The following is a 57,671-nucleotide window of genomic DNA, read 5'->3' as shown; positions in this document are numbered from 1 at the left end:
CCGGTATAAAAAAGTACCGGCCACAGCGCAGACAAAGCCAAGACATATCGACACGCTAGGTTTAATGTAATCGCCCGGCGCTATAGTTAGCGCTGTCTGGAACCCAATGCTTGAGATAAGACTGGATGTTCCGGGCTATGAAGTGTCCTAAAGGCAGTCCCCGTAATAAAAGGAAACCCGCAGCGATGGCGTACTACCGCACCCCTCATGACGTTACCGCTCTGCCCGCCTGGCAAGCGCTCAATCAACATCGCCAAGCCATGCAGGATTTCAGCATGCGTGAAGCGTTCAATGCCGATCCTCAGCGTTTTTCCCAATTCACCTTGAGCAGCTGCGGACTTTTCCTCGATTACTCGAAAAACCTGATCACCAGCGAAACCCGCGACCTGCTGGTGGGTCTGGCCAAGGAAGTCGGCCTCAAGGACGCGATCAACTCGCTCTACGCTGGCGAACCGGTCAACTCGTCAGAAGGCCGCCCGGCCCTGCACACCGCCTTGCGCCGCCCAGTGGGTGACAAGCTGTCGGTCAATGGCGTGAACATCATGCCGGACGTGCACAAGGTGCTGAACCAGATCACCGACCTGGTCGGCCGCATCCACGACGGCCTGTGGCGCGGCTACACCGAAAAGCCGATCACCGACGTGGTGAACATCGGCATCGGTGGCTCGTTCCTCGGCCCGGAGCTGGTCTCCGAAGCGCTGTTGTCCTACGCCCACAAAGGCGTGCGCTGCCATTACCTGGCGAACATCGATGGCAGCGAGTTCCACGAGCTGACCATGAAGCTGCGCGCCGAAACCACGCTATTCATCGTTTCGTCGAAGTCCTTCAACACCCTCGAAACCCTGAAAAACGCCCAGGCCGCACGTGCCTGGTACTTGGCCCAAGGTGGCTCGGAAGCTGAGCTGTATCGCCACTTCATCGCCGTGTCGAGCAACAACGCGGCAGCCGTGGCCTTCGGTATTCGCGAAGAAAACATCTTCCCGATGTGGGACTGGGTCGGCGGCCGCTACTCGTTGTGGTCTGCCATCGGCTTGCCAATCGCACTGGCCATCGGCATGTCCAACTTCAAGGAACTGCTGTCCGGTGCCTACACCATGGACCAGCATTTCCAGAACGCGCCATTCGAACAAAACATGCCAGTGCTGCTTGGCCTGCTGGGCGTGTGGTACGGCAACTTCTGGGGTGCGCAGAGCCACGCGATCCTGCCGTACGACCACTATCTGCGTAACATCACCAAGCACTTGCAACAGCTGGACATGGAATCCAACGGCAAGAGCGTGCGCCAGGACGGCAAACCGGTGTCCACCGACACCGGCCCAGTGATCTGGGGTGGCGTCGGTTGCAACGGTCAGCATGCTTACCACCAGTTGCTGCACCAAGGCACCCAACTGATCCCGGCCGACTTCATCGTGCCGATCGTCAGCTTCAACCCGGTGTCCGACCACCATCAGTGGCTGTACGCCAACTGCCTGTCCCAAAGCCAGGCACTGATGCTCGGCAAGACCCGCAGCGAAGCTGAATCCGAGCTGCGCGACAAGGGTATCCCGGAAGACGAAGTGCAGAAGCTGGCCCCGCACAAGGTGATCCCGGGCAACCGTCCGAGCAACACCCTGGTGGTGGAGCGCATCAGCCCGCGTCGCCTCGGCGCGCTGGTTGCCATGTATGAGCACAAAGTGTTCGTACAAAGCGTGATCTGGGGCATCAACGCGTTCGACCAATGGGGCGTTGAACTGGGTAAAGAGCTCGGCAAAGGCGTCTACAACCGTCTGACCGGCGCCGAAGAAACCTTGGCTGAGGACGCTTCGACCCAGGGTCTGATCAACTACTTCCGCGGCCGTCACCGCGGCTGATGCAGGTATAGCAAGGCCAACGTCCTTTTGGACGTTGGCCTTGAACCCTCTCCACACAGGGTGCATCTTTATGACTTGTCGCAAAAACAAGAATAAGGATCGCTCATGTTCGATATCAGCACGTTTCCCATCGCCGATGCCGTCCGCCGGGCTGCGCAACTCAGTCAAGAGGACTATCACCGCCTCTATCGCCAATCCATCGAACAGCCGGACACCTTCTGGGCTGAACAGGCCAAGAGCTTTCTCGACTGGATGACCCCATGGCACACCGTTCAACACTCGGACATCAACACTGGCGCCGCCCAATGGTTTGCCGGTGGCCAACTGAACGTCAGCTACAACTGCATTGATCGTCACCTGGTGCAACGCGCCGATCAGCCGGCCTTCATCTGGGAGGGCGATGATCCGACAAAGTCTTCCAACATCACTTACCGCCAACTCCATCAAAACGTCTGCCGCCTGGCCAACGTGCTGAAAAGCCGTGGCGTGAAGAAAGGTGACCGGGTGTGCATCTACATGCCGATGATCCCGGAAGCGGCCTACGCCATGCTGGCCTGCACGCGGATTGGCGCGGTGCACTCGGTCGTGTTTGGTGGTTTTTCGCCGGACGCCCTGCGCGACCGCATTCTCGACGCCGATTGCCGTACCGTGATCACCGCCGATGAGGGCGTGCGCGGCGGCAAGCCCGTCGCTTTGAAACAGAATGTCGACAAGACCCTGGCCAGTTGCCCGAATGTCAGCACCGTCTTGGTGGTGCAACGCACCGGTGCCGACGTGAACTGGAGCGAAGGCCGCGACCTCAAATACCAGCAGGCCGTTGACGCTGCGATCGACGATTGCCCGCCAGAGCCGATGGACGCCGAAGACCCGCTGTTCATCCTCTACACCTCCGGTAGCACCGGTAAACCCAAGGGCGTGTTGCACACCACCGGCGGTTATCTGCTGCAGGCAGCGATGACCTTCAAGTACGTACTCGACTACCGTGACGGCGAGGTGTTCTGGTGCACCGCCGATGTGGGCTGGGTCACCGGCCATAGCTATATCGTGTATGGCCCGCTGGCCAATGGCGCGACCTCGCTGATGTTCGAGGGCGTGCCGAGCTACCCGGACAGCTCGCGGTTCTGGCAGGTGATCGATAAACACCAGGTGAATATTTTCTACACCGCGCCTACAGCCTTGCGCGCGTTGATGCGTGAGGGCCACGGACCACTGGAAAGCACCTCCCGCGCCAGCCTGCGTTTATTGGGCAGCGTGGGCGAGCCGATCAACCCGGAAGCCTGGGACTGGTACTTCAACGCCGTGGGCGAACAACGCTGCCCGATTGTGGATACCTGGTGGCAAACCGAGACCGGCGGCATCATGCTCAGCCCGTTAGTCAGCGCCCAGCGGATCAAGCCGGGCTGCGCGACCCAACCGATGTTTGGTGTGCAACCGGTGTTGCTGGATGAGCAAGGCAAGGTCATCACCGGTGCCGGCAGCGGCGTACTCGCCATTAAATCAAGCTGGCCGGGACAGATCCGCAGCGTGTACGGCGACCCGCAGCGCATGATTGACACCTATTTCAAACCCTACCCCGGTTACTACTTCACCGGAGATGGCGCGCGCCGCGATGAAGACGGCGACTACTGGATCACCGGGCGTATCGACGATGTGATCAACGTGTCCGGCCACCGTATCGGTACCGCCGAGGTGGAAAGTGCGCTGGTGTTGCATGACCAAGTGGCCGAGGCCGCTGTGGTGGGCTACCCCCACGACGTCAAGGGCCAGGGCATCTACGCCTTCGTCACGCCCATGAACGGTGTGGAACCCAGCGATGCGCTGAAAAAACACCTGCTTGAGCTGGTCAGCAAGGAAATCGGCAGCTTTGCCAAGCCGGAACTGATCCAATGGGCACCGGCCCTGCCGAAAACCCGCTCAGGCAAGATCATGCGCCGGATCTTGCGCAAGATCGCCTGCAACGAACTCGACAGTCTTGGTGATACCTCGACCCTGGCCGACCCCAGCGTCGTGGACGGCCTGATCGACAAACGCCTGAACCGCTAGGAAAACCTGAGCCGCCATGGAATTTATCCGCAGCCGTATCGAAACCCAGCTGATGAGCCTCACCGGCTTGTCACTGGGGCAACTGGACCTGGAAAACCCCAAGGGCGATCCCGGCCTGTTCGGGCCAGACTCGGTCAGTTGGCAAGTCCATGGTGACTTCAGCAGCATGCTGATCGGCGGCATCAGCGCATTGATGCTGCAAGCCTTGCACCCACTGGCCCTGGCCGGCGTTTGGGACCATTCGAACTTTCGCCAGGACATGCTCGGGCGCCTGCGGCGTACCTCGCAGTTCATTTCAGGTACTACCTTTGGTTCGCGCAAAGACGCCGACTGGCTGATCGAAAAAGTGCGCACCATCCACCTGCAGGTGGTCGGGCATGCGCCGGATGGACGGCCTTATTCGGCGAGCGATCCCGAGCTACTGACTTGGGTGCATGTAGCCGAGGTGAGCAACTTTATGGCCGCTCACTTGCGCTATCGCAACCCGACTCTGTCTAGCCGCGATCAAGATCGTTACTACAGCGAAATCGCCCTGGTGGCGGAGCGCTTGGGGGCGCGGCATGTACCGCGCTCGCGGCAGGAAATTTCCGATTATCTGGAGCGTATCCGTCCGCAATTGCTGTGTGACGAACGCAGCCGCGAAGTACTGCGCCTGCTGCTGAACGCCCCCTCGCCCAGTACTTTAGCCAAGCCGTTTGGCGTCTTGATGATGCAGGCCGGGATCGATCTGCTGCCAGACTGGGCCAGCACCATGCTCGATCAGCATCAGAACCCGCTGCAACGCCAGATGATCCGTGCAGGGGTCAAGCGTAGCGCGCCGTTATTGCGCTGGGCGATGCGCAATGGCTCGGTGCAACGGGCACACAGGCGGATGGGGTTGGTGTAGGCAAGGCACCATAGCTGTTAAACTTCGCGCCCTCATTTACAGCCAGGCGCGCTCCATGTCTCCCTTGAATCAGGCGCTGCGCGCCGCCCTCGATCATCGCCAAGACCTGATCAACGAGCTGCATGCCCAGGGCACCGATTGCTATCGCCTGTTCCACGGCAGCCAGGAGGGCGCCGGCGGCCTGACCATTGACCGTTATGGCCCACAGTTGCTGGTGCAAAGCTTCCACCAGTCGCTGGAAACCACAGACCTGCTGGACCTGCATCAACTGATCAACCAGTACCTGGGCCTGGAGTTGCTGCTCGTGTACAACGACCGCTCCCGCGGCAACTCGCGGATCGACCGCGAAGACACGGTATACCGAGCCGAACCCGCAGCACTGGAAGACATGGTCGGGCACGAATGGGGCCTCAATTACCGTGTTCGCGGGCGCCATGCCGGGCAGGATCCGTTGCTGTTCCTCGATCTGCGCAATACCCGCGGCTGGGTCAAAGATCACAGCGCCGGTAAAAGCGTACTGAACCTGTTTGCCTACACCTGCGGCGTGGGCCTGAGCGCCGCCGCTGGCGGCGCGCGTGAGGTGTGCAATTTGGACTTCGCGGAAGGCAACCTGGCGGTCGGGCGTGAAAACGGCCAGCTCAACCCACAGTTGCCGAGCATGGAGTTCGTGCAGTCGGACTACTTTCCGGCGATTCGCCAACTGGCCGGCCTGCCGATCACCCAGCGGCGCGGGCAGAAACTGCCGAGCTACCCGCGTCTTGAACAGCGCCAATATGACTTGGTGCTGCTCGATCCTCCGGCCTGGGCCAAGAGCGCGTTCGGCACCGTCGACCTGTTGCGCGACTACCAGAGCCTGCTCAAGCCCGCACTTCTCGCGACTGCCGACAACGGTGTGCTGATCTGCTGCAACAACCTGGCAAAGGTCAGCATGGAGGATTGGCGCGAGCAGGTCCTGCGATGCGCGGAGAAAGCCGGTCGCCCAGTGCGCGACTGGCAAATCATGACGCCGGGTGCGGATTTTCCCTCACAGGATCAGCAGCCCCCCTTGAAAACGCTGATACTCCAGCTGTAGGAAGCGTCCCAACGCCCCGGCTCTTCGGAACCGAAAACCCGTGCCATACTCCAAGGCACTCCTGTTCGATATAGATGGCGCCGCCCCATGCCCAAAGGATTGATTCGCGCCACTGGCGCCTTGTTGACCGCCCTTGCCCTGTACAGTTTGCTGGGCTTTTTGATTCTGCCGGGCATCGCCCTTCGCGTTGCCAACCAACAATTGGCCCATTACGCCACGGTGCCGGCGCGGCTTGAGCGCATTGAACTCAATCCCTTCAGCCTGGAAGTCACCGCATGGGGCTTGAAGATTGGCGAACCCGGCAAGGAACAGGTGGGTTTCGAGCGCCTTTACGCCAATCTTCAGATTGACAGCCTGTGGACCCGGGCACTGCATTTGGCCGATGTGCAAATGGATCAGCCTAAGACGGAGCTGCTGTTCGACAAGTCTGGCCAATTGAACCTGGCGCAGTTGTTCAAGCTCCCTGCGAGCGACCCCTCCCCTGCCGCCCCCGATGCCAAGCCGTTCCCACTGCGTATCGACAGCATCAAGCTGGCAGGCGGCTATGTGCACTTTCAAGATCTGCGCCCCAGCGAACCTATCGAATTTCTCTACAACAAACTCGACTTCGAGCTGAAAAACCTCAGCACCTTGCCTGAAGACAACGCCGATATGACTCTGGTCGCGGCAGGCCCTGAAGGTGGTCAAATTGATTGGAAAGGCAACTTCAGCCTGGTGCCGATCACGTCCGAAGGTACGCTAAAGGTCACTGACGGCAAGATGAAAGCCTGGTGGCCATATGTGCGTGACGCGCTCCCCCTGGTACTCGAAGACGGTGTGCTCAATTTCAGCACCGACTACAAATTCAGCCTGGCCAAAGAAACCGAACTGAACTTGACCAACACCGCCGCCAGCATCGCGCCGTTCGCTCTAAAGGCACCGGATGGCCGCCCGCTGGTGCGCCTGGAACGCCTGGACGTCAGCGAGACCACAGTGGACCTCGCCAAGCAGCAAGTGTTGGTCGGCAAGATCCGCAGTAATAAGCTGGAAACCTGGGCTGCTCGTGAGGCCGATGGGCAATTGGACTGGCAGAAACTGTTCGCCAGCCAACCGAGCAAACCAGCCAAGGCGCCGGAGCCTGCCACTGCGCCAGCTACAGCCGACTCTCCAAAGCCTGCCCCGACGGCGCCAAGCAAGCCTTGGCAAGTGCTGCTCAAAGACGTGCAACTGCGCAACTATCAAGTACATCTGGCCGACCGTCAGGCCAAACCTGCGGTAGCGCTGGAGCTGGGCCCGTTGAATGTGGATGTACAGAATTTCGACAGCCTCAACCAGAGCCCCTTTAACCTCAAGGTCGACAGCGGCCTGGGCAAGCAAGGCAAGATTCAGGCAACGGGCGTGGTCAACCTCAACCCAGTCAGCGCCAAGCTGAAGGTCACCACCAAAGATATTGACCTACGGGTTGCCCAGTCCTATATCAGCCCATTTATCCGTTTGGAGCTGCGTAGCGGCATGCTCGGCAGTGACCTCGACGTGAACCTGAAGAGCACCGAGCCCCTGGCGCTGCAGATTACCGGCCGAGCGCAGGTCGACCAGTTGCATACCCTGGACACCCTCAAGACACGTGACTTCCTGAAATGGCAGCGTCTGGTCGTCGAGGGCCTGAACTACCAGCACGGCGACAGCCTGTCGATCGACAAGGTCAACCTGCTGCAGCCATATGCGCGGTTCATGATCAACGATGACCGCACCACCAACGTCGATGACCTGCTGATCCCGCAGCCGGCCGACAGTGGCGCCAAGTCGGCCCCCAAGCCTGCGGCGAGCAAAGATAAACCCCTGGGCATTCGTATCGGGCAGATTGCGATCAACGATGGCTCGGCCAACTTTGCCGACTTCAGCCTGACACCCAACTTCGCCACTGCCATCCAACAGCTCAACGGCCAGATCGGCACGATTGACAGCCGTCAGGCCAAACCAGCCAGCGTCGACATCAAGGGCAAGGTGGACCGTTACGCGCCAGTGACGATCAAAGGCAGCGTGAACCCGTTCGATCCGATGGCGGCGCTGGATATCGCCACCAGCTTCAAGCGTGTCGAGCTGACGACCCTGACGCCCTACTCAGGCAAGTTCGCGGGTTTCCGTATCCGCAAGGGACGCCTCAACCTCGACCTGCACTATGTGATCACCAAGGGCCATCTGAAGGCCGAGAACAAAGTGGTAGTCGAGCAACTGCAACTGGGTGAGAAGGTCGACAGCGCCGATGCCGTGGACTTGCCGATTCGCTTGGCAATCGCCCTGCTTAAAGACACTGACGGCAAGATCTCCATCGAACTGCCGGTGACCGGTGACCTGAATAACCCGCAATTCAGCGTGATGCCGATTGTTTGGCAGACCCTGCGTAACCTGGTGGTGCGTGCAGCGACCGCACCGTTCAAGTTCATCGGCGGGCTGGTCACCGGCGGCGGAGCGGAAGATCTGAGCAACGTGTCCTTCGCTGCCGGCTCAAGTGAGTTGAACAAAGACGCCGAAAGCGCGCTAAACACCCTGGCCAAAGCGCTGAAGGAACGCCCTGCCCTACGCCTGGAAATTGAAGGCACGGCCGCTGCCAGCAGCGATGGCCCCTTCCTCGCAGCGCAACGTCTGGAACGTGAATACCAGTACAACTATTACAAAATCCTGCAGCGCCGTGGCGACAAGGTTCCGGCCCAGGCGTCCTTGCTGGAAGTCCCGGAAAGCGAAAAAGCGCCATTGCTCGAAGGCATCTACCGCATCCGCGTGAAACAACAGCCACCGGCGGAGTGGAAAGACCTGAGCCGCGATGACCGCACGGCCAAGCTGCGTGACGGCGTGATCAAGTTCTGGAGCAACAGCGACGTGCTACTGCGCCAACTCGGTCAGGACCGCGCAAGCACCATCAAGGACTACTTGGTGGATAAGGGCCAGTTGGAAGACGACCGCGTGTACTTCATTGACGCCCACCTGGGACAGGCGGAGAAAGATGGTCGCGTTGTAACGCCTATGCATCTGGATGCTGAATAACCAACGGCACCAGAAATAGAACAGGCCCCGACACAAGTGCCGGGGCCTGTAATGACCACATCCATATGGTCAGTCGCATGAACCTTAGAGGTGCATTTGAGTGGATATCTAACTCACTCGTGGCCGCCGCTTAATTCAAACGAACTGTCGAGCGTTACTCTGCTTTCAGGCCGTCGGCCGATACAGCTTTAACGCCTTTGATTTTCTTGGTGATTGCTACGGCGGTGGCTTTCTGTGCGTCGGTAACAGCTACAGTCGACGACAGGGAAACAACGCCTTTGTTAGTTTCGACTTTGATGTCGGTGCCAGGAATACCTTTCTCGGTAACCAGGTCAGCTTTTACCTTGGTGGTGATCCAAGTGTCGCTGGTGGTTTCTTTGGCGTCATGAGCTGCGCCTTTGGTTTTATCGATACCGTCTGCTTTGGTAGCACCGCCAGCCATCAGGCCATCAGCGGAAACAGCGGTTACGCCTTTAATCTTTTTGGTGATCGAGACAGCAGTAGCTTTCTGTGCGTCAGAGATAGCGACTGTCGAGGACAGGGAAACCACGCCTTTGTTGGTTTCAACCTTGATGTCCGAACCAGGAATGCCCTTCTCGGTCAGCAGGTCGGATTTAACTTTGGTGGTGATCCAAGTATCCGAAACGCTTTCCTTAGCCTTGGTAGCTTCGCCAGCCGCCAACGTCATAGGGGCTTGGGAAGTCTGAGCAAAGGCTACGTTAGCACCCATGGCCAGAGTCAGAGCGGTAGCAGTAGCGAGAGCGAACTTCTTCATACGAGTAACTCCTGTTTTATTAAAAGTCTGCAGTACGTAAACCTTGATGCTGCAGCGTTAACAGGGATATTGCAGGCAGTGTGCCAAGTCGAAGCCCTAAATTAAACCCTTATAAAACAATAGCTTAACAATAATGCTAATTTCCGGAATCGTGCAACTTGCATGAAGCCCATCATGCCTGCATGCAAGTTGCGGCTTTTGCAGAGGGCTAAACGGCTGATTTCACTTCACTTTCCCTCGCCCATAAAAAAAGGACCCCGAAGGGTCCTTTTTTTCAGCATAAGCCAAGGGTAATTAAACGCCCGAAGCCTTGGCTGCTGCTACGTCTTTGATGGACAGCTTGATGCGGCCGCGGTTGTCCACGTCCAGCACCAGCACTTCCACTTCCTGACCTTCTTTCAGAATGTCGGTCACTTTCTCAACACGAGCGTCGCTCAACATGGAGATGTGAACCAGACCGTCTTTGCCCGGCAGGATGTTGACGAATGCGCCGAAGTCGACGATGCGCTCAACCTTACCGACGTAGATCTTGCCGATCTCGGCCTCAGCTGTGATACCCAGAACGCGCTGACGTGCTGCCTCAGCCGCTTCCTTGGTTTCGCCAAAGATCTTGATCGAACCGTCGTCTTCGATATCGATCGAAGCCTTGGTTTCTTCGCAGATCGCACGGATGGTCGCGCCACCTTTACCGATAACATCACGGATTTTGTCGGTGTCGATTTTCATCGCGATCATGGTCGGAGCATTTTCCGACAGCTCGGTGCGAGACTGACCAATGATCTGGTTCATCTGGCCGAGGATGTTCAGGCGCGCTTCCAGGGCTTGGCCCAGAGCGATCTCCATGATTTCTTCGGTGATGCCTTTGATCTTGATGTCCATCTGCAGCGCGGTAACACCTTTAGCGGTACCGGCTACTTTGAAGTCCATGTCGCCCAAGTGGTCTTCGTCACCCAGGATGTCGGTCAGGATGGCGAACTTCTCGCCTTCTTTAACCAGACCCATGGCGATACCGGCAACCGGTGCCTTCATCGGCACACCAGCGTCCATCAGTGCCAGGGAAGCACCACAAACGGAAGCCATGGAGCTGGAACCGTTGGACTCGGTGATTTCCGACACAACACGGATGGTGTAAGGGAACACGTCAGCAGCAGGCAGCATGGCCTGAACCGAACGACGCGCCAAACGGCCGTGACCGATTTCGCGACGACCAGCGCCGCCCATACGACCACACTCGCCCACCGAGAACGGAGGGAAGTTGTAGTGCAGCATGAACGGGTCTTTTTTCTCGCCTTCCAGGGTGTCCAGCAGTTGTGCGTCACGGGCAGTACCCAGGGTCGCGACTACCAGAGCCTGAGTTTCGCCACGGGTGAACAATGCCGAACCGTGAGTTTTCGGCAGAACACCAACTTCGATATTCAGCGGACGCACAGTGCGAGTGTCGCGACCGTCGATACGTGGCTTGCCGTTAACGATGTTCTCGCGAACGGTGCGGTATTCGATTTCACCGAATGCAGCTTTGACTTCGCTGGAAGATGGCTGACCTTCTTCGCCCGAAAGCTTGGCAACAACCTGGTCCTTCAGCTCGCCCAGGCGAGCGTAACGGTCGGCCTTGACGGTGATGGTGTAGGCGTCGGAAATGGCGGCGCCGAACTCGGAGCGGATAGCGCCCAGCAGTTCGGTAGCTTCGGCTTGCGGAGCCCAGGCCCAAGTAGGCTTGGCGGCTTCAGCAGCCAGTTCTTTAACGGCGTTGATCACAACCTGGAATTCGTCGTGAGCAAACAGTACAGCACCCAGCATCTGGTCTTCGGTCAGCTCTTTAGCTTCCGATTCAACCATCAATACGGCTTCCGAAGTACCGGCAACGACCATGTCAAGGCTCGATGCTTTCAGTTGCTCGTAAGTTGGGTTGAGCAGGTAGCCGGTGCTCTCGTGGAAAGCAACGCGGGCAGCGCCGATAGGGCCATCGAAAGGAATGCCGGAGATAGCCAGGGCAGCCGAAGTACCGATCATCGCAGCGACGTCCGGATCGGTTTTCTTGCTGGTGGAAACGACGGTGCAAACAACCTGCACTTCGTTCATGAAGCCTTCTGGGAACAGCGGACGGATCGGACGGTCGATCAGTCGGGAAGTCAGGGTTTCTTTCTCGGAAGGACGGCCTTCACGCTTGAAGAAACCGCCAGGGATCTTACCGGCAGCGTAAGTCTTTTCCTGGTAGTGAACAGAAAGAGGGAAGAAGCCTTTGCTCGGGTCAGCGGTCTTGGCGCCAACAACGGTCACCAATACGGTGACGTCGTCATCAACGGTAACCAGCACTGCGCCGGAGGCTTGACGGGCGATACGGCCTGTCTCAAGGGTAACGGTCGACTGACCGAACTGGAATTTTTTGATAACCGGGTTCACGGTGTCCTACCTTCTTTGTGGCTCTTGGGGAACTTGTTTTCTTACGAAATTCTTGGGCAATGTCGGGAATCGGCCCAACCCTTGTCCAGGGGGTAAAACGTGTATCCAGATAAAACTTGAGGCTGGGAGCCTACCATGGGCCAGCGGGAATCCCACTGACACACGGCAGACAACCAACCTCTAGCGCAATCGCTTATTAGCGACGCAGACCCAGGCGACCGATCAGAGTCTGATAACGACCCAGATCCTTGCCTTTCAGGTAATCCAGCAGCTTACGACGCTGGTTTACCATGCGGATCAGACCACGACGGGAGTGGTGATCTTTACCGTTGGCCTTGAAGTGACCTTGCAGCTTGTTGATGTTGTGGGTCAGCAGTGCAACTTGCACTTCTGGCGAACCAGTGTCACCAACAGCTTGCTGATAGTCAGCAACGATTTGTGCTTTTTCTTGAACGTCGAGAGCCATGAGGCAATCCTTTTTTCAGGAAACCACCCAAAGGGCAGTCTCAACAGGCCAGGGACAAATCCCTGTATCTAAAAATGAGTGTTGACCGTGCCTGTTAACAGCCACACTCGTTCGGTCATTCTGACCGAATCAGTCTACGTGGCGCGATGCGCCCGTCTTCGCTCACTTCACCGATACCGATAAAGCGACCGTTATGATCCTGTACTCGCACCATGCCGAACTTAGGGGCATCCGGGGCACGTACCGGCTGGCCGTTAAGCCAGTAGAACGCGCTGTGCTCCGAGAAGTGCAGCAATGGCCAATCCAGCAAACCACTGTCCGATGGCATCAGGAAGCGATCAACCGCTTCATTGCCGCCTTCGGCGTGTACCGCTTCCAACTCTTCCAGCGTAACCGTCTGGGCCAGGCTGAAAGGTCCGGCCTGAGTGCGTCGCAGTTCTGCTACGTACGCGCCGCAACCGAGCTGTTCACCAATATCTTCCACCAGGGTACGGATATAGGTGCCTTTGCTGCAGTCCACGGCCAGTCGTGCGGTTTCACCCTCACAAGCGAGCAATTCCAAGCGCGCAATAGTAACAGAACGCGGTTCACGCTCCACTACTTCGCCGGCACGTGCCAGCTTGTAAAGTGGCTGCCCGTCACGCTTGAGAGCCGAGTACATCGGCGGTATCTGACTGATTTGCCCACGAAAAGCGGGCAAAGCGGCTTCGATATCAGCACGACCAACGGTCACGTCGCGAACCTGTAAAACATCACCTTCAGCATCCGCCGTGGTGGTGGTCTTGCCCAGTTGCATCAGGGTTTCGTAACCCTTATCGGAATCAAGCAGGTATTGCGAGAACTTGGTCGCTTCGCCAAAGCACAGCGGCAGTACGCCAGTGGCCAGTGGGTCGAGGCTACCGGTATGCCCGGCCTTCTCGGCATTGAGCAGCCAGCGGACCTTCTGCAACGCCGCATTGGACGTAAAGCCAATGGGCTTATCAAGCAGAATGATGCCGCTGACGTTGCGACGGATACGTTTGACCTGAGCCACCGCTTACTCCTTGGCGTCTTCAGGTGTGGACGGATGCTGGCTGTCTTCAGCCACGGCGCGCTCGATCAATGCCGACAAGTGCGCGCCACGCACGACGCTTTCGTCGTAGTGGAAGTGCAACTGCGGAACACTGCGCAGCTTCATTTCGCGGGCCAACTGCATGCGCAGGAAGCCGGCAGCCGAGTTGAGCACTTTGATGCTTTGTGCGATTTCTTCGCTGTTGTCCTGGCCCATCACGGTGATGAAAATCTTGGCGTGACCCACGTCACGGCTCACTTCAACAGCGGTGATGGTGACCAGGCCAACGCGTGGGTCTTTGACTTCGCGACGGATCAGTTGGGCCAGCTCGCGCTGCATTTGATCGCCGATACGTTGGGTACGGCTGTATTCTTTTGCCATGTCTTGTTACCTGTTACTGCCACACGGTGAAACCCATGGGGTCTGAAAGCGGCAAACGCCCGGCCTGACAAAAGCCAGACCGGGCGTTGCGTTTAGAGTCCGTACGCTGCGCGAGGCATTTGCATGCCCACACGCGGCGTGGCTCCGGAAGTGCGCGAGTTAGAGGCTGCGAGCAACCTGAACCTTCTCGTAGACTTCGATCTTGTCGCCAGCCTTGACGTCGTTGTAGCTCTTGACGCCAATACCGCATTCCATGCCGGCACGTACTTCAGAAGCGTCATCCTTGAAGCGGCGCAGGGATTCCAGCTCGCCTTCGAAGATAACGATGTCTTCACGCAGTACACGGATTGGACGGTTACGGTACACAGTGCCTTCGACAACCATGCAACCGGCGATCGCGCCGAATTTCGGCGAACGGAACACGTCACGTACCTCGGCGATACCCAGGATATTCTCCCGAACGTCACTGCCAAGCATGCCGGTAAGGGCTTTCTTGACGTCTTCGATGATGTCGTAGATGACGTTGTAGTAACGCATGTCCAGGCCTTCCTGCTCGACGATCTTCCGTGCGCCAGCATCAGCACGCACGTTGAAACCGAACAGTACAGCGTTGGAAGCCAGTGCCAGGTTGGCGTCGGATTCGGTGATACCACCGACACCGCCACCGACAACACGCACTTGCACTTCATCGTTACCCAGGCCATTCAAGGCGCCGTTCAACGCTTCGAGAGAACCACGAACGTCAGATTTAAGGACGATATTAAGCGTCTTCTTCTCTGCCTGGCCCATGTTCTCGAAGATGTTTTCCAGCTTGCCAGCGTGAGCGCGAGCCAGTTTGACTTCACGGAACTTGCCTTGACGGAACAGAGCCACTTCACGGGCTTTCTTCTCGTCGGACAGCACGCTCATCTCGTCGCCAGCGTCCGGGGTACCATCCAGGCCGAGGATCTCGACAGGGATGGAAGGACCCGCTTCTTTGATTGGCTTGCCGTTCTCGTCGAGCATGGCACGTACACGGCCATAGTTCGAACCGACCAGCACCATATCGCCTTGGCGCAGGGTACCGTCTTGAACCAGCACGGTCGCAACCGGGCCACGACCTTTGTCGAGACGCGATTCAACCACAACGCCACGACCTGGGGCCGATGGAGTTGCTTTCAGTTCGAGTACTTCAGCTTGCAGCAGGACCGCTTCGAGCAGTTCGTCCACGCCAGTACCGACTTTCGCCGAAACCGAAACGAATGGCGTATCACCGCCCCACTCTTCAGAGGTCACACCGTGAACCGACAGTTCGCTGCGGATGCGATCGAGATCGGCGCCCGGCTTGTCGATCTTGTTCACGGCAACAACCAGAGGAACACCAGCGGCTTTTGCGTGCTGGACAGCTTCAATGGTCTGCGGCATCACGCCGTCGTCCGCTGCAACAACCAGGATCACGATGTCAGTCGCCTTAGCACCACGGGCACGCATTGCGGTAAACGCGGCGTGACCTGGGGTGTCGAGGAAGGTGACCATGCCGCGCTCGGTTTCAACGTGGTACGCACCGATGTGCTGAGTGATACCACCGGCTTCGCCAGCAGCTACCTTGGCACGACGAATGTAGTCGAGTAGCGAAGTCTTACCATGGTCAACGTGACCCATTACGGTCACGACTGGCGCACGGGAGAACGTCTCACCTTCAAACTTCAGGGATTCTGCCAGGGAATCTTCCAGGGCGGTGTCGCTGACCAGGGTCACTTTGTGGCCCAGTTCTTCGGCTACCAGTTGAGCAGTTTCCTGATCAAGCACCTGGTTGATGGTCGCTGGAGTACCCAGTTTGAACATGAACTTGATGATTTCAGCAGCCTTGACCGACATCTGATTGGCAAGATCGCCAACAGTGATGGTCTCGCCAATCTGCACATCACGCACGACAGGACCGGTTGGGCTCTGGAAACCGTGGGCGTTGCGCTTCTTCAGCTTGGCCTTGCCGCGACCACCGCGACGGAAGCCATCGCTTTCTTCGTCGGTAGTACGTGGAGCAACGCGTGGAGCAGGCGCTTTCTCTTTGACCGAAGCACGATGCGGAGCGTTTTTGCGCTCGCCATCGCCACCACCACCGCGACGATTGTTATCGTCGGCACGTGGTTTGTCCGGACGACGAGGTTCCTCACGCTTACGGGCATCAGCAGCAGGTGCTGGTGCAGCGGCAACCGGAGCGGCCTCGCGCACAGCTTCCACAGGAGCGCTAGGCGCGGCGACCGCATCAGCCGAAGCAGTTTGCGCAGCAGCAGGCTGGCGACGCGCTTCTTCTTCGGCGCGACGCTTGGATTCTTCTTCAGCCTTCTGACGAGCAGCATTATCTACTGCGCGACGTTCATCCAGTTCACGCTTGCGCTCGGCTTCAATTTCTTCCGGGCTGCGCTGTACGAAGACTTTCTTCTTGCGTACTTCAACGCTGATGCTCTTGCTACCAGCAACACGCAGGGTGCTGGTGGTTTTGCGCTGCAATGTAATCTTGCGCGGTTCTTCCACTTTCGCCTTGTGGCTGCTCTTCAAGTGAGTCAGCAAAGACTGCTTCTCACTATCGCTCACACCTTCATCGGCGGCGGTGTGCGGCAGACCTGCCTCACGCATCTGCTGCAACAGGCGCTCTACCGGTGTTTTGACCTCATCGGCCAGTTGTTTCACCGTGACTTGCGTCATGCACTTCTCTCCTCAGGCCGCGCCTAATTACTCGAACCAATGGGCTCGGGCGGCCATGATCAACTTGCCGGCACGATCATCGTCAATGCCGTCGATGTCGAGCAGATCGTCAATAGACTGCTCGGCCAGGTCTTCGCGGGTAATTACGCCGCGCACCGCCAGTTCCATCGCCAAATCCTTGTCCATACCCTCAAGCGAGAGTAGGTCTTCGGCCGGATGGGCGTCTGCCAGCTTTTCCTCAGTAGCGATGGCTTTAGTCAACAAACGATCCTTGGCCCGAGCGCGAAGCTCGTTGACGGTGTCTTCGTCAAAGCCGTCGATGTTGAGCATTTCTTCCAACGGTACGTAGGCAATCTCTTCCAGGCTGGTGAAGCCTTCATCTACCAGCACCTGTGCCAGGTCTTCGTCGACTTCCAACTCGTCAATGAAGTTGCGCAGGATGTCACCGGTTTCAGCTTGCTGCTTAGCCTGGATGTCCGATTCGGTCATCACGTTCAGGGTCCAGCCGGTCAATTGGCTGGCCAGACGCACGTTCTGACCACCACGACCAATGGCCTGAGCCAGATTGTCTGCGCCAACGGCGATGTCCATTGCATGGGCATCTTCGTCAACGATAATTGCCGCCACTTCAGCAGGCGACATGGCGTTGATCACGAACTGCGCCGGGTTATCGTCCCACAGGACGATGTCCACACGCTCACCGCCCAATTCGCCCGACACTGCCTGGACGCGCGAACCGCGCATACCGATGCAAGCGCCTTGCGGGTCGATGCGTTTGTCCTTGGAACGGACCGCGATCTTGGCGCGCGAACCCGGGTCGCGGGACGCAGCCATGACTTCGATCAGGCCTTCGGCGATTTCCGGCACTTCGATACGGAACAGCTCGATCAGCATTTCCGGCGCGGTACGCGACAGGATCAACTGAGGGCCACGGTTCTCGGTGCGGATTTCCTTGAGCAGCGCACGCAAACGCACGCCGACACGGAAGGTTTCGCGAGAGATGATGTCTTCGCGGGCCAGCAACGCTTCGGCGTTGTTGCCCAGATCGACGATCACATTGTCGCGGGTAACTTTTTTCACAGTGCCGGAGATAATTTCTCCCAGCCGCTCGCGATAGGCGTCAACGACTTGAGCGCGCTCGGCTTCACGAACCTTCTGCACGATGACCTGCTTGGCGGTCTGTGCAGCAATGCGGCCGAACTCGATGGACTCGATCTTTTCTTCGACGACATCACCAACCTGGGCGCCTGGGTGCGTTTCGGCAACCTTGCTTGGCCAGGTTTCGATGGCCGGATCATCAAGATCGGCTTCTTCGACGACCGTCCAGCGACGGAAAGTCTCATAGGCACCGGTGTGGCGGTTAATTTCCACACGCAGATCAACTTCGTCTTCAAAACGCTTTTTGGTAGCAGTGGCCAGAGCCAACTCCAGCGCTTCAAAAATCACGTTTGCCGGTACGCCCTTTTCATTGGATACCGACTCAACAACCAGCAGTACTTCTTTGCTCATCGTACGCCTCGCCTTTCGCAAGCCATTGGATCCGCGGGATCCGCGTCTCAGTCAAAACTGGGAATAATGTTGGCCTTGTCGATCATATCGATCGGCAACAGGAACTCATGGTCTTCTACCTGCACCACGACATCCTGTTCTTCTACACCGCGCAGAAGGCCCTGAAAGTTGCGTCGTCCTTCAAAAGGAGATCGCAGCTTGATCTTCACTTGTTCACCGGCAAATTTTGCAAACTGATCAATAGTGAACAGTGGGCGTTCCATGCCTGGCGAGGAAACTTCGAGGGTGTATTCAACGGAAATTGGATCTTCAACATCCAGCACACCGCTGATCTGACGGCTGACAATGGCACAATCGTCCACCAGCACACCGCCCTCTTTATCGATATAAACGCGCAACATTGAGTGGCGACCTTGAGCCGAAAACTCAACACCCCAGCATTCATAGCCTAGGGCCACGACCACCGGGGCCAACAAGGCCTGCAACTCTTCTAGCTTGCTCGACACCTGAACCCCCTCGTGCATGTATGTGCATGCTGTGCAAAATAAAAAAATGGGCGAAACGCCCATCCTTGAAACGCCGTCGAACAGCGGCGTTGAAAGTGTCCAGCTAACAAAAAGCCCCTTAAAAGGGGCTCCGCTAAAACTGGTTGCGGGGGCCGGATTTGAACCGACGACCTTCGGGTTATGAGCCCGACGAGCTACCAGACTGCTCCACCCCGCGACAAAGCTGGGGCGGAAGTATACGACCGATCCCTTACAGGGTCAATGTAACCTTCCACCTACAAGAAAGCCCGCAACAGCGGGCTCTCCTGATAATTGGTACCGAGAAGGGGACTCGAACCCCTACACCCTATGGGCACAACCACCTCAAGGTTGCGTGTCTACCAATTCCACCACCTCGGCAATACAGCGCTTACAACCCTTCTTACTTCTGCTCTTGAGCTGGAGGTACGTCAGTCGCTGGAGTAGCCGACTTTTGCTCTTGAAGCACCGGGACATCATCAGAAGCCGGTTTTGCTTTTGGTACTTCCAACACTGCTGGGTTTGGCAAACCTACTTGAGTCAGCACATGAGCTTTCTCTTTAGCAAAGTAACCTAACCCTAAGCTGGTTATGAAGAAACCGGCGGCAAGTATAGCAGTAAACTTACTAAGAAAGGTAGAGGAACCTTGGCTTCCGAATACAGTATTTGAAGCACCTGCACCAAAAGACGCACCAGCATCCGCACCTTTACCCTGTTGCAACAAAACCAGGGCAACTACGCCCAGGGCTGCCAACAGATGAAAAACGACTACGACTGTTTCCAGCATTTTTTCAGTTTCCCGCGGCGCGACAAATCGCACCGAACTCATCTGCATTCAGGGAAGCTCCACCAATGAGCCCCCCATCGATATCCGGCATGCCGAACAGTTCGACCGCATTGGCCGCCTTCACGCTGCCGCCGTATAGAAGCCGCACACCTTGTGCGATTTCAGAATTCTCTGCCGCTAACTGCGCACGGATGGCTGCGTGCACATCCTGCGCCTGTTGCGGTGTAGCAGTCAGCCCGGTGCCAATGGCCCAGACCGGCTCGTAAGCAATTACCGCCTTTGCGAAAGCACCAACACCCAGCTCCTCGATGATGCTGCCAAGCTGACGCGAGACAACCTCAAGAGTCTTGCCAGATTCACGCTGCTCAAGGGTCTCCCCAATACACAGCACCGGAATCAAGCCACAAGCCTGTGCAGCTGCGAACTTGCGATTGAGTGTTCCATCACGCTCGCCCATCATCTGACGGCGCTCGGAGTGCCCAACAAGCACATAGGAACAACCCGCATCAACCAGCTGACTCGGTGCAATCTCACCGGTCAACGCACCTTGCATGGCTTCCACCGCAGAATTCTGCGAGCCGACCTGAATCGACTTACCTTTCAAGCCATCAACCACTTGGGTGATATGCAAGCAAGGCGGGAACACCGCGATGTCAACACCGCTAGGCAAGGCCAAGTGACGAAGGCCATTGATCAGCTCAGCGACACTGGCGCGGGTACCGTGCATCTTCCAGTTACCAGCTACCATAGTGCGACGCATGCTGTACCTCGTCGGTCAAAGTGGGCGCAGATGTTACCCAACCACATCATCACTGGCAAGCCGAATTCAGGCGCAAACTTCAGTTACCAGTTTTGCCAGGTCTTCGGCGTGGCCGCGAACCTGTATTTCATCGTCACCTTCGACCATAACGCGCACCAAAGGCTCTGTGCCGGACTTACGTAGCAATACCCGTCCACGACCAGCCATTGCCAGGGTCGCGCGCTCGCAAGCCTCTTTGACAGCAGGGTGGTCGATCGGGTTTTCTCCACCTGCGAAACGCACGTTAAGCAATACTTGCGGGCATTTGCGCAAAGCCTGACGAGCCTGAGCCAGGCTCTCTTCGCGGCGACGCAAAGCCAATAGCACCTGCAACGCAGCAATAATCGCGTCACCGGTGGTGGTGTGCTGGAAGCACACCACGTGCCCGGAGTTCTCACCACCTACCTGCCAGTTACGCTCCAGCAGCTCGGCGATCACATATCGGTCACCGACATTGGCGCGAACAAAAGGAATACCCAGGTCTGCCAACGCAAGCTCAAGCCCAAGATTGCTCATCAGCGTACCGACGACACCGCCTTGCAGCTTGTTGCGCTCATGCAGGTCGCGGGCAATGATAAACAACAGATCATCGCCATCGACCACGGCACCCGTGTGGTCAACCATCAGCACGCGGTCGCCGTCACCGTCGAAGGCAATACCGAGGTCGGCATGCTCGGCCAGGACAGCAGCTTGCAGCTGCTCCATATGGGTCGAGCCGCAGTTCTCGTTGATGTTCAGTCCGTTGGGCTGAGCCGACAGCACAGTCACGTCTGCGCCCAGCTCCTTAAATACGCTTGGCGCGACTTTGTAGGTCGCACCATGGGCGCAGTCGACGACAACCTTCAGGCCGGCAAAGTTGGTACTGGTTGGCACACTGCTCTTGCAGAACTCGATATAACGACCGGATGCGTCATTGATCCGCGACACCTTGCCCAGCTTGCTGGACTCGACCACGGTCATCGGCGCATCCAACAGCTCTTCGATCATCAACTCAATCTCGTCCGGCAATTTGGTGCCCTGCCCCGAGAAAAACTTGATGCCATTGTCGTCATGAGGGTTGTGCGAGGCGCTGATCACAATACCTGCTTCAGCGTGAAACGTACGCGTCAGGTAAGCGATCGCCGGAGTCGGCATCGGGCCCAGCAACATCACATCAGCACCTGCGGCGGACAAGCCAGCCTCTAGCGCAGACTCAAACATGTACCCGGAAATCCGGGTGTCCTTGCCCACCAGGATGCGGCATGCGCCCATGCTGCGGAACGCCATGCCTGCCGCCCAACCCAGCTTGAGCATGAAATCTGGAGTAATCGGAAACTCGCCGACCCGACCACGGATCCCGTCGGTGCCAAAGTATTTTTTTGTCATAAGTGCTCCATCATTCTTATTCGGCAGATTCTACAGCGGCAATCATGCGCACCACATCCACGGTTTCTGCAACGTCATGCACACGCAAGATGCGTGCGCCTTTGGTCACTGCAAGTGCCGCCAGTGCGAGGCCACCATACAACCGCTCACCCACCGGACGGCTCAATGCCAGCCCTATCATGCTCTTGCGCGATACACCGACCAACAGGGGCCGACCAAGGGCATGCAAGGACTCCATGTGTTTGAACAAACTTAAATTGTGTTGCAGGGTCTTGGCGAAACCAAACCCCGGATCAAGGATGATCCTTTCCGGCGCAATACCTACCGCAGCGCATTGGGCAACGCGTTCTGAGAGAAAACCACTCACCTCACCAACCAGGTCATCATAGTGCGGACTGTCCTGCATATTGCCGGGCTCACCCAGCATATGCATCAAACACACCGGCAAACCGGTAGCCGCAGCTGCATCCAGAGCGCCGTCGCGCTGCAGGGACCGCACATCGTTGATCAAGCCGGCACCTAATCGCGCAGTCTCACGCATCACGGCCGGGGTGGAAGTATCAACCGAAATAATCACATCCAACTCTCGAGCGATGCGCTCGACAATCGGCGCCACGCGCTCCAACTCTTCCAGAGGAGAAACAACGCGAGCACCAGGCCGAGTTGATTCACCACCGACATCAATCAAGGTCGCGCCGGCCGCCACCATGGCTTCTGCGTGACGCAGTGCAGCATCAAGTTGGCTGAAGCGGCCACCATCGGAAAAGGAGTCAGGGGTTACATTAAGAATGCCCATAACATGTGTATGGGCCAAATCAAGAACCCGGTTGCCGCAAGGCAACCGGGGGGAGGACGAAGCAAAAGTCATTTCAAACCTTAGTGGTCAGCTGCCGGGCCACCGATTGGGGTTTCAGGGCGCTCGTTCTGAACCACAGGCGGGGTGCCCGAAGTACCCGAACCACCTTCCCAATCACGAGGCTCACGAGGTGCACGACCGGCCATAATGTCGTCGATCTGGTCTGCATCGATGGTCTCGTACTTCATCAATGCATCAGCCATTGCATCGAGCTTGTCGCGATTATCGGTCAGGATTTGTTTGGCCGTGCCATAGCACTGGTCAATGATACTGCGCACCTCGGAGTCAATCAGCTTGGCTGTCTCACCGGAGAAACTGGCGTTTTGACCACCGCCGCCACGACCCAGGAATACTTCACCTTCTTCCTCGGCGTACATCAAAGGACCGAGCTTTTCCGACAAGCCCCACTTGGTCACCATGTTTCGCGCAATCTGACTGGCGCGCATGATGTCGTTGGAAGCCCCAGTGGTCACGCCGTCGAAGCCCAATGTCATCTCTTCAGCGATTCGACCGCCGTACAGAGAGCAGATCTGACTGATCAACGCACGCTTGGAGAGACTGTAACGATCCTCTTCCGGCAGGAACATGGTGACACCCAAGGCGCGACCACGAGGAATGATCGACACTTTGTAGACTGGATCATGCTCAGGCACGACACGCCCCACAATGGCGTGACCCGCTTCGTGATAAGCAGTGTTCTGCTTCTCTTTTTCGGACATGACCATGGATTTGCGCTCAGCGCCCATCATGATCTTATCTTTCGCCAGTTCGAACTCTTTCATTTCAACAATGCGCTTGCCGGTACGGGCTGCAAACAGCGAAGCCTCGTTCACCAGGTTGGCCAAGTCAGCACCGGAGAAGCCTGGAGTACCACGGGCAATCACAGCCGGAGCTACGTCGTCACCCATTGGGACTTTGCGCATGTGCACTTTCAGAATCTGTTCACGACCACGAATGTCCGGCAGACCAACCACAACCTGACGGTCGAAGCGACCCGGACGAAGCAGTGCAGGGTCAAGCACGTCTGGACGGTTGGTTGCGGCTATCACGATAATGCCGTCATTCATCTCAAAACCATCCATCTCGACCAGCAGCTGGTTGAGAGTCTGCTCACGCTCATCGTGGCCACCACCCATGCCGGCCCCACGATGGCGACCAACGGCGTCGATTTCATCGATAAAGATGATGCATGGCGCGTGCTTCTTGGCCTGTTCAAACATATCGCGAACGCGGCTGGCGCCGACACCAACGAACATTTCAACGAAGTCAGAACCGGAAATCGTGAAGAACGGCACCTTGGCTTCGCCAGCAATCGCCTTGGCCAGCAAGGTTTTACCGGTACCTGGAGGGCCGACCATCAGCACGCCGCGAGGAATACGACCACCAAGGCGCTGAAATTTGCCTGGATCGCGCAAGAACTCCACCAACTCGCCGACTTCTTCCTTCGCCTCATCGCAACCTGCTACGTCAGCCAGGGTGGTCTTCACCTGATCCTCAGAGAGCAGGCGCGCCTTGCTCTTGCCGAAGCTCATCGGCCCGCCCTTGCCCCCCGCACCGCCCTGCATCTGGCGCATGAAGAACATGAACACGGCAATGATCACCAGGATCGGGAAGCTTGCCACCAGGAGTTGAGTCCAAATGCTCTGCTGCTCAGGCTGCTTGCCTTCGACAACCACGTGGTTATCCACCAGGTCACCGATCAGACCGTTGTCCTGGATTGCCGGACGAATGGTCTTGAAGCTATCGCCATCGTTGCGTTTGCCGGTGATCACGTAGCCATCAACCGCTACGCGCTCGACCTTGCCATCCTTAACTTGCTGGATGAAGTCGGAATAGTTGAGGGTCTGCGGCTCGTTAGGACTGGAGAAGTTGTTCATCACCGTCACGAGGACAGCCGCGATGATCAACCACAGGATCAGATTCTTTGCCATATCGTTCAATTAACTACCCTCTGAAGCAAGCTCCGCTACTGGCGCGCGCTTCGCATGATATTCACCGGCCTAACTTACTACATTACCTACAACTCTGGCAGGCGCCGTCTGTAACCCTTTGTGAAACTTTGACTACATAATATTCGTAAAGCTTCGTGACGAAAGCGACATAAAAAAACCTATCGCCCTCCTCGAATAAATCAAAAACGCTCTTCGCTCGCCGCACCTTCAACCCCGCGGAACCCGCGGCACAACAGATATTGCTCGCGAGACCGGTCACGGGAAGAGTCCGGCTTTCGCGTCTGCACCTTGTCGAACAGCTTGCGAATGTTCTTGTGATACTCGTCAAAACCTTCGCCCTGGAAGACTTTCACAAGGAAATCACCGCCCGGACGCAACACCCGGCCCGCCAAATCCAGTGCCAATTCACAGAGGAACATGGCCCGCGGCATATCGACGGCCGGTAATCCACTCATATTGGGGGCCATGTCGGAAATCACAAGGTCTACCTGCGAATTTCCCACGGCCTCCAGAATCTCGGCCAATACCGAGTCCTGGGTGAAGTCGCCGTGCACAAAGGTCACATCCGGGATGCTGTCCATCTCAAGGATGTCGGACGCGATCAATCTTCCCTGGCCACCAATCAGACGACTGGTCACTTGAGACCAGCCACCCGGCGCCGCGCCAAGATCAATCACGCTCATGCCCGGACGAATCAATTTGTCCTTGTCCTGAATCTCCAGGAGCTTGTAACTGGCCCGCGAACGGTAGCCGTCCTTCTGCGCCTTTTTGACGTAAGGATCGTTGAAATGCTCTTGCAGCCACTTAAGGCTAGTTTTGGAACGGGCCACGGGCCACCTCGAAAATAAAACGGGTCGTGATTAACTGGGCGGTCCCGGACTCGCTCGGGTAAACTGGCCGCCGCTTTTTACAAGATCAGACGCAGGGGTCAGATTATGCCGCTCACTCAAGAGCAGAAGAAACAGTACAAATCCATTGGCCACCATCTGAAACCAGTTCTGATTGTGGCAGACAACGGTTTGACTGAGGGTGTGTTAGCCGAACTTGAACGCGCATTGGGCGATCACGAACTGATCAAGATCAAGGTCAACATCCTTGACCGCGAAGCGCGCCTGGCCGCCATTGCAGAACTGTGCAAGGTTGGCAAAGCGGACCTGGTTCAGGTCATCGGCAAGATGGCGCTGCTGTATCGCAAGAACTTCAGCGTCAACAAGCAACTGTCGAACGTTCATCGCTTCAAATGACACAAGGGTCACGGGCGTGCTTTGCGCGCCCTGCCACTCCATCCTGGCGCGGGCTGTACTACCAACACCAAGCCGGAGAACCCTAGCACAAGATAGCTGAATAGCTGCCAGCGCAACGCTTCCGGCAGCCACACATGCACGATGCAATACATTGCACACGCATACAGCGCCATCAACAGCAGTTGGCCGCGAATATCCCGCCACAAACTCACAAACCCCTCAGCCTTGACCAGCACCAATGCCTGAAGGGTCACGCACGCCGCTGCAAAACCCACCAGCAACGCACTCAGTAATCCATCGATCTCATCGATCAACAGCGGAGCCAGGCCAATAAGGCCCAGCACCGGGAGTACACCAATGTGCAGCAACCACAGGCCACCCACCCAAAGCATCTGGGAGAGCTGCCAAAGCATGGCGCCCGCACGAAGCGGGCGCCGCCTTTCAGACGTGACGAACTTCAACAATCTCGTACTCGATCACGCCACCAGGTGTTTTTACAGCGACCACATCACCCTCTTCCTTGGCAATCAAGGCGCGGGCCAGCGGCGAACCGACAGAGATCTTGCCGAGTTTGAAATCAGCTTCGTCTTCGCCAACGATGTGATAGACCACGCTTTCGTCCGTCTCGACGTTAGCGATTTCCACGGTCGTGCCGAAAATCACCTTGCCGGTTTTCGGAATGGTCGTGACATCGATGATGACCGCATTCTGCATGCGCCCTTCGATGTCACGGATCCGCGCCTCGACCATACCTTGCTGCTCGCGAGCAGCGTGGTATTCAGCGTTTTCCTTCAAGTCACCCAGCTCGCGGGCCGTACCGATGTCCTGGCTCAACTTAGGACGTACGACCTTGGTCAGATGGGCGTGCTCCTCTTCCAGGGCCTTTGCGCCCTGGACGGTCATTGGGTATTTGATCATGCCTTCAATCCTGCGTGTAGATCCTGCAAGCGGCGCACGGTCTTTTCCGGACCGAACTTGAGCGCTTCACAGATAGCTTCGCCAGCAGCAATGGTGGTGGTGCAGTAGATCTTGTGCTGCAAGGCATTACGGCGAATAGAGTAGGAATCCGCGATCGACTGACGACCTTCGGTGGTGTTGATGATCAGAGTAACTTCGTCATTCTTGATCATGTCGACCACGTGCGGACGGCCTTCCGTCACCTTGTTTACGCGTCGCACCTTCAGGCCTGCCGCTTCGATCAGCTTGGCGGTACCTGCTGTGGCAACTACTTCAAAGCCCAAGCTGATCAGATCACGGGCAACGCCCGCAACCAGTGGTTTGTCGTCATCACGCACACTGATAAACGCAGTTCCGCCGGTCGGTAGCACTTCACTGGCGCCCATCTGAGCTTTGGCAAATGCTTCACCGAAGGTATCGCCCACGCCCATCACTTCACCGGTGGACTTCATCTCTGGGCCCAGGATTGGGTCCACACCAGGGAATTTGGCGAATGGGAACACCGCCTCTTTCACGCTATAGAAGTTCGGAATGATTTCCTTGGTGAAGCCGATTTCCTTCAGGGTCTTACCAGCCATCACACGGGCAGCGATCATGGCCAGGGACACACCGATGCACTTGGATACAAACGGTACGGTACGCGAAGCACGTGGGTTAACCTCAATGACGTAGATGTCTTCGCCTTGCAGCGCCAACTGAACGTTCATCAGGCCGACAACACCCAACTCAAGGGCCATTTTCTTGACCTGCTCGCGCATCTCATCTTGGATGTGCAGCGGCAACGAATATGGCGGCAGCGAGCATGCGGAGTCACCGGAGTGAACGCCTGCCTGCTCGATGTGCTGCATGATCGCGCCGATCACCACGTCGGTGCCGTCACAAACCGCATCCACGTCCATTTCGATGGCGCAGTTGAGGAAGTGGTCCAGCAGCACCGGGCTGTCATTGGACACTTTCACCGCATCACGCAAGTAACGCTTGAGCTCGTCCTCTTCGTAGACGATTTCCATCGCCCGACCGCCCAACACATAGGAAGGACGCACCACCAACGGATAGCCGATCTTGCTGGCTGCACGGATGGCTTCATCTTCGCTGCGCACGGTAGCGTTTGGCGGCTGACGCAGGTTAAGGCGCTCAACCATTTGCTGGAAGCGTTCACGGTCTTCAGCGCGGTCGATAGCGTCCGGGCTGGTACCGATAATCGGCACTCCAGCAGCCTCAAGCGCACGCGCCAGTTTAAGCGGGGTTTGGCCGCCATACTGCACGATCACGCCTTTCGGCTTCTCAACGCGCACGATTTCCAGCACGTCTTCCAGTGTCACTGGCTCGAAGTACAGCCGATCAGAGGTGTCGTAGTCGGTGGAAACAGTTTCCGGGTTGCAGTTGACCATGATGGTCTCGTACCCGTCGGCGCGCAGAGCGAGCGCAGCGTGCACACAGCAGTAGTCGAACTCGATGCCTTGGCCGATACGGTTAGGACCGCCGCCCAGGATCATGATCTTGTCACGACCCGACGGCGCAGCCTCGCACTCTTCCTCGTAGGTGGAGTAAAGGTACGCGGTATCGGTGGAGAACTCGGCCGCACAGGTATCAACGCGCTTGTAGACCGGGAAGATGTCCAACTTATGGCGATGCGTGCGCAGGTTCTTCTCGGTCACACCCAGCAGTTTGGCCAGGCGCTGATCGGAGAAGCCTTTGCGCTTGAGGCGGAACATCATGTCGCGGTCGATGCTAGCCAGCCCCAGGGTCTTGACCTTCTCTTCTTCCTTGATCAGATCTTCGATCTGTACCAAGAACCATGGGTCGATCATGTTCATGCCGAAGATGTCTTCGACAGTCATACCGGCACGGAAGGCGTCAGCGACGTACCAGATACGCTCGGCGCCCGGCACAGTCAGCTCACGCTTGAGCACGCTCATGCTTTCCGGGTTGCTCAGGTCGAGCTTCTCGTCGAGGCCGCAAACCCCCACTTCCAGACCACGCAGAGCTTTCTGCAACGACTCCTGGAACGTACGGCCGATGGCCATAACTTCGCCGACCGACTTCATCTGAGTGGTCAGACGCGCGTCAGCCTTGGCGAATTTCTCAAAGGCAAAACGTGGAAGCTTGGTCACTACGTAGTCGATGGACGGTTCGAAGGACGCAGGGGTCTTGCCGCCGGTGATGTCGTTCGACAACTCGTCCAGGGTGTAACCCACAGCCAGCTTGGCCGCGACCTTCGCAATCGGGAAGCCGGTAGCTTTAGAGGCAAGGGCCGACGAACGGGAAACACGCGGGTTCATCTCGATCACGACCATACGACCGGTGTCCGGGCAGATGCCGAACTGGACGTTGGAACCGCCGGTTTCCACACCGATCTCACGCAATACCGCCAGGGAGGCATTACGCAGGATCTGATATTCCTTGTCCGTCAGGGTTTGTGCAGGAGCAACAGTGATCGAGTCACCGGTGTGCACGCCCATCGGATCGAAGTTTTCGATGGAGCAGACGATGATGCAGTTGTCCTTCTTATCGCGGACAACCTCCATCTCATATTCTTTCCAGCCGATCAGGGATTCGTCGATCAGCAGCTCTTTGGTCGGAGACAGGTCCAGACCACGGGCGCAGATTTCTTCGAACTCTTCACGGTTGTAGGCGATGCCGCCACCGGTGCCGCCCATGGTAAAGGACGGACGAATGATGCACGGGAAACCGAGGGTTTCCAGAACCGCATAGGCCTCTTCCATACTGTGGGCGATGCCGGAACGCGGGCACGCCAGGCCGATGGATTTCATGGCCTTGTCGAAACGCGAACGGTCTTCAGCCTTGTCGATGGTGTCGGCATTGGCGCCGATCATCTCTACGCCGAATTTTTCCAGGACGCCTTCGCGCTCCAGGTCCAGGGCACAGTTCAGAGCGGTCTGGCCACCCATGGTTGGCAACAGGGCGTCCGGACGCTCCTTCTCGATGATCTTGGCAACGGTTTGCCATTTGATCGGCTCGATGTAGGTAGCGTCAGCCATGTCCGGGTCGGTCATGATCGTGGCCGGGTTGGAGTTCACCAGGATGACGCGGTAGCCCTCTTCGCGCAGGGCCTTGCAAGCCTGGGCGCCGGAGTAGTCGAATTCGCAAGCCTGGCCGATTACGATCGGGCCAGCGCCGAGAATCAGGATGCTTTTTATGTCTGTACGTTTTGGCATGGGTTTGTCACTCAAATCCGCAGGTCAATCGGCAAGCCGTCTTGAACAATCTTTGAAGAACCTGCGGGGGCCACCGGGTTTCGGGGCCGCCCGCAGGCCGCTCAGTCAGCGTCGCTTGGCCATCTCATTAATGAAACGGTCGAACAGCGGCGCTACGTCGTTCGGGCCCGGGCTGGCTTCAGGGTGGCCCTGGAAGCTGAACGCGCTTTTGTCGGTACGTTCGATGCCTTGAAGGGAACCGTCGAACAGCGACTTGTGAATTGCCCGGACGTTGCCCGGCAAGGTCGCTTCATCCACCGCAAACCCGTGGTTCTGACTGGTGATCATCACAACGCCTGTATCCAAGTCCTGCACAGGGTGGTTGGCACCGTGATGGCCATGACCCATTTTCAGAGTCTTGGCACCGGAGGCCAACGCCAACAGCTGGTGGCCTAGGCAGATACCGAATACCGGAATCTCTGTTTCCAGCACTTCCTTGATGGCCTGGATGGCATAGTCGCAAGGCTCCGGGTCACCCGGGCCGTTTGACAAGAACACACCGTCCGGTTGCAGGGCCAGAACATCGCTGGCCGGGGTTTGCGCAGGAACAACGGTCACGCGGCAACCGCGCTCAACCAGCATGCGCAGGATGTTGTATTTAACGCCGTAGTCGTAAGCGACCACGTGATAAGGCAGGTCAGCCGCGTCGATGGTCTCGTGGCTATCGGTCTTCAAGTCCCAGACCGTAGAGCGCCACTCGTACTGCTCCTTGGTGCTGACGACTTTCGCCAGGTCCATGCCTTTCAGGCCTGGGAAGCCTTGCGCCGCGGCAATCGCCGCTTCTTCGGAAATATTGTCACCGACCATGATGCAGCCATTCTGCGAGCCTTTTTCACGCAGGATGCGTGTGAGGCGACGCGTATCGATACCGGCGATCGCCACAACGTTATTGGCTTTCAGGTAATCCGACAGCGACATCGTGTTACGCCAGTTGCTCGCAACCAGTGGCAGGTCACGAATGACCAGGCCGGCCGACCATACACGATCAGACTCGACGTCTTCCGGTGTGGTACCGGTATTGCCGATGTGCGGATAGGTCAGGGTAACGATTTGCTGGGCGTAGGAAGGATCGGTAAGGATTTCCTGATAGCCGGTCATGGCGGTGTTAAACACCACCTCTCCAACGGTTTGACCGTCGGCTCCAATGGCTTCGCCGCGAAAAATGCTGCCATCAGCAAGGGCGAGTATGGCTGGCTTAGTCAAGAAGACCTCCCGTAAATAAAGCCTGAAAGGGCGATCGCAGGTTGTAAAAAAGCGGAGTGACGTATGGACACGTCACCCCGCTTCTTCACTGAATTATTCTGCGCGCTTTTAGTGGACACACTAAAGCTGTAGCTTACAGAAAAAGGCTTTTTTGGTCCACCGCTAATGAGCCTTAAAGGCAGGAGAATGCGACAGGACGTCGCTTAGCGGGTAAAAACGGGGCCTTAGGATAATCCTGAGACCCCGTTTTAGCTACTGATTAGTGAAGATCCAGTACATCGCGCATGTCGTACAGGCCTGCTTCACGACCTTCCAACCAGAGCGCAGCACGCACCGCCCCCTTGGCGAATGTCATGCGACTGGAAGCCTTGTGTGTGATCTCCAGGCGCTCGCCCTCGGTAGCGAACAGCACGGTGTGGTCACCCACAACATCACCACCGCGAACGGTCGCAAAGCCAATGGTGTCACGCGCTCGCGCACCGGTATGACCTTCACGACCGTAAACGGCCACTTTAGACAGGTCACGCCCCAGCGCATCAGCAATAGCTTCGCCCATGCGTAGCGCTGTGCCCGACGGCGCATCGATCTTGTGACGGTGATGCGTTTCGATAATCTCGATATCCGCCTCATCACCCAACACGCGCGCCGCCATATCCAGCAACTTGAGCGACAGGTTCACGCCAACACTGAAGTTGGCAGCGAAGACGACAGGAATATCCTTGCCCGCCTCCACCAGCAACTGCTTCTGCTCGGCAGTCAAACCCGTGGTACCGATCACCATCGCCTTGCCCGCCTTACGGCAGAATGCGAGATTTTTCAGCATCACTTCCGGCAGCGTGAAATCGATCAGCACGTCGAATTCGTCAGCCACCTGCTCCAGGTTGCCGGACAACGACACACCGATACGCCCCAGCGAAGCCAACTCACCCGCATCCGCACCAATCAACGTGCTGCCAGGGCGAACAATCGCCGCCGTCAGCCCAGAGGCAGGCGAACGCTGCTGCACTGCTTCGACCAGCGTCTTGCCCATGCGCCCGGCAGCGCCCATTACGGCTATACGTCGCATACTCACTTCCTTACAGGTCGCCGAAGAAGCGCTTCACGCCTTCGAAGAAGCCAGTGGTTTTCGGCGAATGGGTGTCATCGCCCTCCAACGAACTGCGGAACTCTTCAAGCAGTTCACGCTGACGGCGCCCCAGATTGACGGGAGTTTCCACCGCCACACGACACATCAGGTCGCCAGCACCGCCACCGCGCACCGGCGCTACGCCCTTGCCACGGATGCGGAACTGTTTACCGGTCTGCGTCCCCTCAGGAATCTTGAGCTTGACTCGACCATCAAGGGTCGGAATCTCCAACTCGCCACCCAAGGCCGCATCGACAAAGCTGATCGGCACTTCGCAGAACAGGTGCTTACCATCGCGCTGGAAGATCGAGTGCTCGCGCACATTGATCACCACGTACAAGTCACCCGTTGGTCCACCCTGCGTCCCGGCCTCGCCCTCGCCAGAAAGGCGAATACGATCACCAGTATCAACACCAGCCGGCACTTTCACCGAGAGGGTCTTGTACTCTTCGACGCGGCCCTCACCGTGGCACGAATCACACGGATCGGAAATGATCTTGCCTTGGCCATGGCAGCGCGGGCAGGTCTGCTGCACCGAGAAGAAGCCCTGCTGCATACGAACCTGGCCGATACCGCCGCAGGTTGGGCAGGTAATCGGCGAAGAGCCTTTCTTAGCCCCCGAACCATCGCACGGCTTGCAGTTAACCAACGTCGGTACGCGAATATTGACGCTGGTGCCGCGCACGGCCTCTTCCAGATTCAGTTCCAGGGTGTAACGCAAGTCGCTACCACGCTGGGCGCCACCACGCTGACCACCCCGGCCACCGCCAAAGAAGTCACTGAATACGTCACCGAAAATATCGGAGAAGTTCTGACCACCAAAACCAGCACCGCCGCCCCCCATACTTGGGTCGACACCCGCATGACCATATTGGTCGTAGGCTGCACGCTTGTTGGGATCAGACAGACATTCGTAGGCCTCGTTGGCCTCTTTGAACATTTCTTCGGATTCTTTGCTATCCGGATTACGGTCCGGGTGGTGCTTCATCGCCAAGCGACGGTAAGCCTTTTTCAGGTCCGCCTCGCTGGAGCCGCGCTCCACACCCAATACTTCGTAATAGTCACGCTTTGCCATAAGTCTTTGCACTCTTAAGGACGTTCAGCCAGACCCTCCTGAGCCCGACTAAACTCGTTGAGCCCCAATACAGGCCCGGACCCAACTCACGTCAATTCAACGATCCTGGTCATTACTACTTTTTAGCCAGGGACCCGGCCAAAAACGCGGTATTTATTGATCGGAAAGCAGGAGCATCCCCGATCACACCGCCAGCATCCGAACGTTGTCGCATGCTGTAAAAATTCACATACCCCAGACACGCCAACGCGGGAGCAAGCTCCCGCGCGGCGACATCCTACCAGTCACCGCTTGATAGCGGTCAACCGGGCGACCAACTTACTTGGTCTCTTTAACTTCTTCGAACTCAGCATCGACAACGTCGTCGTGCTTGGCTTCAGGCTCTGCCTGTTGCGCAGCAGCGTCAGCGGGCTGACCTTGTTCGGCGTACATCTTCTGAGCAACTGGCGCGGAGACTTTCGACAGCTCCTCAACCTTGGCATCGATAGCAGCCTTGTCGTCACCTTTTACAGCGGCTTCCAGCGCAACCACAGCGGCTTCAATTGCGGCCTTCTCTTCAGCGGTCACTTTCTCGCCAGCATCAGCGATCATTTTGCGCGTCGAGTGAACCAGTGCGTCACCCTGGTTACGAGCACCAGCCAGTTCTGCGAACTTGGCATCCGCATCAGCATTGGCTTCAGCATCACGAATCATCTGTTGAATTTCTTCATCAGACAGACCGGAGTTGGCCTTGATGGTGATCTTCTGCTCTTTACCGGTAGCCTTGTCTTTCGCGCCGACGTGCAGAATGCCATTGGCGTCGATGTCGAAGGTCACTTCAATTTGTGGCACGCCACGTGGTGCTGGTGGAATCTCAGCCAGATCGAACTTGCCCAAGGACTTGTTCTGAGCAGCCTGTTTACGCTCACCCTGCAGCACGTGAATGGTCACAGCACCCTGGTTGTCATCGGCAGTCGAGAACACTTGGGATTTCTTGGTAGGAATCGTAGTGTTTTTTTCGATCAGCGCAGTCATCACGCCACCCATGGTTTCGATACCGAGGGTCAGCGGGCTTACGTCCAGCAGCAACACGTCTTTCACGTCACCGGCCAATACCGCGCCCTGGATGGCAGCACCCATGGCAACCGCTTCGTCCGGGTTTACGTCTTTACGTGCTTCTTTGCCGAAGAACTCGGTAACCAACTTCTGAACCAGTGGCATACGGGTCTGACCGCCCACCAGGATTACATCGTTGATAGCACCAACGTCGATACCGGAGTCCTTCAGAGCGATGCGGCAAGGCTCGATAGTGCGCTGAACCAGGTCTTCAACCAGCGCTTCCAACTTGGCGCGAGAGATCTTCACGTTCAAGTGCTTAGGACCGGTAGCGTCTGCCGTGATGTACGGCAGGTTAACGTCGGTCGACTGAGCGGAAGACAGCTCAATCTTGGCTTTTTCAGCGGCCTCTTTCAGGCGCTGCATCGCCAGCGGGTCACCTTTGAGGTTCATGCCACTTTCTTTCTTGAATTCGTCAACGAGGTAGTCGATCAGACGAATGTCAAAGTCCTCACCACCCAGGAAGGTGTCGCCGTTAGTAGCCAACACTTCGAACTGGTGTTCGCCATCCACTTCAGCAATTTCGATTACGGAGACGTCAAAGGTACCGCCACCCAGATCATAAACGATCACAGTGTGGTCGCCTTTGGCCTTGTCCATACCGTAAGCCAGAGCAGCTGCGGTTGGTTCGTTGATGATACGTTTTACGTCCAGACCCGCGATGCGGCCGGCGTCTTTGGTCGCCTGGCGCTGGCTGTCGTTGAAGTAGGCCGGAACGGTGATCACCGCTTCAGTCACTGTCTCACCCAGGTAGTCTTCGGCAGTCTTCTTCATCTTTTTCAAGATTTCAGCCGAGATCTGTGGCGGCGACATTTTCTGGCCGTTTACTTCAACCCAAGCGTCACCGTTGTCAGCCTTGGCGATTTTGTACGGAACCATCTTGATGTCTTTCTGTACGACTTCTTCGTCGAACTTACGACCGATCAGACGCTTTACCGCGTACAGCGTGTTATGCGGGTTAGTCACTGCCTGACGCTTGGCCGACTGACCAACCAGGATTTCACCGTCGTTGGCGTAAGCAATGATCGACGGCGTGGTACGCGCGCCTTCGGCGTTTTCGATTACTTTTGCTACGCCGTTTTCCAGCACAGAGACGCAGGAGTTGGTGGTCCCCAGGTCAATACCGATAATTTTGCCCATGATTTACTCTCCCGAAACTTGAATTTGGTTGCCGCAGCAGTGGTGGCTAACTGCGGTAGCACTTAAACGCTTGACTTATAGATGGGGGCCTTGCGGCGGATTTCAAGCCTGCTCATCAATAGAAGGTGCAACCGGTGCAGGAGCCTTGCTCACCACTACCATTGCCGGACGCAGCAGACGGCCGTTGAGCTGATAACCCTTCTGGAACACTTTCAACACACTATTAGGTTCCAGATCATGGCTTTCCTGCATGGCCATAGCCTGGTGATGCTCAGCATTGAACGGTTCGCCGCCTTGCGGATCGATGGCTTCAAGCTGATAACGCTTCAGAGTGTCCTGAAACATTTTCAAGGTCAGCTCAATACCTTCGCGCATCGGGCGGATGTTTTCGTCATCCGGATTAGACAATTCAAGACCACGCTCCAGGCTGTCGATGATCGGCAGCAAGTCATTGGCGAATTTTTCCAGCGCGAATTTGTGAGCCTTTTCTACATCCTGCTCGGCACGGCGGCGGACGTTCTGCAGATCGGCGGCAACACGCAACGACTGATCCTGCGCAGCGGCCAACTGCTCTTCGAGCACTTGCACACGAGTTGCCAGTTCATCACCGGCAGCCGAATTGGCGTCTGGAGTTTGCGTATCCTGCGTCTGTTCGTCAGCCATAGATTTCTCCTTTCAAAATCATGCGCGAACTCAACTCGCGCTTCTGTTCCGGTATATGGGGCCACAATTTCCAGGTTCAAGGGCGCAGGCGTTACCAAAAGTCTTTCGCCTGCCACAGATCAATTCCCGCACCACCATTCTTCTTTGCGCTAAAAAACCTGCTCGACCGAGCAAATCGAGCTAAGCATCAGGATTGTCAGCCCCAAACAAAACACTGTATAAATAACCAGACCTAAAGCCTGGGAGCGGCCTTCATGCTCGTGCACCTGTCCGTACATAACTACGCCATCGTTGAACATCTGGATCTCGAACTGGATCGCGGGATGAGCGTAATCACAGGCGAAACCGGCGCCGGCAAGTCGATCATGCTCGACGCATTGGGCCTGACCCTGGGCGACCGAGCCGATAGTGGCGTAGTGCGCCCAGGGGCTGACAAGGCCGACATCCTGGCCACCTTCGACCTCGCCGATATCCCCGAAGCCGAAGTCTGGCTAGCCGAGCGCGACCTCAATAATGACGGCCCATGTATCCTGCGCCGCGTCATCACTGCCGAAGGACGCTCGCGCGGCTATATCAATGGAACGCCCTGCCCCCTCGGCGACCTGAAAGCCCTGGGTGAACTGCTGATAGACATTCATAGCCAGCATGAGCACCAGTCCCTGCTCAAAACCGATACCCACCGCCGCCTGCTCGACGAATACGCCGGCGCCACCGACCTTGCCCGGCAAGTACAACTGGCTGCCCAGCGCTGGCGCCAGACTCGCCAGGAGCTGGAACGACTGTCCAACTCCGGCGACGAGCAGCGCGCTCGCCACCAACTGCTCAGCTATCAACTTGAAGAACTGGAAAGCCTGGGTCTTGGAGAAACGGAGCTGGAACAACTGGAGCAGGAACACAAGAACCTCACCAACGCCGAAACCCTGCTGGGTATCTGCCGCCAAGTGGTTGAGCAGTGCAGCGAGAGCGACTCCGGCAACGTGCTCAATGCGCTCACGGCGAGCCTAAACAGATTGTCCAGCGTTAACAGCGCTTCGGGCTCATTGAGTGAAGCCACAACCCTACTGACCAGTGCACAAATCCAAGTAGAAGAAGCCGTGGGCGAACTCAACCGCTTCCTGGATCATTTCGACGCCGACCCGGCGCGCCTGCAGGAAATAGAAGAGCGTCTTGACACCATCTACACCCTGGCGCGCAAACATCGAATCCAACCCACTGAAGTAGCAACCATGCAGCAAAAGCTGCTGGATGAAATCGAGACGCTGAACGCGAATGACGAATCCATCGAGCGACTAGGCGAAGAGCTCGGCTCTTTTGCCCGCCATTACCAGGAAAAGGCCCGCGAACTGAGCGAGCTGCGCCAACAGGCCGCCAGCAGTCTGGCAGATGCCGTTGAGCAGGAAATCCAGCGCCTGGGCATGCCGGGCGGGCGCTTCACTATTGAATTGCGCGCCAACACCACTACTGAGTTACAGCCACACGGCCTGGAGCAGGTTGAGCTATTGGTCAGCGCCAACCCAGGACAACCGCTCAAGGCACTTGCAAAGGTCGCGTCCGGTGGCGAGCTGTCGCGTATCAGCCTGGCGATCCAAGTGATTACTGCGCAAACATCCCGGGTGCCGACGCTGGTGTTCGATGAAGTCGACGTAGGCATCGGCGGCCCTACCGCGGAGATTGTTGGCCAGTTGCTGCGTCGCCTGGGAGATCGAGGGCAGGTACTGACGGTCACTCACTTGCCACAAGTAGCAGCCCAGGGGCATCAACACTTATTTGTGCACAAGGTAAGAGGAAGCGATGCGACACACACGGCAGTATCTAAGCTGAGCAAGTCGGAACGCGTTGAAGAAGTGGCCCGAATGCTCGGGGGTATCGACCTGACTAAAGAGTCTTTAGCACACGCTAAGAAGATGGTCGTAACCACCAAGGCCTGACCAAGACTTTTCCTTATGTAGAAAGCACGAAGGCGACCCTAGGGTCGCCTTCAATCGTTTTGCAGAGCGAATCTGCATCGATTTTTACTTTTTCTTACGGATGTACAACACGAGATTGTGGTCAACCAAATCGAAGCCATGCTCCTCAGCAATCTTATGCTGCAGCGCTTCGATCTCTGGGCTAGTGAACTCGATAACCTCATTGGTATCCAGGTCAACCATATGGTCATGATGACCACCGTCGGCCAATTCGAACACTGCATGACCGCCGTCGAAATTATGACGAACCACCAGCCCTGCGGCTTCAAACTGGGTCAGTACACGGTAAACCGTGGCCAGGCCGACGTCCTCATTAGACTCCATCAGCGCCTTGTAAACATCCTCGGCACTCATGTGGCGCTGCTCAGCAGAATCGAGCATTTGTAGAATCTTGACTCGTGGCAGAGTCACTTTAAGACCGGCTTTGCGTAGTTCGCTATTTTCAACCATGGTTAGCTTTCTCGCGGATGCTGCTTCGCAGCTTCTCTTAATACGGGTATGATCGGCGTTTACGTTGTCCCAGCCAAGATAGTGGAAGTCGCCCACCGATGCAAAACACCAAGCTCTTGCTAACCAGTTTCACCTTTGTGGGACTGCTCGCACTCGCCGGTTGTTCATTCCCCGGGGTTTACAAAATCGACATCCAGCAGGGCAATGTCGTCACGCAGGACATGATAGACCAGTTACGCCCGGGAATGACCCGACGGCAAGTACGGTTTATTATGGGCAACCCCCTGCTGACTGACACTTTCCACGCCGATCGCTGGGATTATCTCTACAGCCTGCAGCCTGGTGGCGGTGAACGCCAACAGGAACGTGTCAGCGTCATTTTCAATGGCAATGACCAGCTTGTCAGCCTGTCGGGTGACTTCATGCCTGGCGTAAGCCGAGATGAAGCCCTGCTAGGTAAAGACAACGGCACCAACGTGACTGCACCTGCGCAGGAAAGCGAGAAGCCGAAATCCGAAGTACCAGCGAAGCCAGGCTCGTTGCTCGACAAGATCCAGAAGGACGTCGACGGAGTGGAAACCGTTCCGGTACCGACGCCTCAGCCACTGGACACCAGCCCGCAGTAACATTGCGGCACCTACAAAAAAGCCCGGCATGCCGGGCTTTTTGTTGCCTGATGATTAGCAATCTTATGAGTTCTGCTGCTTGATCAACGCCGCCTTGGCGGCACGCAGCCTTCGCACCTCTTTAGGGTCGACGAGCAAAGGGCGATAGATCTCAATGCGATCACCCGATTGCACAACGCGCGCTTCAGCGTCCGCGACAACCTTACCGAATATCCCCAAAGGACAATCAGCCAGATCCAACTCGGGAAACCGCACTGCAATTCCTGACGCCTGTACCGCCCCTCGCAGACTGGTACCCGAAGCCACCGTTACCGCCAGCAAGACCTGCTGATCTAGGGCAGCGTATACCACCTCAATCTCAACCATGCAGTTGCTTGGCCCGCTGACAGAACGCATCTACCAGCGTATTGGCCGCCTGATTGAACAATGGCCCCAATGTCGCCCGCACAAGCGGGCCAGCGTAATCAAACGATAGGTCCAAGCTGATCTTGCAGGCCTTGTCGGTCAGCGCCTTGAATACCCAGATACCGTGTAACTGGGTAAAAGGGCCTTCCTGCAGATTCATTTCAATGGACTTGCCCGGCACCAACACATTGCGCGTGACAAAGTGCTGGCCCAACCCACCTTTCGCCACACCGACACTGGCGACCATGTGCTCATCAGTGCTTTCAAGCACCTCAGCCGTTGAACACCAAGGCAGGAATTCCGGGTAACGCGCCACGTCGTTGACCAGGTCATAGAGCGCCTGCGCCGGATAGGGCAGCAGGGCCGAACGTTGAATATGCGTCGTCATGTGCGCGTTATTTCCACAGCTGAGCGGCAAACATCGCGAAAGAACAGCTCGTTCCGCGAGAGAAAAAAACCAAAGAACTGCCAGCATTGTCCGGGATTCGACCAACACGCTCAAGCACGTAGGTTGACCGTAGCCGACACGCTCGCAACTCCCTATAATGCCGCCCCTATGGCTAAACAAAAGAAACACCCCACAGGGACCATCGCGCAAAATAAAAAGGCGCGACACGATTACTTCATCGAACATCGGTTCGAAGCTGGTCTGGTCCTGGCCGGCTGGGAAGTAAAGAGTCTGCGCGCCAGCAAGCTGCAACTGGTCGACAGCTACGTATTGCTCAAGAATGGCGAGGCATGGCTGCTGGGCAGTCATATCACCCCGTTGACCACTGCGAGCACCCACGTAATTGCCGACCCGGTGCGCACGCGCAAACTATTGCTCAACGCACGCGAACTGGAAAAGCTCGCCGCTGCCGTGCAGCAGAAAGGCTACGCCTGCATCTGCCTGTCCTGGTACTGGAGCAAGCATCTGGTCAAGTGCGAGATCGCACTGGGCAAGGGCAAGAAGGAATACGACAAGCGTGATACCGAGCGCGAACGCGATTCCAACCGGGAACTGCATCGCGCTGTGCGCAACAAGGGCAAGGAAGAGTAACCCTTGTGACGATGTAGCCTCGGAATAAATCCCCCGGCTACATCCCTTTACGACGCTCCGCTCGCGCCACGCGCTGAACCTCCTGACGCACTTCCGCCAACACTTCCTGCACGTATTCCAAATGACGCGTTGAGACTTCTCGCGCCTGCTCTGCCCGCCCCTCAATAATTGCCAGGTACAACTCCCGATGCTGACTGATCAGCATGTCGCGGGTTTCCGTACGCTGCTGATACATGCCGCCAATATTGGTCACCACGTTACGCTTGAGCAGGTCGAACAGGCCGCGAATGGTGTGCAGCAACACGGCGTTATGACTGGCCTCCGCAATGGCCAGATGAAATCTTGCATCCGCTGCACCCTCCTCGACCCGACTCACTTCATCAACGCGGCCATAGCAATCCTGCAGCGCCTCGAATGCAGCGGTCAGCCGCTCGCGATCGACCTCGGTGGCACGCAACGCAGCGTAATAAGCACAGGATGCTTCGAGGGTCTGGCGGAACTCCAGCAGGTCACGCTGCGCCTCGGGGTTGTTTTCCAACAGGTGTAGCAACGGATCACTGAACGTCGAGCCCAGTGACTCGGCAACATAATTGCCTCCGCCCTGCCGACTCACCAACAACCCCTTGGCCGCCAGTTTCTGAATGGCCTCCCGCAGCGACGGACGCGACACGCCAAACCGCTCAGCCAAAGCGCGCTCAGCCGGCAAGCGCTCACCCGACTTCAGCGTGCCCTCAAGGATCATCCCCTCAAGCTGCTCGACAATATCGTCAGACAAACGGCGCTGACGCACCTGATCAAACCCCATAACTCACCCTCCACCATCCCGACCACTCGCCGGGCCCTCTATTCTGGCCTATCGCCGCCCTTCCAGCACCTATCAGAACAGCTTCGATTCAACCGATCAGATGGTCTTACCCAATGACCTACGACCAAAGTTTCGCGAGCGGCAAATTGACACATCCCCTGAAGGCTTTTAACCTACCCTCCAGCGATTGTAAATTGGTAATACCAATTATCCAGATCGACTAAAAAGTGCCTGACCAACAACAATTAGGGGCCACCCCATATGCAAACCTGGCAACAGCTTTACAGCCCGCTCGGCAGCCTCGGCCTGTCCGCATTGGCCGCCGTTATTCCGATCGTATTTTTCTTCCTGGCCCTGGCCGTGTTTCGCCTCAAAGGCCACGTGGCCGGCAGCATCACGTTGGCGCTGTCGATACTGGTGGCAATCTTTGCCTTCCAGATGCCAGTAGATATGGCGCTGGCCGCTGCTGGCTACGGCTTCGCCTACGGTCTTTGGCCTATTGCCTGGATCATTGTCGCGGCGGTGTTTCTCTACAAACTAACGGTCAAGAGTGGCCAGTTCGAGATCATCCGCAGCTCGGTGCTGTCGATCACCGATGACCAACGCTTACAGGTGCTGCTGATCGGTTTCTGCTTTGGCGCCTTCCTGGAGGGCGCTGCCGGTTTCGGTGCCCCCGTGGCAATTACCGCCGCATTGCTGGTAGGCCTGGGGTTCAACCCGCTGTACGCAGCCGGCTTGTGCCTGATTGCCAACACAGCGCCCGTTGCCTTTGGCGCCCTGGGGATTCCGATCATCGTTGCCGGGCAAGTGACCGGTATCGATGCCTTCAAGATCGGCGCCATGACCGGACGCCAGTTGCCCCTCTTGTCGCTGTTCGTGCCGTTCTGGCTGGTATTTATGATGGATGGCCTGCGCGGTGTGCGCGAAACCTGGCCGGCTGCGCTGGTCGCTGGCTTGAGCTTTGCCATCACTCAATACTTCACGTCCAACTTCATCGGCCCGGAACTGCCGGACATCACCTCGGCTTTGGCCAGCCTGATTTCCCTGACCCTGTTCCTGAAAGTCTGGCAACCCAAGCGCACCGCAGGCGCGCAGATTGCGGGCGCAACCTCCGGCGTAGCCATTACCGCCAGTGTTGGCGGCTTCGGCTTGCCACGCAGCACCGTCGCCTCGCCTTATAGCCTGGGGCAGATCTTCAAGGCTTGGTCGCCATTCCTGATCCTCACCGTGCTGGTGACTATCTGGACGCTCAAACCGTTCAAGGCGATGTTCGCCGCCGGCGGCTCTATGTACAGCTGGGTGTTCAACTTCGCGATCCCGCACCTGGACCAACTGGTGGTCAAGGTCGCACCCATCGTGACCAACCCGACTGCCATTCCAGCGGTATTCAAGCTGGACCCAATTTCAGCCACTGGTACCGCGATTTTCTTCTCCGCACTGATTTCGATGCTAGTACTGAAGATCAACATCAAGATTGGTCTTACCACTTTAAAAGAGACGTTCTACGAACTGCGCTGGCCAATCTTGTCGATCGGCATGGTGTTGGCCTTTGCCTTCGTCACCAACTACTCCGGCATGTCGTCGACCATGGCGCTGGTATTGGCTGGTACCGGCGCAGCCTTCCCGTTCTTCTCGCCGTTCCTTGGCTGGCTGGGCGTTTTCCTGACGGGCTCCGACACTTCGTCCAACGCCCTGTTCAGCTCGCTGCAAGCCACTACAGCGCACCAGATCGGCGTCAACGACACCCTCTTGGTAGCCGCGAACACCAGCGGCGGCGTTACCGGCAAAATGATCTCGCCGCAATCGATTGCAGTGGCCTGCGCCGCAACCGGCCTGGTGGGCAAAGAATCCGATCTGTTCCGCTTCACCCTCAAGCACAGCCTGTTCTTCGCCACAATCGTCGGGCTGATCACGCTGGCTCAGGCCTACTGGTTTACCGGCATGCTGGTGCACTAAAGCCACAAGCAATAGGGTAATAGCCGACGCCGGGCGGTAACCTCGGCGTCGGCATTGCGCATTCGTGTCAATACGGCGCCCTGGGGGTGCTGATCCTGGAGGCCCCATGAGTCTGCCTGCCGCTTTCTTAGCTGACGTCGCACAGCTGATCCCAAAAGATCGGCGTTTCGACGATCCACTTTCCACCCTCGCATTCGGCACCGACGCCAGTTTTTACAGATTGGTCCCACAACTAGTGATCCGCGTGGAGTCGGAAGGTGAAGTGGTAGCTCTGCTGCAACTGGCCCAGCGTGAGCGCGTGCCAGTGACCTTCCGCGCGGCCGGCACCAGTTTGTCCGGTCAAGCGATCAGCGACTCCGTACTGATCGTGCTGGGAGACAATTGGAACGGCCGCGAGATTCGCGGGCACGGGACTCAGATCCGCCTGCAACCCGGCGTAATCGGTGCCCAGGCCAACGCCTGGCTGGCGCCGTTCGGGCGCAAGATCGGCCCGGATCCCGCATCGATCAATGCCTGCAAGATCGGCGGAATCGTCGCCAACAATGCCAGCGGCATGTGCTGCGGCACCGCGCAAAATACCTATCACACCTTGGCTGGCATTCGTCTGGTGCTGGCCGACGGCAGTTGCCTGGACACCGAAGATGCGGCCAGCGTCAGCGCCTTTCGTGAGCGGCACGGCGCGCTGCTTGAACGCCTGGCGACACTGGGTCGCGAGACGCGGGCAAACGCCGAACTCGCCGCGAAAATCCGCCACAAATATCGTCTGAAAAACACCACAGGACTGTCACTCAATGCCCTGGTGGATTTCGATGAACCACTGGATATTCTTAGCCATCTGCTGGTCGGCTCCGAGGGGACGCTGGGCTTTATAAGCGCAGTGACCTACGACACCGTGATCGATCATCCCAACAAAGCCTCGGCATTGATTGTGTTCCCCAATGTGGAGACGTGCTGCAACGCAGTAACCGCGTTGAAAACCCAGCCGGTCTCAGCCGTAGAGCTGCTGGATCGACGCAGCATGCGTTCGGTCCAGAACAAACCCGGCATGCCCGCCTTCGTACAACACCTGTCGGAAAATGCCTGCGCGCTGCTCATCGAATCCCGCGCGGCATCACCTTCTTTGCTGCATGAGCAAATGGCGCTGATCATGGCGTCCCTGGCCGTTTTCCCCGTCGAGAAACAGGTCGATTTCACCGAAGACCCTGTAGAAAACGCCCGACTCTGGGCGATTCGCAAGGACACCTTTCCTGCCGTCGGCGCTGTGCGCAAAACCGGCACCACGGTGATCATCGAAGACGTGACCTTTCCCGTCGAGCAACTCGCCATCGGCGTAAACCGTCTGATCGAACTGTTCGACAAACATCACTACGACGAAGCCATCCTTTTCGGACACGCCCTGGAAGGCAATCTGCACTTTGTGTTCACCCAAGGCTTCAACAGCGCCGAAGAAGTCACACGCTACCAAGCGTTCATGGATGACGTGGCGCAACTGGTGGCCGTCGAGTTCGGCGGCTCACTGAAAGCCGAGCACGGTACCGGACGCAATATGGCGCCATTCGTCGAGTTGGAATGGGGCAGCGATGCTTACCAACTGATGTGGCAGCTCAAGCGCCTGCTCGACCCCAACGGCATTCTCAACCCCGACGTAGTGCTCAGCAACGACCCGCAGATTCACCTCAAGCACCTCAAACCACTGCCTGCAGCCGACGAGCTTGTGGATAAGTGCATCGAGTGCGGCTTCTGCGAGCCTGTGTGCCCCTCAAAAGGCCTGACGTTGAGCCCACGCCAGCGCATCGTGATCTGGCGCGACATTCAGGCGAAGAAACGCGCCGGCGTCGACACCACCGAACTGGAAGCCGCCTACCACTACCAAGGCATCGACACCTGCGCAGCCACCGGGCTATGCGCCCAGCGCTGCCCTGTGGGAATCAATACCGGCGACTTGGTGAAAAAGCTGCGCAGTCGTGACGCCGACCGTACGAAAACAGCCGAATGGCTTGCCACCCATTTCGCCACCGCTCTGCAAGGTGCGCGCTTTACCCTGCATGTCGCCAATGGTGCTCGCATGCTGCTCGGCGCTCCTCGCCTGGCGAAGCTGTCTGCCACCGTGACCAAGCTGTCCAAGGGACAAATTCCGCAGTGGAGCAGCGCTATGCCACAGCCGGAAAAGGCGATTCGTTTCAGCCCGGCTGTGACGGATGAGCGGCCTCGAGTGGTCTACCTGGCGGCGTGCGTCTCACGCGCCATGGGCCCGGCGTCCGGCGATAAAGAGCAGATGTCGCTGTACGACAAAACCCGGGGCCTGCTGGAAAAGGCTGGCTACCAAGTCGTCTTTCCCGACAACCAAGACAGCCTGTGCTGCGGCCAGCCGTTCGCGTCCAAAGGCTATGCCGAACAGGCAGAGCACAAGCGCCAGGAGTTGATCGGCGCCCTGCTCCACGCCAGCCGCGGCGGCCTCGATCCGATCTATTGCGACACCAGCCCGTGCACCCTACGTCTGGCGCAAGACCTGGGCGAAACCCGCCTGGACCTCTACGACCCAGTACGCTTTATCCGCACGCACCTGATGGACCGCCTTGATTTCATACCGCAGGAAGCACCGATCGCCGTACACGTCACCTGCAGTACCCAACACCTGGGAGAAAGCCAGGCGCTGATCGACCTAGCCCGTCGCTGCGCCAAAACCGTCGTGATTCCAGAAGGCATCCACTGCTGCGGGTTTGCCGGCGACAAAGGCTTCACCACGCCAGAACTCAATGCCCACTCACTGCGCACCCTCAAGGATGCCGTGCAATATTGCAGCGAAGGCATCTCCACCAGCCGCACCTGCGAAATCGGCTTGAGCCAGCATGGCGGCATTGATTATCACGGACTGGTGTACCTCGTGGACCGCGTCACCCAGGCCCGCGCCCAATAATCCTGCAAAAAAAACAGAACCCCTGCACGCCAGCGTAGTCACTTGAATAGGCCTCGACGAACGAGGCCAATCAGTGATGTCGCTGGCAGCGCTTGAACGCCAGCAGCGTCGAGCCCTTTGCGCAAGGAGATACCCTATGAAGCGTTCCGCTCTTGCTGGCTTGTTCGTTACCGCTGCGATGCTGGCGTCCCCGGTCTTCGCGGCCGACAGTGAAAAAGACCTGTGCCAGATCAATATAGACAAAATTAACAACGCCAAAGCGACACTCGCCACCGACACCACCGGCAAGAGTGGGGAAATCGACACGGTTGTCTCCCAAGCCAAGGCATTTCACGCGTCTGGCGATGATAAGCAGTGCATCGAAGTCACCAACAAAACCCTGCAAGACCTGCAAAACAGCAACAAAGGCGGCAAGTAAGCAGTAAGGCCAACCTTCGGGTTGGCCTTCGGTGACCGTATGGCGTACACTGCACAGGCTTGTCACTCACTATGAAACAACGAGTTACAAGCACGGGGCCGTTTAGGATTCGACGCCGGTCGCGAAACTTTAGGTGCATGCCGAGTTGGTAACAGAACTCGTAAATCCACTGTTGCAACTACTTATAGTTGCCAATGACGAAAACTACGGCCAGGAATTCGCTATCGCTGCGTAAGCAGCCTTAGACCTGAGCTTCTGGTACCTTCGGGTCCAGCAATCACCAGGGGATGTCTGTAAACCCAAAGTGATTGTCATATAGAACAGAATCGCCGTGCAGTACGTTGTGGACGAAGCGGCTAAAACTTACACAACTCGCCCAAAGCACCCTGCCAGTCGGGTCGCTGAGGGTTAACTTAATAGACACGGCTAAGCATGTAGTACCGACAGCGGAGTACTGGCGGACGGGGGTTCAAATCCCCCCGGCTCCACCACTTTTACATCTAAAGACGTCCAAGGACGTCTTTTTTTGTGCCTGAAATCCAGCAAATACAGGGGCTTAGGCTCCACAGACGTCTCTAAGCGTCCAGGAGCATCTACTAGCTCGTGTATTCCAAGTGGTATTCCAAGCGCTCACCTGCTAAGTTTTGGAATACATAAACAGCTTGGAATACACCATGGGAGCTCAAGCGGCGCGCCTTTCGGACGTCAAAGTCAAGGCCGCCAAGCCAAAGGAGAAGGACTACATCCTCACTGATGGTGACGGCCTTCAGATGAGAGTTAGAGCCAATGGCTCGAAGCTTTGGAACTTCAATTACATCCACCCGGTGACCAAGAAACGGATCAACATGGGTTTGGGTACCTTCCCCGAGGTAGGCCTGGCTCAAGCACGGAAACGCACCGTTGGCGCCAGGGAGCTAGTTGCCCAGGGTCTCGACCCTAAGGAAAAGCGTGACACGGATCGGCAGACGTTAAAGGCGACCACGGAGCACACATTTAAAAACGTGGCCACCGCCTGGTTTGATCTCAAGAAAGACTCAGTGACCACCGCGTACGCTGAAGACATCTGGCGCTCTTTAACGCTACACGTCTTTCCCGACCTGGCGCTGACGCCGATTTCAGCAATCACTGCGCCAGAGGTGATTAAATTGCTGAGACCTCTCGAGGCAAAGGGCAGCCTAGAGACGGTTAAGCGCCTTAGCCAACGTCTCAACGAGATCATGACTTACGGGGTGAATGCCGGACTAATTTTTTCAAATCCGCTCACTGGCATCCGCTCTGTCTTTAAAAAACCGAAGAAGCAAAACATGGCGGCGCTGGCGCCGGATGAGCTGAAAGAACTGATGCTAGCTGTCGCCAATGCCAGCATCAAAAGGACCACACGTTGCTTGATCGAGTGGCAGCTCCACACCATGACCCGTCCAGCAGAGGCCGCTACCGCTCGGTGGGCAGACATCGACCTCGAAAAGCAGATTTGGTCGATCCCACCGGAGCGGATGAAAAAGCGTCGCACGCATATAATCCCGCTCACGCAGCAAGCGCTCGATCTTCTGGAAGCTATCAAGCCCTTTAGTGGACACCGTGAATATGTGTTCCCCGCAGATCGAAATCCGCGCACCCATTGCAACAGCCAGACCGCCAACATGGCGCTTAAGCGGATGGGATTTGAGGGGCGTCTCGTCAGCCACGGTATGCGTTCCATGGCGAGCACAATACTGAACGAGCACGGCTGGGACCCTGAGTTAATCGAGGTTGCACTCGCTCATGTCGATAAGGACGAGGTGCGTAGCGCCTATAACCGGGCTGACTATATCGAGCGCAGGCGCCCAATGATGCAGTGGTGGAGCGAACACATCCAGGAAGCAGCTACCGGAAGTCTTTCGATGTCAGCAATCATTGGTGCGGGGAATTGAGCGCTAGATATGACTTACCGTACCGGTAGTAATCTTGACCAGCGAGCGCCGCATAGACCAGTTTCTCGCTCGCATGCAAAGCGGATGCTCCACAGTCACGGCGCTCAGTCTGCACGCTAGCTCGCTCACGAAGCTAGTCGCCACCTATTGCTTCACTAAAAACTGGCCACAAGCCGGCTTTTTAATGTCTTATCCATTTGTAAAATATGACTTTTCTAGTCGAGAATCGGTCCAGCCCATACATCAGCCCATACCCCCAACACCTACTGTGGGCTGGTTGATATCTCGAACGCTTACCTTCTCCTGTCCATTCGAATTACAGTAAGTCATTCATATTTCTGGCACAGCGGGCTTACCGCTCATGGCGGCGAGCGTTGAGATAATTGCTGTATTGCTGCCGAATCACTGCCGGAAGTCATGCCTGTCTGGAACCAAAGCGCCATCATCCTCCCCGTTATCCACTACAATCGCCTCATTGTCGCTGTGAAGTAGAACGGCCAGCAGTCGTCACTCGAAACCTTCAAATACTTCATAACCCTATATGACTAAAAACTTACAAACCTTCACTCTCTTAGGAGAACCTGCTCATGAAAAATAAGTACCTGCTTGACAGGAAAAAACTAAAAAAGGGCGACTTAATCCTCACTGCAGAGCCTACTAAACAGAGTAAAGGGATCCGTGTAGTCACGCTTGGGCGATACTCGCACGCTGCAATTTGGGTAGGCGGAACGATGATTGAGGCGACATTGAAGGGCGTATTTTCAAAGAATGCTCAACGCCTGCTTGTCGATAACCCTGAGCATCTGGCGGTCTATCGGAGTAAAGTCCCGCTTTCACAGGAGATCACGGAAAAGATATGCGAGTATGCTCAGTCGCAGGTCGGAAGCCTGTACGCGATATCGGAAGCAGCACTCATGCTTCCAATGCGTCTATTGGACCTGAAAGAGTCCAAAAAACAGTTCTGCTCCAGATTGGTAGCTTGTTCATATGAGTACGCTGGGTTCGACCTCCAAAATCTACGTAATCCAAATTTCTGCTCTCCACGGCAGCTATCGCTCTGCAAAGCATTTCAGAAGGTAGAAGGCATTGTGAAGGAGGCGCAAAAGTCTGAGATAGCCTTTGCTCAAACGACGGATCCCGTTACCAAAAATCTTGGGGATACCTACGAGTGGCTGAACAAGGTCAGAGATCTTGTAAGCGCAACACCTGCCCTTTGTCAGGCTTACGATATTCAAGCACAAAATGACGTTAGCCGGCTTCTCCTGAACCATCCTGAGTTTGATCAGACCGTCACAGGATTTATGCGGAGCACGGACTACTTAACTTACTTCAATCATGACAGAAGCACGAACCCTTATCGCTATGATCGACTTTCCATGCTAAAGAAAATCAGACAATTCCCATTGAATGCTGGAGATTTTCTTGAGGAGGAGTTGCGCAAAGAGCCGGACAGCTTTAATAAATTCGAGAAAAATATTGTGGCAACTATTCATCACCTTGGATTACGCAGAGTTGATTACTTCTTAGAGCACCTAAAGCTTTATCGAAACCTAATGAATGAAGGGCTTGTGAGAATGGAAGTTATAGCCTTTGGGTTTGACTCAATTGGAGAAACTGAGTCAGCCGATGGCGTAAAAAAGCTTGCCAACTATGCACGTCATTATGTCAAAAGGGCCGATGAAGTTTTATCCCAATAACCCCCCCCTCTGTCAGGACCCACGGCGACTACCACGACGATTTGTTCAGAATTGATTACTGCCTTAAGCCATTCCAGGCGCCACTCAATGTAAGCGAGGAGAGGGCCCACCGAAAGCTTGGCGCTGCTAATAGTGAACAGAGGCCAACGACAGCTTACTATGCATGAATATTTTAACCAGCAGGCAACACCCGAAACTTATGAAAATTACTTTTTCTTTCTGAAAGCACCAACGTTGGAGCGCAGCGGCGGCCGGTAGGGCTCCCCGCTGCGGGCTGGTCACAGCACGCAGTAGAAAACCATATAGTTAAAATTTATGCTCAATCACCAAAGGTCATATTTATCGTGCCCATGATCCGATTAGTTTCAGAGAGGATTTTCAAAATTCGCTGATAATGCTTCACATCCCCGAACGAGAGAGCCCGTCCCTTGCGGTCTTTCAACCATTTCTGGGCGGGTTGGTAGCCACCGATGAAGAGGTCCCATGAAACCTTGGGCACCTCATCAAAATACTGCTCGCTGTTGATCCAGATTTGACCGTTGCGAAACTTGGGCTCGTCAACCCTCGCCTCGCCTGCGCCGTTGAGTGGATAAGGGGCATTACCGATGACTGCTGAGTCCATCAGGTGGAGCTTACGCAGTTGGGTGCCCTTGGCAGAGATGTCCCAGAATTCATCCGAGCTTACGGGCCATGGGATACGGGGGAAATCGATCCTCAGGAGTTCCGCATAAGCTGTTCGATAAGCAGGGCAGTGCAACACCCCATATATGTAATCAAACACATGCACCTCGTCCGGCTCGCCGCGTACGGAGCAGATGGCGATAGCCTTCAATTGGTCAAACAATTTTTCATCGAAGTTTATGCGTCGACTTTGATCGAGCTCTTGTTCGTCAGGATAAATATATAACGGGTAGCAGTAGCCTCGCTCTTTGGTTCGATTTGAGATATAGCTATCATCCACAATACCATTCGATACAAAAACATGCTCCCACGATTTGACAGCGCTTTGCCTACAAGTGACGAGGCTAATATTCTCCCCGGCCACCATATGCTTCATCACCTTCTCCCTCCAACGCCACAAGATCTTATTATCAAAATAGGTCCAACGACTATCAAATGGTCGGTAGCATATACTGACTGGTTTTAGAGCTCTACCTGAAATCCCAATCTTATTTTCTGAGAGCCAATCGCCATAGTTCTTACCAAGCCCATACCGAACTTTTAACTCATTCGACGTGTATTGGTTGGAAATAAATTCGTCTAACCTAGAACTCAACTCTGCCGCGCTCTGTGCAATAGCAAAACCATCTCCCATGCTAACGATACCAGTAGCATTCGTGGGCATAAAATCAGAGATACAGAACCCGTTATCGTAACCTTTCTTATTTTCATGGTTGCGCTGTACAAATGCATATTGTGGGGCCAAGCAATCAATCTGCTGAACAACCATTCCTGAAAGCGTTCCACCGAACAGCTTCTCATATTTGTCTGCACGCTCCCCCCAAAGGTCGCCATGGTAGACTTTAGCCAGACCCCCGACACTCTCTCTCTTTTTTACTGCGATAATGATTGCTACACCTGGCTGAATATCAAATACATTTTTGTCAGGTAGACCTTCTGGCGTAACCTCTTTTTTCTTGCTGTTTCCATGAAGATCCAGCACATAGATCTTGTCAAAGGTATTTAGGAGGTGCCAGCGCATTCCCCGAAAAGTCGGATTATCTAGGTATCCGTGATTAGTAATAAACCCTAGAACACCTTCGTGATTTTTGTTGATCAGGCTTTCTGCTAGTCGAATAAACTTTACATAATCATCGTGCAACCAATGCTTGCGCTCGCCAAAATGCACGCCATCTATATATTTGTAATCTTCAATAAGCCCACTAATCCAAGACCCCATATTCTGAGAAACTCCTGAATAGGGAGGGTTACCTATTACACACATGATGGGCATGTCGCGCTTGATGGCATTTGCCTGCTTTACTTCATTCGACAGCCAATGCGCGAAGGGCAGACTTTGGTTTGCCGACTCGCCCTCTTCCAGCGAGTTAGTTAGGTAGACCGACAGTCGTGGCGGCGTACCAGTAGGCTTGTAACCCAACTCGGTCAGGATCATGTCGAGCTTCATGTGACACATGGCGTAGGACGCCATCAGCAACTCAAACCCGTGCAGGCGGGGAATCAGGTTGTTCTCAATATATGGCGACCACATGCCTTCGGCCATTTCCTTCACTTTCGGAGCGATCTGCTTGATTACCTCAGCTAGGAAGGTGCCGGTGCCCGTAGCGGGGTCGAGTATCTGTACACGATGCACCTCTTTAGGAAGGGTGACGCGTTTTCCCTTTTTGTCTGTCTGGCCTGTATCCCAGTCGATCATTATCTTGGATGTATCCGCTAAACCATCTGGCAGGCCAAACTCCGTTCGCAGCACTTCGTCCACTGCACGCACGATGAAGTTAACTACGGGCTCAGGCGTATACCAGACGCCACGCGCCTTACGTTTGGCGGGATTGTAGGCGGCAAGGAACGTTTCATAGAAGTGCAGAAACGGGTCACTCTGTCCTGTGAGGTTACCGAAGCTCCCCATAATCTTTTTGACGTCAGCGGCCTGAAACACAGCAGCAAGATCATCGATGATCCAAGAGATACGTTCGTCCAAGTCTTCGCCGGCCAAGTAGCTAAAAAGACTGCGTAGGAAGGGGTTGGACTTGGGCAGAAGCTTCAGTGCCTCTTGGCGACTGAACGTTTCGAGCGAAGTGTCATGCAAGCGTGCGGCGAACATGCCATAGGCGATGGTTTCTGCGTAAATATCCGCGAAATCCTCAAGCGTAATGTCATGGATCAAGTGCTCCCTGAAGGCATGGTACTGCCCCGACAGTTCAGTTTGTTTGTCCCCGTCTGCCTTCAAGGCATTGTGCAGCACCTCCTTAATCAGCACCGCTTTGCCCGCCATCATTTTGGCCAGGACGCGGGGAGAAGTGATGGTTTGCGGCCGTTGGGCTATGAAATTGCGAAGCAGGCTGTCCAGCCTCTCGTACTGGTCTGGATTGGCCTGAATGCCCATCAGGAAATCAGCAATGGTAACGGATGCAACCCGCTCACCGTGTTGGTAAAAATCCCAGTCAAGGCAGTTGGTATAGATCAAATTGGGCAAGGCTTTGCGGTAGCGATCTTGCTGGTTCTTATTGGCATCTTTCATACCGCGTAAGCCAATGCCAATGTCTTTCGCCTCAACGTGACCGATAACGATTTCACCACGCTGAATGATAAAATCAGGTGCACCGCAGGCGATGCGCTTAGGTTCGTTCAAGGCGGAAACGCTTTTATCCAGAGAGCCAAAAAGGGCCTCTAAAGCGGAACGGTAGGAGTGTTCTGTTGCTGCGCCGGTTTTGTAGATAGCTACTACTTTTCTGACGAAGTCTTCAATAATTTTCACGAAAAACTCTCTAGTCAAAGGGGCGGTTCTGAGTGGTTTGAAGATTTCTATTTCTTTTGACGCGGAGGTTTACTATCGCCCTCTATCTCGAGCCAAAACTAAACAGGCCCAAATGAGCCACAACGCTTTGGGTCGGTTTAATGGACAGATTTCCAGGGCAAAAATGTACCGCCGCTCAGGAGTGCGGTGTTTACGTAGCTTGGGGGGAGGAAAACGACAGTTTTCACCAGACGGAAAGTCCTTTTGCGTTCGGTGTTCGATAGTGTGGAGGGTAACGCGAGCCGATAGGCGAAACAACCTGGTCACTGGCTGCGGGTCCTGTAACCGGGATGAAGAAGGGGACTGATGTATGGTTCGAACGGCAGCATTTGCCATTCTCTGCTGGCCGTCAGTTTTGCATACGATGCTCACCTCCCATGCAAAAAGCAGCCGGACATCACGGGTTCATTAACTATCAAGCATTGAGCCAAGCGCTCATGCCCTCATAGAAAGCTTTCGCCTCCCTTGTCAAATTCTGAGTGGCATAGTCCGGACGATTTTTCCGCCCTCGTCCAGCTTCAAGTCTACTAGCGGTGATGATGTACTCCTTCACGCAGTAAGCAGCCCACCAGTGAGCGCTCCGGGGCTTTTCGATATGCACGGCAAGGTTCTTGTAGCGTTGCCTGTAGCCCTCAGCCAGCGCATTCCTGAGCGCGTCTGTAACCTCATTTACTCTGTCGTCCGGGATGCATAGCGTGCCATGGATGTGCGCAGGGTGATTCTCTGTGCGGCCGGTGTGATTGAATTCAAGATTGAAGGTCAGATCAGTTTCAATGCCTACCCTCGCCAAGGTTCGCTTTATGATCGCAGCGAGGTAGTTCGCTGGGCCACGTGGAGCAACCAGAGCAGCCTCAGCCGTTTTGTGATCGAGCCGGATGGTGAGGGTTTTTGAGTCAGGCTTCCCGCACTGATGGAAGATACGGAAAAACTGTTTGATTTCTGGGCTTACAAATTTTGCCCAATCTGGCAGCTCTCCTGCTCCCTGATAATCACGCACCAGCTTTTGGATAAAGGCATCTATTCTGAGGAGCGACTCTAGCTGATCATGATCAACGTCTGGATGCAGTTTCTTAATAGCTCCAACGTGCGCCGCGTGACTCAGGCTGAAACTAGCTATAAGCCCTGCCCTGCCTGGAGTTGAGAGGGCCTGCCCCAGGCGATTTGAGCGGCTGCTTTTTGCATTTACTCCAAGCTCGGCAAGAATCGCCGGACGCGGGATGCGCTGCTCATCGAGAGATAGGATTACCTGTCCTGGCTCCTGACGAGGCACAGCTGAAGTATCAACATGATATGAAGGTGCGCCAGCAAAGAGCCCAGACTCAATAGCCGGACATTTTCCAGGCTCACCGGCTGTTATCGCTGACCTCGCCACCGGACACTCGTCGAGTAGCGCATCCAGGTCCGCTGATAATTGGTCATCGCCTAAGTCTGTATCAACCGTTTCTCCCTCAAACCATTCATCTCCAAAAAGAGCTCTGTAGGCTTCTCGCTTCACCAAATTTTCTGCGTGGCGGGTACGAGCACTATCGAGCAGGCGCTTTTGAATCTGTGAAACCTCCCCCTCCTTGAATGGGCTCTGATGTCTGATGGTCATGGCGGTCTCATTGCCGGAATAGATCCGGGGCAGATTTTCATTTTCGTGGTTCCCTGGTTGTCGCCAGGGTGTTCGGCACTTTTCTATGGTTCTAAGGGTTTGACACTTTGCCCGGTCAACCTAAGGTCAAGATGTGCTCACTCTTCGCTGACGATGTCATCGTCTAACTGCTGAGCTTGGGCTAACCGCCTCTCTGCCAACCAGCTCAACGTCTCAATAGCATCGTCTACGCCTTCGCTATCTCCGTTGATCTCCGCATCTTCGCGGCGCTGTTGCGCTCGCATTTCGGCCACATCATGCTCATTCATAATGTGTATCTGGAGCACTGGGAGCTCCTCTCTTTCGAGCGACTGATCAAGCTTGTCTAAAGGCAATGCCCGACGAGTGATGTCCTGTGTCAATTTCAGTGCTGTTGCGCTAGCAGCGAGAGATCGGAAGACTATTGGATTGCTTACATCGAGAACGTCTAGAGCGGACGCGAGCTTTGTCCGGATCTTCTCACTCAGCGCCAGATCGTCGAGAACAAGTGAGGCCGCTTTCTGCTGAACGTTCTCCAACGAGAAAGCCATGTCCAGCATTCCCTCTCTGGCTCTTTCTATCAGTGCCTGGGTGCTGGCGCCTGATACTGCGCCGTGCTTTCTCAACAACCGTTGGGCGGTGCTGATGCTGATTTTCAATTGACCAGCAATGGCCGAGATAGTCCAACCTGCTTCCCTGAGTATCACTGCCTGCGCGGCTTGATCTGGGGTTTTCTGTTTGCCTGACATGATCACGCTTCCTCTACGGGGTTCAATGATTTGCTGGCGCAGGCACGTTTGACTGCGGCAATTGAAATCCCGAACTGGTGCGCCGTTTCTTGGATGGTCGCTTTTTGGGCTCTGCGCCACTCACTAACTGCGCCGTCATCTATTTTCTTGGGGGCGCCGAGCTTTTGACCCATAGCGCGGGCGCGGGCGATACCGGCCATCTGGCGGGCTTTGATATTTGATCTTTCCAGCTCAGCAACAGCTGACAACATGGTAAGCACCATCTTCCCGACCGGTAATGAGAGGTCAAAGCCTTCTCGCATGGAAATGACTGATACCCCCTTTGACTTGAGTGCCTCAACGGTTTCAAGCACATCAATCGTGTCACGCCCCAGACGATCAATCGCAGATACGATCAAGGTATCGCCCTTGCGAGCGAACTTGAAAAGCTCTGCAAAGCCGGGGCGTCTCAACGCTTTGGTTGTCCCACTGGTGGCTTCGTCTGTATACCAATGTTCGACATTGTGCAGTTCAGCAATCGAGTGGCACTGTGCGTCAGTGCTTTGATCGTCTGTGCTGACTCGGGCGTAGGCTAGAACTGTCATCAGGGCGCACCACTTAATGGCTCAAAAGTATGGCTCAGAATATACTTGATAGCTCAGATCAAAACAACACATTTGAGCCACGGACAGGACCAGCAATTGCGGCGATAGCCACAGAGCGAATTTTTGGCTCAAAAAGTACACTCTCTGAGCCAGCACTTTGTGGTCCGAGCGAGCCTTGGACCACAAAGAGAGCGTAACGCGGAGGCAAGCTCACAGACGGATACGCCGAACCGTATTCTCAAGCTGCGCCAATGCTCGAAGCGTTAAGAGAAACTGCTTTCCTAGGCTACTGGAGAGTGCCCACCCTTCCTGGACGAAGACAACATAAGCGCCTGTTGCTTGTAGCGTCCGCAAGGTCGCCAGCATTTCGCCCGGTCTCGGCTCCGGGTCAATGCTCAAGACACTTAACGAGGAGATTGTAAAGGTGTCCCCTTTCCGAAGAACCTTCAAAGCCTCTAAAAATTTCGGTCTCTTGAGAACCGGGACTGACCCGTACGACCCCTTTTCCACGAATGCTTGATCGGGCTTACCGATATCACATACTTGGCAGTAATTATTGTCGGGATTTTTTCCGATGAGGGAATAGGCGTAAGTCGCCATTAGAATGCACCTCCCGCTGGAGAGCGAAAGCCGGGCTCACCAGCGAGGCGCTCCTCAACCCATATATCCACTGCCACGGAATCCCATCCAACGGCCCTGGTGCCTAGCTGAACCGACTGAGGGAACCGGCCTTGATTGATGAGGTTGTAGATGTGGGCCCGCTTGAATCCGGTCCTGAGTAGCACTTCAGGTAAACGTAAAATCCGGCGTCCCGCGTAGCCGGAGCTAGCTGGGTTGGGATTGTTGATCAATGATGGTTGCATCGTGGACTTCCTTGGCACCTTGTGGTGCGTTGTGGACTGGTGGGGCCATTCAATC

46 protein-coding genes, 2 tRNA genes and 1 other RNA gene are annotated in these 57,671 nt (G+C 56.1%); 15 read left to right on the top strand and 34 right to left on the bottom strand.

The window, feature by feature from the left end:
* The first annotated feature begins 185 nt into the window (after nt 1-185).
* From pgi to BW43_RS23030, 5 genes are all read left to right on the top strand, one after another.
* Nucleotides 186-1,850, top strand: coding sequence for a glucose-6-phosphate isomerase (pgi, locus tag BW43_RS23010; protein ID WP_032884731.1), 1,665 nt, complete (start codon nt 186-188; stop codon nt 1,848-1,850).
* A 105-nt stretch (nt 1,851-1,955) separates the two neighbouring features.
* A complete protein-coding gene (gene acs, locus BW43_RS23015; protein ID WP_032884730.1) occupies nt 1,956-3,893 on the top strand; it encodes an acetate--CoA ligase in 1,938 nt (645 codons plus the stop codon).
* A 16-nt stretch (nt 3,894-3,909) separates the two neighbouring features.
* Complete coding sequence (locus BW43_RS23020; protein ID WP_032884728.1) at nt 3,910-4,779, top strand: oxygenase MpaB family protein; 870 nt, start codon at nt 3,910-3,912, stop codon at nt 4,777-4,779.
* 55 nt (nt 4,780-4,834) lie between these two features.
* Nucleotides 4,835-5,851, top strand: a complete 1,017-nt coding sequence (locus BW43_RS23025; RefSeq protein WP_032884726.1) for a class I SAM-dependent rRNA methyltransferase — start codon at nt 4,835-4,837, stop codon at nt 5,849-5,851.
* Between the two features lie 87 nt (nt 5,852-5,938).
* Nucleotides 5,939-8,872 carry a DUF748 domain-containing protein gene (locus tag BW43_RS23030; RefSeq protein ID WP_032884724.1) on the top strand — a complete coding sequence of 978 codons (2,934 nt, stop codon included), beginning with the start codon at nt 5,939-5,941 and terminating at the stop codon, nt 8,870-8,872.
* Nucleotides 8,873-9,026: 154 nt separating this feature from the next.
* On the opposite strand, the gene BW43_RS23035 is transcribed toward BW43_RS23030, so the two are convergent.
* From BW43_RS23035 to rlmE, 16 genes are all read right to left on the bottom strand, one after another.
* Entirely contained in the window at nt 9,027-9,647 is a 621-nt protein-coding gene (locus tag BW43_RS23035; protein WP_032884723.1) for a BON domain-containing protein, read from the bottom strand.
* A 294-nt stretch (nt 9,648-9,941) separates the two neighbouring features.
* Nucleotides 9,942-12,047: a polyribonucleotide nucleotidyltransferase gene (gene pnp / locus BW43_RS23040; protein ID WP_032884722.1), complete on the bottom strand. Its 2,106-nt coding sequence runs from the start codon at nt 12,045-12,047 to the stop codon at nt 9,942-9,944.
* Between the two features lie 196 nt (nt 12,048-12,243).
* The gene (gene rpsO, locus BW43_RS23045; RefSeq protein ID WP_003177875.1) at nt 12,244-12,513 is read right to left on the bottom strand and encodes a 30S ribosomal protein S15; all 270 of its coding nucleotides are present in this window, start codon (nt 12,511-12,513) and stop codon (nt 12,244-12,246) included.
* A 115-nt stretch (nt 12,514-12,628) separates the two neighbouring features.
* Nucleotides 12,629-13,546, bottom strand: coding sequence for a tRNA pseudouridine(55) synthase TruB (gene truB, locus BW43_RS23050; protein ID WP_032884721.1), 918 nt, complete (start codon nt 13,544-13,546; stop codon nt 12,629-12,631).
* Nucleotides 13,547-13,549: 3 nt separating this feature from the next.
* On the bottom strand, nt 13,550-13,945 hold the full coding sequence (rbfA, locus tag BW43_RS23055) for a 30S ribosome-binding factor RbfA (RefSeq protein ID WP_003176137.1): 396 nt from the start codon (nt 13,943-13,945) through the stop codon (nt 13,550-13,552).
* Between the two features lie 159 nt (nt 13,946-14,104).
* The gene (gene infB, locus BW43_RS23060; protein WP_032884720.1) at nt 14,105-16,630 is read right to left on the bottom strand and encodes a translation initiation factor IF-2; all 2,526 of its coding nucleotides are present in this window, start codon (nt 16,628-16,630) and stop codon (nt 14,105-14,107) included.
* A 27-nt stretch (nt 16,631-16,657) separates the two neighbouring features.
* The gene (gene nusA / locus BW43_RS23065) at nt 16,658-18,139 is read right to left on the bottom strand and encodes a transcription termination factor NusA (RefSeq protein ID WP_003212187.1); all 1,482 of its coding nucleotides are present in this window, start codon (nt 18,137-18,139) and stop codon (nt 16,658-16,660) included.
* Between the two features lie 47 nt (nt 18,140-18,186).
* Nucleotides 18,187-18,645: a ribosome maturation factor RimP gene (gene rimP / locus BW43_RS23070; protein WP_032884784.1), complete on the bottom strand. Its 459-nt coding sequence runs from the start codon at nt 18,643-18,645 to the stop codon at nt 18,187-18,189.
* A 140-nt stretch (nt 18,646-18,785) separates the two neighbouring features.
* Nucleotides 18,786-18,862: transfer RNA gene (locus tag BW43_RS23075), tRNA-Met, on the bottom strand.
* A gap of 96 nt (nt 18,863-18,958) precedes the next feature.
* Nucleotides 18,959-19,044 (bottom strand) — tRNA-Leu (locus tag BW43_RS23080).
* 22 nt (nt 19,045-19,066) lie between these two features.
* A complete protein-coding gene (gene secG, locus BW43_RS28115; protein ID WP_010206600.1) occupies nt 19,067-19,450 on the bottom strand; it encodes a preprotein translocase subunit SecG in 384 nt (127 codons plus the stop codon).
* Between the two features lie 4 nt (nt 19,451-19,454).
* Nucleotides 19,455-20,210, bottom strand: a complete 756-nt coding sequence (gene tpiA, locus BW43_RS23085; RefSeq protein ID WP_032884719.1) for a triose-phosphate isomerase — start codon at nt 20,208-20,210, stop codon at nt 19,455-19,457.
* 66 nt (nt 20,211-20,276) lie between these two features.
* Nucleotides 20,277-21,614: a phosphoglucosamine mutase gene (glmM, locus tag BW43_RS23090; RefSeq protein ID WP_032884717.1), complete on the bottom strand. Its 1,338-nt coding sequence runs from the start codon at nt 21,612-21,614 to the stop codon at nt 20,277-20,279.
* Between the two features lie 16 nt (nt 21,615-21,630).
* Nucleotides 21,631-22,482 carry a dihydropteroate synthase gene (gene folP / locus BW43_RS23095; protein WP_032884716.1) on the bottom strand — a complete coding sequence of 284 codons (852 nt, stop codon included), beginning with the start codon at nt 22,480-22,482 and terminating at the stop codon, nt 21,631-21,633.
* A gap of 8 nt (nt 22,483-22,490) precedes the next feature.
* Complete coding sequence (ftsH, locus tag BW43_RS23100) at nt 22,491-24,401, bottom strand: ATP-dependent zinc metalloprotease FtsH (RefSeq protein ID WP_027605365.1); 1,911 nt, start codon at nt 24,399-24,401, stop codon at nt 22,491-22,493.
* Nucleotides 24,402-24,601: 200 nt separating this feature from the next.
* Nucleotides 24,602-25,252: a 23S rRNA (uridine(2552)-2'-O)-methyltransferase RlmE gene (gene rlmE, locus BW43_RS23105; protein ID WP_003235041.1), complete on the bottom strand. Its 651-nt coding sequence runs from the start codon at nt 25,250-25,252 to the stop codon at nt 24,602-24,604.
* Nucleotides 25,253-25,357: 105 nt separating this feature from the next.
* Between rlmE and BW43_RS23110 the strand changes: the two genes are divergently transcribed.
* Complete coding sequence (locus BW43_RS23110; protein ID WP_017139256.1) at nt 25,358-25,666, top strand: YhbY family RNA-binding protein; 309 nt, start codon at nt 25,358-25,360, stop codon at nt 25,664-25,666.
* Nucleotides 25,667-25,674: 8 nt separating this feature from the next.
* Here the strand turns inward: BW43_RS23110 and BW43_RS23115 are convergent, their stop codons facing one another.
* From BW43_RS23115 to grpE, 8 genes are all read right to left on the bottom strand, one after another.
* A complete protein-coding gene (locus BW43_RS23115) occupies nt 25,675-26,079 on the bottom strand; it encodes a hypothetical protein (protein WP_032884715.1) in 405 nt (134 codons plus the stop codon).
* 28 nt (nt 26,080-26,107) lie between these two features.
* On the bottom strand, nt 26,108-26,584 hold the full coding sequence (gene greA / locus BW43_RS23120) for a transcription elongation factor GreA (RefSeq protein WP_032884714.1): 477 nt from the start codon (nt 26,582-26,584) through the stop codon (nt 26,108-26,110).
* Complete coding sequence (gene carB / locus BW43_RS23125) at nt 26,581-29,802, bottom strand: carbamoyl-phosphate synthase large subunit (protein ID WP_032884713.1); 3,222 nt, start codon at nt 29,800-29,802, stop codon at nt 26,581-26,583. The genes greA and carB overlap by 4 nt, the downstream gene beginning before the upstream one ends.
* 105 nt (nt 29,803-29,907) lie before the next feature.
* The gene (gene carA / locus BW43_RS23130; protein WP_032884712.1) at nt 29,908-31,044 is read right to left on the bottom strand and encodes a glutamine-hydrolyzing carbamoyl-phosphate synthase small subunit; all 1,137 of its coding nucleotides are present in this window, start codon (nt 31,042-31,044) and stop codon (nt 29,908-29,910) included.
* Between the two features lie 259 nt (nt 31,045-31,303).
* Nucleotides 31,304-32,110: a 4-hydroxy-tetrahydrodipicolinate reductase gene (gene dapB / locus BW43_RS23135; RefSeq protein WP_032884711.1), complete on the bottom strand. Its 807-nt coding sequence runs from the start codon at nt 32,108-32,110 to the stop codon at nt 31,304-31,306.
* Between the two features lie 10 nt (nt 32,111-32,120).
* Nucleotides 32,121-33,245: a molecular chaperone DnaJ gene (dnaJ, locus tag BW43_RS23140; protein WP_032884710.1), complete on the bottom strand. Its 1,125-nt coding sequence runs from the start codon at nt 33,243-33,245 to the stop codon at nt 32,121-32,123.
* Nucleotides 33,246-33,563: 318 nt separating this feature from the next.
* Nucleotides 33,564-35,480 (bottom strand): molecular chaperone DnaK, encoded by a 1,917-nt coding sequence (dnaK, locus tag BW43_RS23145; RefSeq protein ID WP_032884708.1) that lies wholly within the window; start codon nt 35,478-35,480, stop codon nt 33,564-33,566.
* A 102-nt stretch (nt 35,481-35,582) separates the two neighbouring features.
* Nucleotides 35,583-36,143: a nucleotide exchange factor GrpE gene (grpE, locus tag BW43_RS23150; RefSeq protein WP_017139264.1), complete on the bottom strand. Its 561-nt coding sequence runs from the start codon at nt 36,141-36,143 to the stop codon at nt 35,583-35,585.
* Nucleotides 36,144-36,397: 254 nt separating this feature from the next.
* On the opposite strand from grpE, the gene recN reads away from it, so the two are divergent.
* Nucleotides 36,398-38,071: a DNA repair protein RecN gene (gene recN, locus BW43_RS23155; RefSeq protein WP_032884707.1), complete on the top strand. Its 1,674-nt coding sequence runs from the start codon at nt 36,398-36,400 to the stop codon at nt 38,069-38,071.
* 84 nt (nt 38,072-38,155) lie between these two features.
* On the opposite strand, the gene fur is transcribed toward recN, so the two are convergent.
* Nucleotides 38,156-38,560 carry a ferric iron uptake transcriptional regulator gene (fur, locus tag BW43_RS23160; RefSeq protein ID WP_003194220.1) on the bottom strand — a complete coding sequence of 135 codons (405 nt, stop codon included), beginning with the start codon at nt 38,558-38,560 and terminating at the stop codon, nt 38,156-38,158.
* A gap of 98 nt (nt 38,561-38,658) precedes the next feature.
* Here fur and BW43_RS23165 point away from each other — a divergent pair, with 98 nt between their 5' ends.
* Nucleotides 38,659-39,186 (top strand): outer membrane protein assembly factor BamE, encoded by a 528-nt coding sequence (locus BW43_RS23165; RefSeq protein ID WP_017528805.1) that lies wholly within the window; start codon nt 38,659-38,661, stop codon nt 39,184-39,186.
* Nucleotides 39,187-39,249: 63 nt separating this feature from the next.
* Here the strand turns inward: BW43_RS23165 and BW43_RS23170 are convergent, their stop codons facing one another.
* Nucleotides 39,250-39,552, bottom strand: coding sequence for an RnfH family protein (locus BW43_RS23170; protein WP_032884706.1), 303 nt, complete (start codon nt 39,550-39,552; stop codon nt 39,250-39,252).
* Nucleotides 39,545-39,979: a type II toxin-antitoxin system RatA family toxin gene (locus BW43_RS23175; RefSeq protein WP_032884705.1), complete on the bottom strand. Its 435-nt coding sequence runs from the start codon at nt 39,977-39,979 to the stop codon at nt 39,545-39,547. The genes BW43_RS23170 and BW43_RS23175 overlap by 8 nt, the downstream gene beginning before the upstream one ends.
* Before the next feature lie 168 nt (nt 39,980-40,147).
* Between BW43_RS23175 and smpB the strand changes: the two genes are divergently transcribed.
* Nucleotides 40,148-40,630, top strand: a complete 483-nt coding sequence (smpB, locus tag BW43_RS23180) for an SsrA-binding protein SmpB (RefSeq protein ID WP_032884704.1) — start codon at nt 40,148-40,150, stop codon at nt 40,628-40,630.
* Between the two features lie 37 nt (nt 40,631-40,667).
* Here smpB and BW43_RS23185 read toward each other — a convergent pair whose 3' ends face one another.
* Entirely contained in the window at nt 40,668-41,435 is a 768-nt protein-coding gene (locus BW43_RS23185) for an FCD domain-containing protein (RefSeq protein ID WP_032884703.1), read from the bottom strand.
* A 261-nt stretch (nt 41,436-41,696) separates the two neighbouring features.
* Here BW43_RS23185 and BW43_RS23190 point away from each other — a divergent pair, with 261 nt between their 5' ends.
* The 6 genes from BW43_RS23190 to BW43_RS23210 all read left to right on the top strand — a co-directional run bounded on the left by BW43_RS23190 (nt 41,697) and on the right by BW43_RS23210 (nt 50,333).
* On the top strand, nt 41,697-43,391 hold the full coding sequence (locus BW43_RS23190; protein WP_032884701.1) for a lactate permease LctP family transporter: 1,695 nt from the start codon (nt 41,697-41,699) through the stop codon (nt 43,389-43,391).
* Between the two features lie 106 nt (nt 43,392-43,497).
* A complete protein-coding gene (locus tag BW43_RS23195; protein WP_032884700.1) occupies nt 43,498-46,308 on the top strand; it encodes an FAD-binding and (Fe-S)-binding domain-containing protein in 2,811 nt (936 codons plus the stop codon).
* Between the two features lie 136 nt (nt 46,309-46,444).
* Nucleotides 46,445-46,726 carry a hypothetical protein gene (locus BW43_RS23200; RefSeq protein ID WP_032884699.1) on the top strand — a complete coding sequence of 94 codons (282 nt, stop codon included), beginning with the start codon at nt 46,445-46,447 and terminating at the stop codon, nt 46,724-46,726.
* Nucleotides 46,727-46,820: 94 nt separating this feature from the next.
* Nucleotides 46,821-47,217: a transfer-messenger RNA gene (gene ssrA / locus BW43_RS28110) on the top strand.
* Between the two features lie 183 nt (nt 47,218-47,400).
* Entirely contained in the window at nt 47,401-48,636 is a 1,236-nt protein-coding gene (locus BW43_RS23205) for an integrase domain-containing protein (protein ID WP_032884698.1), read from the top strand.
* A gap of 587 nt (nt 48,637-49,223) precedes the next feature.
* On the top strand, nt 49,224-50,333 hold the full coding sequence (locus tag BW43_RS23210) for a YiiX/YebB-like N1pC/P60 family cysteine hydrolase (RefSeq protein WP_032884697.1): 1,110 nt from the start codon (nt 49,224-49,226) through the stop codon (nt 50,331-50,333).
* A 319-nt stretch (nt 50,334-50,652) separates the two neighbouring features.
* Here BW43_RS23210 and BW43_RS23215 read toward each other — a convergent pair whose 3' ends face one another.
* The 6 genes from BW43_RS23215 to BW43_RS23230 all read right to left on the bottom strand — a co-directional run bounded on the left by BW43_RS23215 (nt 50,653) and on the right by BW43_RS23230 (nt 57,616).
* A complete protein-coding gene (locus BW43_RS23215; RefSeq protein ID WP_032884783.1) occupies nt 50,653-53,769 on the bottom strand; it encodes a type ISP restriction/modification enzyme in 3,117 nt (1,038 codons plus the stop codon).
* Between the two features lie 454 nt (nt 53,770-54,223).
* Nucleotides 54,224-55,402 (bottom strand): hypothetical protein, encoded by a 1,179-nt coding sequence (locus tag BW43_RS27910; protein WP_050442796.1) that lies wholly within the window; start codon nt 55,400-55,402, stop codon nt 54,224-54,226.
* A 137-nt stretch (nt 55,403-55,539) separates the two neighbouring features.
* A complete protein-coding gene (locus BW43_RS0127200) occupies nt 55,540-56,169 on the bottom strand; it encodes a helix-turn-helix domain-containing protein (protein WP_050442795.1) in 630 nt (209 codons plus the stop codon).
* Between the two features lie 2 nt (nt 56,170-56,171).
* Entirely contained in the window at nt 56,172-56,753 is a 582-nt protein-coding gene (locus tag BW43_RS23220) for a recombinase family protein (protein WP_032884696.1), read from the bottom strand.
* A gap of 210 nt (nt 56,754-56,963) precedes the next feature.
* A complete protein-coding gene (locus tag BW43_RS23225; protein ID WP_032884695.1) occupies nt 56,964-57,353 on the bottom strand; it encodes a recombinase family protein in 390 nt (129 codons plus the stop codon).
* Nucleotides 57,353-57,616, bottom strand: coding sequence for an AlpA family transcriptional regulator (locus tag BW43_RS23230; RefSeq protein ID WP_032884694.1), 264 nt, complete (start codon nt 57,614-57,616; stop codon nt 57,353-57,355). The genes BW43_RS23225 and BW43_RS23230 overlap by 1 nt, the downstream gene beginning before the upstream one ends.
* Nucleotides 57,617-57,671 lie beyond the last annotated feature (55 nt).

It is taken from the genome of Pseudomonas sp. RIT357, assembly GCF_000632245.1.
Taxonomy (GTDB): domain Bacteria; phylum Pseudomonadota; class Gammaproteobacteria; order Pseudomonadales; family Pseudomonadaceae; genus Aquipseudomonas; species Aquipseudomonas sivasensis.
The sequence above is the reverse complement of the archived record's forward strand: the minus strand, read 5'-3'. Positions and strand labels throughout refer to the sequence as shown.

What these genes read in the sequence shown, in the direction of transcription:
- pgi (WP_032884731.1), top strand. Translation starts at nt 186, where the DNA reads ATGGCGTACTACCGCACCCCTCATGACGTTACCGCTCTGCCCGCCTGG.
- acs (WP_032884730.1), top strand. Translation starts at nt 1,956, where the DNA reads ATGTTCGATATCAGCACGTTTCCCATCGCCGATGCCGTCCGCCGGGCT.
- BW43_RS23020 (WP_032884728.1), top strand. Translation starts at nt 3,910, where the DNA reads ATGGAATTTATCCGCAGCCGTATCGAAACCCAGCTGATGAGCCTCACC.
- BW43_RS23025 (WP_032884726.1), top strand. Translation starts at nt 4,835, where the DNA reads ATGTCTCCCTTGAATCAGGCGCTGCGCGCCGCCCTCGATCATCGCCAA.
- BW43_RS23030 (WP_032884724.1), top strand. Translation starts at nt 5,939, where the DNA reads ATGCCCAAAGGATTGATTCGCGCCACTGGCGCCTTGTTGACCGCCCTT.
- BW43_RS23035 (WP_032884723.1), bottom strand. Translation starts at nt 9,647, where the DNA reads ATGAAGAAGTTCGCTCTCGCTACTGCTACCGCTCTGACTCTGGCCATG.
- rpsO (WP_003177875.1), bottom strand. Translation starts at nt 12,513, where the DNA reads ATGGCTCTCGACGTTCAAGAAAAAGCACAAATCGTTGCTGACTATCAG.
- rbfA (WP_003176137.1), bottom strand. Translation starts at nt 13,945, where the DNA reads ATGGCAAAAGAATACAGCCGTACCCAACGTATCGGCGATCAAATGCAG.
- infB (WP_032884720.1), bottom strand. Translation starts at nt 16,630, where the DNA reads ATGACGCAAGTCACGGTGAAACAACTGGCCGATGAGGTCAAAACACCG.
- nusA (WP_003212187.1), bottom strand. Translation starts at nt 18,139, where the DNA reads ATGAGCAAAGAAGTACTGCTGGTTGTTGAGTCGGTATCCAATGAAAAG.
- secG (WP_010206600.1), bottom strand. Translation starts at nt 19,450, where the DNA reads ATGCTGGAAACAGTCGTAGTCGTTTTTCATCTGTTGGCAGCCCTGGGC.
- tpiA (WP_032884719.1), bottom strand. Translation starts at nt 20,210, where the DNA reads ATGCGTCGCACTATGGTAGCTGGTAACTGGAAGATGCACGGTACCCGC.
- glmM (WP_032884717.1), bottom strand. Translation starts at nt 21,614, where the DNA reads ATGACAAAAAAATACTTTGGCACCGACGGGATCCGTGGTCGGGTCGGC.
- folP (WP_032884716.1), bottom strand. Translation starts at nt 22,482, where the DNA reads ATGACTTTTGCTTCGTCCTCCCCCCGGTTGCCTTGCGGCAACCGGGTT.
- ftsH (WP_027605365.1), bottom strand. Translation starts at nt 24,401, where the DNA reads ATGGCAAAGAATCTGATCCTGTGGTTGATCATCGCGGCTGTCCTCGTG.
- BW43_RS23110 (WP_017139256.1), top strand. Translation starts at nt 25,358, where the DNA reads ATGCCGCTCACTCAAGAGCAGAAGAAACAGTACAAATCCATTGGCCAC.
- BW43_RS23115 (WP_032884715.1), bottom strand. Translation starts at nt 26,079, where the DNA reads ATGCTTTGGCAGCTCTCCCAGATGCTTTGGGTGGGTGGCCTGTGGTTG.
- greA (WP_032884714.1), bottom strand. Translation starts at nt 26,584, where the DNA reads ATGATCAAATACCCAATGACCGTCCAGGGCGCAAAGGCCCTGGAAGAG.
- carB (WP_032884713.1), bottom strand. Translation starts at nt 29,802, where the DNA reads ATGCCAAAACGTACAGACATAAAAAGCATCCTGATTCTCGGCGCTGGC.
- dapB (WP_032884711.1), bottom strand. Translation starts at nt 32,110, where the DNA reads ATGCGACGTATAGCCGTAATGGGCGCTGCCGGGCGCATGGGCAAGACG.
- dnaJ (WP_032884710.1), bottom strand. Translation starts at nt 33,245, where the DNA reads ATGGCAAAGCGTGACTATTACGAAGTATTGGGTGTGGAGCGCGGCTCC.
- dnaK (WP_032884708.1), bottom strand. Translation starts at nt 35,480, where the DNA reads ATGGGCAAAATTATCGGTATTGACCTGGGGACCACCAACTCCTGCGTC.
- grpE (WP_017139264.1), bottom strand. Translation starts at nt 36,143, where the DNA reads ATGGCTGACGAACAGACGCAGGATACGCAAACTCCAGACGCCAATTCG.
- recN (WP_032884707.1), top strand. Translation starts at nt 36,398, where the DNA reads ATGCTCGTGCACCTGTCCGTACATAACTACGCCATCGTTGAACATCTG.
- fur (WP_003194220.1), bottom strand. Translation starts at nt 38,560, where the DNA reads ATGGTTGAAAATAGCGAACTACGCAAAGCCGGTCTTAAAGTGACTCTG.
- BW43_RS23165 (WP_017528805.1), top strand. Translation starts at nt 38,659, where the DNA reads ATGCAAAACACCAAGCTCTTGCTAACCAGTTTCACCTTTGTGGGACTG.
- BW43_RS23170 (WP_032884706.1), bottom strand. Translation starts at nt 39,552, where the DNA reads ATGGTTGAGATTGAGGTGGTATACGCTGCCCTAGATCAGCAGGTCTTG.
- BW43_RS23175 (WP_032884705.1), bottom strand. Translation starts at nt 39,979, where the DNA reads ATGACGACGCATATTCAACGTTCGGCCCTGCTGCCCTATCCGGCGCAG.
- smpB (WP_032884704.1), top strand. Translation starts at nt 40,148, where the DNA reads ATGGCTAAACAAAAGAAACACCCCACAGGGACCATCGCGCAAAATAAA.
- BW43_RS23185 (WP_032884703.1), bottom strand. Translation starts at nt 41,435, where the DNA reads ATGGGGTTTGATCAGGTGCGTCAGCGCCGTTTGTCTGACGATATTGTC.
- BW43_RS23190 (WP_032884701.1), top strand. Translation starts at nt 41,697, where the DNA reads ATGCAAACCTGGCAACAGCTTTACAGCCCGCTCGGCAGCCTCGGCCTG.
- BW43_RS23195 (WP_032884700.1), top strand. Translation starts at nt 43,498, where the DNA reads ATGAGTCTGCCTGCCGCTTTCTTAGCTGACGTCGCACAGCTGATCCCA.
- BW43_RS23200 (WP_032884699.1), top strand. Translation starts at nt 46,445, where the DNA reads ATGAAGCGTTCCGCTCTTGCTGGCTTGTTCGTTACCGCTGCGATGCTG.
- BW43_RS23205 (WP_032884698.1), top strand. Translation starts at nt 47,401, where the DNA reads ATGGGAGCTCAAGCGGCGCGCCTTTCGGACGTCAAAGTCAAGGCCGCC.
- BW43_RS23210 (WP_032884697.1), top strand. Translation starts at nt 49,224, where the DNA reads ATGAAAAATAAGTACCTGCTTGACAGGAAAAAACTAAAAAAGGGCGAC.
- BW43_RS27910 (WP_050442796.1), bottom strand. Translation starts at nt 55,402, where the DNA reads ATGACCATCAGACATCAGAGCCCATTCAAGGAGGGGGAGGTTTCACAG.
- BW43_RS0127200 (WP_050442795.1), bottom strand. Translation starts at nt 56,169, where the DNA reads ATGTCAGGCAAACAGAAAACCCCAGATCAAGCCGCGCAGGCAGTGATA.
- BW43_RS23220 (WP_032884696.1), bottom strand. Translation starts at nt 56,753, where the DNA reads ATGACAGTTCTAGCCTACGCCCGAGTCAGCACAGACGATCAAAGCACT.
- BW43_RS23225 (WP_032884695.1), bottom strand. Translation starts at nt 57,353, where the DNA reads ATGGCGACTTACGCCTATTCCCTCATCGGAAAAAATCCCGACAATAAT.
- BW43_RS23230 (WP_032884694.1), bottom strand. Translation starts at nt 57,616, where the DNA reads ATGCAACCATCATTGATCAACAATCCCAACCCAGCTAGCTCCGGCTAC.